Annotated in this window: 56 protein-coding genes, 1 tRNA gene and 1 pseudogene (1 of these 58 running past the window's edge); 15 read left to right on the top strand and 43 right to left on the bottom strand. The window is 55.1% G+C overall.

Features of this window, described 5'->3' with window-relative positions; genetic code table 11:
- Positions 1–96 precede the first annotated feature (96 nt).
- The 22 genes from ACOCF6_RS22560 to ACOCF6_RS22665 all read right to left on the bottom strand — a co-directional run bounded on the left by ACOCF6_RS22560 (position 97) and on the right by ACOCF6_RS22665 (position 19,258).
- Entirely contained in the window at positions 97–1,896 is a 1,800-nt protein-coding gene (locus ACOCF6_RS22560; protein WP_482462574.1) for a serine hydrolase domain-containing protein, read from the bottom strand.
- Positions 1,897–1,999: 103 nt separating this feature from the next.
- Positions 2,000–2,611 (bottom strand): GyrI-like domain-containing protein, encoded by a 612-nt coding sequence (locus tag ACOCF6_RS22565; protein WP_482462575.1) that lies wholly within the window; start codon positions 2,609–2,611, stop codon positions 2,000–2,002.
- A gap of 36 nt (positions 2,612–2,647) precedes the next feature.
- Positions 2,648–2,968 (bottom strand): hypothetical protein, encoded by a 321-nt coding sequence (locus ACOCF6_RS22570; RefSeq protein ID WP_482462576.1) that lies wholly within the window; start codon positions 2,966–2,968, stop codon positions 2,648–2,650.
- A gap of 57 nt (positions 2,969–3,025) precedes the next feature.
- Positions 3,026–3,826, bottom strand: a complete 801-nt coding sequence (locus tag ACOCF6_RS22575) for an EFR1 family ferrodoxin (RefSeq protein ID WP_482462577.1) — start codon at positions 3,824–3,826, stop codon at positions 3,026–3,028.
- A gap of 107 nt (positions 3,827–3,933) precedes the next feature.
- A complete protein-coding gene (gene lepB, locus ACOCF6_RS22580; RefSeq protein WP_482462578.1) occupies positions 3,934–4,581 on the bottom strand; it encodes a signal peptidase I in 648 nt (215 codons plus the stop codon).
- A gap of 24 nt (positions 4,582–4,605) precedes the next feature.
- A complete protein-coding gene (locus ACOCF6_RS22585) occupies positions 4,606–4,785 on the bottom strand; it encodes a hypothetical protein (RefSeq protein WP_482462579.1) in 180 nt (59 codons plus the stop codon).
- On the bottom strand, positions 4,775–5,335 hold the full coding sequence (locus ACOCF6_RS22590) for an RNA polymerase sigma factor (RefSeq protein WP_482462580.1): 561 nt from the start codon (positions 5,333–5,335) through the stop codon (positions 4,775–4,777). The genes ACOCF6_RS22585 and ACOCF6_RS22590 overlap by 11 nt, the downstream gene beginning before the upstream one ends.
- Before the next feature lie 124 nt (positions 5,336–5,459).
- Positions 5,460–5,939 (bottom strand): aminoacyl-tRNA deacylase, encoded by a 480-nt coding sequence (locus tag ACOCF6_RS22595; RefSeq protein ID WP_482462581.1) that lies wholly within the window; start codon positions 5,937–5,939, stop codon positions 5,460–5,462.
- Between the two features lie 185 nt (positions 5,940–6,124).
- The gene (locus tag ACOCF6_RS22600; protein WP_482462582.1) at positions 6,125–6,820 is read right to left on the bottom strand and encodes an aspartate/glutamate racemase family protein; all 696 of its coding nucleotides are present in this window, start codon (positions 6,818–6,820) and stop codon (positions 6,125–6,127) included.
- Positions 6,821–6,842: 22 nt separating this feature from the next.
- A complete protein-coding gene (locus tag ACOCF6_RS22605) occupies positions 6,843–7,646 on the bottom strand; it encodes a class I SAM-dependent methyltransferase (RefSeq protein WP_482462583.1) in 804 nt (267 codons plus the stop codon).
- Between the two features lie 279 nt (positions 7,647–7,925).
- On the bottom strand, positions 7,926–8,480 hold the full coding sequence (locus tag ACOCF6_RS22610; protein WP_482462584.1) for a methyltransferase family protein: 555 nt from the start codon (positions 8,478–8,480) through the stop codon (positions 7,926–7,928).
- A gap of 79 nt (positions 8,481–8,559) precedes the next feature.
- The gene (locus tag ACOCF6_RS22615; RefSeq protein WP_482462585.1) at positions 8,560–8,970 is read right to left on the bottom strand and encodes a DUF3795 domain-containing protein; all 411 of its coding nucleotides are present in this window, start codon (positions 8,968–8,970) and stop codon (positions 8,560–8,562) included.
- Between the two features lie 32 nt (positions 8,971–9,002).
- Positions 9,003–9,389 (bottom strand): avidin-fold protein, encoded by a 387-nt coding sequence (locus ACOCF6_RS22620; protein ID WP_482462586.1) that lies wholly within the window; start codon positions 9,387–9,389, stop codon positions 9,003–9,005.
- A 179-nt stretch (positions 9,390–9,568) separates the two neighbouring features.
- The gene (locus ACOCF6_RS22625) at positions 9,569–10,834 is read right to left on the bottom strand and encodes a diaminopimelate decarboxylase (RefSeq protein WP_482462587.1); all 1,266 of its coding nucleotides are present in this window, start codon (positions 10,832–10,834) and stop codon (positions 9,569–9,571) included.
- A 29-nt stretch (positions 10,835–10,863) separates the two neighbouring features.
- Positions 10,864–11,349, bottom strand: coding sequence for a GNAT family N-acetyltransferase (locus ACOCF6_RS22630; protein ID WP_482462588.1), 486 nt, complete (start codon positions 11,347–11,349; stop codon positions 10,864–10,866).
- Between the two features lie 42 nt (positions 11,350–11,391).
- Positions 11,392–11,799, bottom strand: a complete 408-nt coding sequence (locus ACOCF6_RS22635) for a hypothetical protein (RefSeq protein ID WP_482462589.1) — start codon at positions 11,797–11,799, stop codon at positions 11,392–11,394.
- A 19-nt stretch (positions 11,800–11,818) separates the two neighbouring features.
- Complete coding sequence (locus ACOCF6_RS22640; protein WP_482462590.1) at positions 11,819–13,066, bottom strand: hypothetical protein; 1,248 nt, start codon at positions 13,064–13,066, stop codon at positions 11,819–11,821.
- Complete coding sequence (locus ACOCF6_RS22645) at positions 13,063–13,860, bottom strand: outer membrane lipoprotein-sorting protein (protein WP_482462591.1); 798 nt, start codon at positions 13,858–13,860, stop codon at positions 13,063–13,065. The genes ACOCF6_RS22640 and ACOCF6_RS22645 overlap by 4 nt, the downstream gene beginning before the upstream one ends.
- A gap of 71 nt (positions 13,861–13,931) precedes the next feature.
- Positions 13,932–16,484, bottom strand: coding sequence for an FtsX-like permease family protein (locus ACOCF6_RS22650; protein ID WP_482462592.1), 2,553 nt, complete (start codon positions 16,482–16,484; stop codon positions 13,932–13,934).
- Positions 16,481–17,170, bottom strand: a complete 690-nt coding sequence (locus ACOCF6_RS22655) for an ABC transporter ATP-binding protein (protein WP_482462593.1) — start codon at positions 17,168–17,170, stop codon at positions 16,481–16,483. Before ACOCF6_RS22655 ends, ACOCF6_RS22650 begins: the two co-directional genes overlap by 4 nt.
- Positions 17,164–18,645 (bottom strand): ABC1 kinase family protein, encoded by a 1,482-nt coding sequence (locus ACOCF6_RS22660; RefSeq protein ID WP_482462594.1) that lies wholly within the window; start codon positions 18,643–18,645, stop codon positions 17,164–17,166. The genes ACOCF6_RS22655 and ACOCF6_RS22660 overlap by 7 nt, the downstream gene beginning before the upstream one ends.
- The gene (locus ACOCF6_RS22665; RefSeq protein ID WP_482462595.1) at positions 18,635–19,258 is read right to left on the bottom strand and encodes a TetR/AcrR family transcriptional regulator; all 624 of its coding nucleotides are present in this window, start codon (positions 19,256–19,258) and stop codon (positions 18,635–18,637) included. Before ACOCF6_RS22665 ends, ACOCF6_RS22660 begins: the two co-directional genes overlap by 11 nt.
- Positions 19,259–19,577: 319 nt before the next feature.
- On the opposite strand from ACOCF6_RS22665, the gene ACOCF6_RS22670 reads away from it, so the two are divergent.
- From ACOCF6_RS22670 to ACOCF6_RS22680, 3 genes are read left to right on the top strand one after another with little or no spacing between them, the layout of a single operon-like run.
- Positions 19,578–20,414 (top strand): GAF domain-containing protein, encoded by an 837-nt coding sequence (locus ACOCF6_RS22670; RefSeq protein WP_482462596.1) that lies wholly within the window; start codon positions 19,578–19,580, stop codon positions 20,412–20,414.
- A 45-nt stretch (positions 20,415–20,459) separates the two neighbouring features.
- Positions 20,460–20,834 (top strand): response regulator, encoded by a 375-nt coding sequence (locus ACOCF6_RS22675; protein WP_482462597.1) that lies wholly within the window; start codon positions 20,460–20,462, stop codon positions 20,832–20,834.
- 31 nt (positions 20,835–20,865) lie between these two features.
- Positions 20,866–22,746, top strand: a complete 1,881-nt coding sequence (locus ACOCF6_RS22680; protein ID WP_482462598.1) for a chemotaxis protein CheA — start codon at positions 20,866–20,868, stop codon at positions 22,744–22,746.
- A gap of 193 nt (positions 22,747–22,939) precedes the next feature.
- Here ACOCF6_RS22680 and ACOCF6_RS22685 read toward each other — a convergent pair whose 3' ends face one another.
- The 9 genes from ACOCF6_RS22685 to ACOCF6_RS22725 all read right to left on the bottom strand — a co-directional run bounded on the left by ACOCF6_RS22685 (position 22,940) and on the right by ACOCF6_RS22725 (position 31,281).
- Positions 22,940–23,224 carry a carboxymuconolactone decarboxylase family protein gene (locus tag ACOCF6_RS22685; RefSeq protein ID WP_482462599.1) on the bottom strand — a complete coding sequence of 95 codons (285 nt, stop codon included), beginning with the start codon at positions 23,222–23,224 and terminating at the stop codon, positions 22,940–22,942.
- Positions 23,225–23,374: 150 nt separating this feature from the next.
- Positions 23,375–23,929 carry a sigma-70 family RNA polymerase sigma factor gene (locus ACOCF6_RS22690; protein ID WP_482462600.1) on the bottom strand — a complete coding sequence of 185 codons (555 nt, stop codon included), beginning with the start codon at positions 23,927–23,929 and terminating at the stop codon, positions 23,375–23,377.
- A gap of 41 nt (positions 23,930–23,970) precedes the next feature.
- A complete protein-coding gene (gene hgcB / locus ACOCF6_RS22695; protein ID WP_482462601.1) occupies positions 23,971–24,264 on the bottom strand; it encodes a mercury methylation ferredoxin HgcB in 294 nt (97 codons plus the stop codon).
- 19 nt (positions 24,265–24,283) lie between these two features.
- The gene (hgcA, locus tag ACOCF6_RS22700) at positions 24,284–25,438 is read right to left on the bottom strand and encodes a mercury methylation corrinoid protein HgcA (RefSeq protein WP_482462602.1); all 1,155 of its coding nucleotides are present in this window, start codon (positions 25,436–25,438) and stop codon (positions 24,284–24,286) included.
- A gap of 18 nt (positions 25,439–25,456) precedes the next feature.
- Complete coding sequence (locus tag ACOCF6_RS22705) at positions 25,457–25,927, bottom strand: MarR family winged helix-turn-helix transcriptional regulator (RefSeq protein WP_482462604.1); 471 nt, start codon at positions 25,925–25,927, stop codon at positions 25,457–25,459.
- Between the two features lie 180 nt (positions 25,928–26,107).
- Complete coding sequence (opp4C, locus tag ACOCF6_RS22710; RefSeq protein ID WP_482462606.1) at positions 26,108–26,962, bottom strand: oligopeptide ABC transporter permease; 855 nt, start codon at positions 26,960–26,962, stop codon at positions 26,108–26,110.
- A gap of 2 nt (positions 26,963–26,964) precedes the next feature.
- Positions 26,965–27,945 (bottom strand): ABC transporter permease, encoded by a 981-nt coding sequence (locus ACOCF6_RS22715; protein ID WP_482462608.1) that lies wholly within the window; start codon positions 27,943–27,945, stop codon positions 26,965–26,967.
- Between the two features lies 1 nt (position 27,946).
- Positions 27,947–29,578: a peptide-binding protein gene (locus ACOCF6_RS22720; protein WP_482462610.1), complete on the bottom strand. Its 1,632-nt coding sequence runs from the start codon at positions 29,576–29,578 to the stop codon at positions 27,947–27,949.
- A complete protein-coding gene (locus ACOCF6_RS22725; protein WP_482462612.1) occupies positions 29,575–31,281 on the bottom strand; it encodes a tetratricopeptide repeat protein in 1,707 nt (568 codons plus the stop codon). The genes ACOCF6_RS22720 and ACOCF6_RS22725 overlap by 4 nt, the downstream gene beginning before the upstream one ends.
- Positions 31,282–31,419: 138 nt before the next feature.
- On the opposite strand from ACOCF6_RS22725, the gene ACOCF6_RS22730 reads away from it, so the two are divergent.
- Genes ACOCF6_RS22730 through ACOCF6_RS22750 form a run of 5 tightly spaced genes read left to right on the top strand, consistent with a single transcriptional unit; the run spans position 31,420 to position 37,309 of the window.
- Positions 31,420–32,985: a bifunctional aminoglycoside phosphotransferase/ATP-binding protein gene (locus ACOCF6_RS22730; protein WP_482462614.1), complete on the top strand. Its 1,566-nt coding sequence runs from the start codon at positions 31,420–31,422 to the stop codon at positions 32,983–32,985.
- A complete protein-coding gene (locus ACOCF6_RS22735) occupies positions 32,979–33,236 on the top strand; it encodes a hypothetical protein (RefSeq protein ID WP_482462616.1) in 258 nt (85 codons plus the stop codon). The genes ACOCF6_RS22730 and ACOCF6_RS22735 overlap by 7 nt, the downstream gene beginning before the upstream one ends.
- The gene (locus ACOCF6_RS22740) at positions 33,233–36,484 is read left to right on the top strand and encodes a SpoIIE family protein phosphatase (RefSeq protein WP_482462618.1); all 3,252 of its coding nucleotides are present in this window, start codon (positions 33,233–33,235) and stop codon (positions 36,482–36,484) included. The genes ACOCF6_RS22735 and ACOCF6_RS22740 overlap by 4 nt, the downstream gene beginning before the upstream one ends.
- Before the next feature lie 19 nt (positions 36,485–36,503).
- Positions 36,504–36,839, top strand: a complete 336-nt coding sequence (locus ACOCF6_RS22745) for an STAS domain-containing protein (protein ID WP_482462620.1) — start codon at positions 36,504–36,506, stop codon at positions 36,837–36,839.
- 29 nt (positions 36,840–36,868) lie between these two features.
- Positions 36,869–37,309 (top strand): ATP-binding protein, encoded by a 441-nt coding sequence (locus ACOCF6_RS22750; protein WP_482462622.1) that lies wholly within the window; start codon positions 36,869–36,871, stop codon positions 37,307–37,309.
- Here the strand turns inward: ACOCF6_RS22750 and ACOCF6_RS22755 are convergent.
- The 7 genes from ACOCF6_RS22755 to ACOCF6_RS22785 form a co-directional block, all read right to left on the bottom strand.
- Positions 37,290–37,790, bottom strand: a complete 501-nt coding sequence (locus ACOCF6_RS22755; protein WP_482462623.1) for a HyaD/HybD family hydrogenase maturation endopeptidase — start codon at positions 37,788–37,790, stop codon at positions 37,290–37,292. The two genes, ACOCF6_RS22750 and ACOCF6_RS22755, sit on opposite strands and share 20 nt — an antisense overlap.
- 73 nt (positions 37,791–37,863) lie before the next feature.
- Positions 37,864–38,532 carry a Ni/Fe-hydrogenase, b-type cytochrome subunit gene (cybH, locus tag ACOCF6_RS22760; RefSeq protein ID WP_482462624.1) on the bottom strand — a complete coding sequence of 223 codons (669 nt, stop codon included), beginning with the start codon at positions 38,530–38,532 and terminating at the stop codon, positions 37,864–37,866.
- 31 nt (positions 38,533–38,563) lie between these two features.
- Positions 38,564–40,261 carry a nickel-dependent hydrogenase large subunit gene (locus tag ACOCF6_RS22765; RefSeq protein WP_482462625.1) on the bottom strand — a complete coding sequence of 566 codons (1,698 nt, stop codon included), beginning with the start codon at positions 40,259–40,261 and terminating at the stop codon, positions 38,564–38,566.
- A gap of 3 nt (positions 40,262–40,264) precedes the next feature.
- A complete protein-coding gene (locus ACOCF6_RS22770; protein WP_482462626.1) occupies positions 40,265–41,404 on the bottom strand; it encodes a hydrogenase small subunit in 1,140 nt (379 codons plus the stop codon).
- A gap of 220 nt (positions 41,405–41,624) precedes the next feature.
- Complete coding sequence (gene ppk1, locus ACOCF6_RS22775; RefSeq protein ID WP_482463426.1) at positions 41,625–43,736, bottom strand: polyphosphate kinase 1; 2,112 nt, start codon at positions 43,734–43,736, stop codon at positions 41,625–41,627.
- Between the two features lie 244 nt (positions 43,737–43,980).
- Complete coding sequence (locus ACOCF6_RS22780) at positions 43,981–44,886, bottom strand: putative 2-dehydropantoate 2-reductase (protein WP_482462627.1); 906 nt, start codon at positions 44,884–44,886, stop codon at positions 43,981–43,983.
- Between the two features lie 120 nt (positions 44,887–45,006).
- Positions 45,007–45,663, bottom strand: coding sequence for a fatty acid desaturase CarF family protein (locus tag ACOCF6_RS22785; RefSeq protein ID WP_482462628.1), 657 nt, complete (start codon positions 45,661–45,663; stop codon positions 45,007–45,009).
- Between the two features lie 157 nt (positions 45,664–45,820).
- Between ACOCF6_RS22785 and ACOCF6_RS22790 the strand changes: the two genes are divergently transcribed.
- Positions 45,821–47,827, top strand: coding sequence for an ATP-dependent helicase (locus ACOCF6_RS22790; protein WP_482462629.1), 2,007 nt, complete (start codon positions 45,821–45,823; stop codon positions 47,825–47,827).
- Between the two features lie 2 nt (positions 47,828–47,829).
- Complete coding sequence (locus ACOCF6_RS22795; protein WP_482462630.1) at positions 47,830–48,825, top strand: pentapeptide repeat-containing protein; 996 nt, start codon at positions 47,830–47,832, stop codon at positions 48,823–48,825.
- Between the two features lie 76 nt (positions 48,826–48,901).
- On the opposite strand, the gene ACOCF6_RS22800 is transcribed toward ACOCF6_RS22795, so the two are convergent.
- Positions 48,902–49,495, bottom strand: a complete 594-nt coding sequence (locus ACOCF6_RS22800; RefSeq protein ID WP_482462631.1) for a DUF4410 domain-containing protein — start codon at positions 49,493–49,495, stop codon at positions 48,902–48,904.
- 131 nt (positions 49,496–49,626) lie between these two features.
- On the opposite strand from ACOCF6_RS22800, the gene ACOCF6_RS22805 reads away from it, so the two are divergent.
- The 4 genes from ACOCF6_RS22805 (at position 49,627) to ACOCF6_RS22820 (ending at position 54,056) form a co-directional block, all read left to right on the top strand.
- A complete protein-coding gene (locus ACOCF6_RS22805; RefSeq protein WP_482462632.1) occupies positions 49,627–50,034 on the top strand; it encodes a cupredoxin domain-containing protein in 408 nt (135 codons plus the stop codon).
- A complete protein-coding gene (locus ACOCF6_RS22810; protein WP_482462633.1) occupies positions 50,031–52,154 on the top strand; it encodes a thioredoxin domain-containing protein in 2,124 nt (707 codons plus the stop codon). Before ACOCF6_RS22805 ends, ACOCF6_RS22810 begins: the two co-directional genes overlap by 4 nt.
- A 104-nt stretch (positions 52,155–52,258) precedes the next feature.
- Positions 52,259–53,230, top strand: a complete 972-nt coding sequence (locus ACOCF6_RS22815; protein ID WP_482462634.1) for a tetratricopeptide repeat protein — start codon at positions 52,259–52,261, stop codon at positions 53,228–53,230.
- Positions 53,231–53,783: 553 nt separating this feature from the next.
- Positions 53,784–54,056, top strand: coding sequence for a hypothetical protein (locus ACOCF6_RS22820; RefSeq protein ID WP_482462635.1), 273 nt, complete (start codon positions 53,784–53,786; stop codon positions 54,054–54,056).
- 2 nt (positions 54,057–54,058) lie between these two features.
- Here the strand turns inward: ACOCF6_RS22820 and ACOCF6_RS22825 are convergent, their stop codons facing one another.
- Entirely contained in the window at positions 54,059–54,250 is a 192-nt protein-coding gene (locus ACOCF6_RS22825; RefSeq protein WP_482462636.1) for a hypothetical protein, read from the bottom strand.
- A 178-nt stretch (positions 54,251–54,428) separates the two neighbouring features.
- Between ACOCF6_RS22825 and ACOCF6_RS22830 the strand changes: the two genes are divergently transcribed.
- Positions 54,429–54,505: transfer RNA gene (locus ACOCF6_RS22830), tRNA-Arg, on the top strand.
- A 519-nt stretch (positions 54,506–55,024) separates the two neighbouring features.
- On the opposite strand, the pseudogene ACOCF6_RS22835 reads toward ACOCF6_RS22830, so the two are convergent.
- The 3 genes and pseudogenes from ACOCF6_RS22835 to ACOCF6_RS22845 form a co-directional block, all read right to left on the bottom strand.
- Positions 55,025–56,080: pseudogene (locus tag ACOCF6_RS22835) on the bottom strand (recombinase family protein); the annotation flags it as partial.
- Positions 56,080–56,256: a hypothetical protein gene (locus ACOCF6_RS22840; RefSeq protein WP_482462637.1), complete on the bottom strand. Its 177-nt coding sequence runs from the start codon at positions 56,254–56,256 to the stop codon at positions 56,080–56,082. The pseudogene ACOCF6_RS22835 and the gene ACOCF6_RS22840, both read right to left, overlap by 1 nt.
- 212 nt (positions 56,257–56,468) lie before the next feature.
- Positions 56,469–56,827: the 3' end of an integrase domain-containing protein gene (locus tag ACOCF6_RS22845; RefSeq protein WP_482462638.1), read on the bottom strand. The gene runs 490 nt beyond the window's last position; 359 of the gene's 849 nt are visible here — the last part of the coding sequence; the start codon falls outside the window, past its right edge; the stop codon is at positions 56,469–56,471.

Raw genomic sequence — 56,827 nt, forward strand, 5'->3', positions numbered from 1 at the left:
ATGTTTATTAATCTGTTGGTTGATCTTTTAAATGCAGTTAATCGCCGATAAAGTCGTCTTTTAAAGTCCCCCCGCCGCTTGCGGGAGGGGGAGAGTCTATTTTTGCCTTTTCCTGAGCAGGTACCCCGAATACTGGAGCAGTTCCTCTCCGCCAACATTGACAAGCCGGATTGTCTCGCCCATGCCGCGACCCAGACCGCTGATCAGCGCCTCGCTGTCGGATAGCGGTGTGATGGCGATATTCACCCGTTTATCGGTAAAGAGCGGCATGGCATATTCCACCAGGAGCAGACCGTTATCCTGGCGGACCTGTACTTCATTGAAAAGAACAGCGTCATCACCGGCATTGGTGATCTCATACTCGCTCACCCGCTTCTGCATTGCCTCCGATAAGGGCACCGGCGTGATCCGCTCACCGACCAACAGCTCCTGCCCATTCAGGCCGGCCTTCACAATCTCTCGCCCAGCCAGCGTAGCCCGCGAGATACCGACCTGATCCAGCTCGCCCAGACTGATCGGAAACATGCCGAGCAATTTGTATCGAATGCCGAGTTGACCATCGATGCGTGTCACCAGATGCAGCGATTTCCCCATGAACTCTGCCCGCAGATAGTCAGACTGTTTTGTGAGACCGACGACACCTGCCATGGTGGCGTAGCGCCCCTCATAAGCCTGCAACTCCGACTGGTTCAGCGTCCCCTCACCTGACGGCATCTCTACCTTTTCAGACTGCTGTATGCCGCTTTTGGCTTCCAGCGCCAACTTCAGCGCCTCGGTGGCCACCTTGTTTACTACACCCCCGGCGGTTGCGGAATTAGCCAGTACCACCACACCCAGTTTCTGTTCCGGCAGCACGATCAACTGGCTGCGATGGTACAGGGTGGCTCCCGAGTGGTGGGCAATCGGCCCGGCATTGCGGATGTCCATTCCGCCGAATCCGCCCAGCATCCAGGCCAATCCGACCCGAAAGTTGAGATCAAGCGGCACAGCGGTATTCTGAGGACGCAGCATCTCGGCCAGCGTTGCCGGCGTGATGATCTGCCTCTCGCCCGACCTGCCCTCCGCAAAAACCATCTCCATAAAGCGGGACAGGTCGAGGACGCTGCTGTTCAACCCCCCGGCCGGCATGTCACGCAAGGGAAGCTCTTCAGCCTCCTCACCCTTGCGATACGCCTTAGAACCCAGGGCTGTCCGGTCCGGCCCCGGGGAAAACGCAGAGTGGGCCATCCCCAACGGACTCAGCAGCGACTCTTGCATAAGTGTAGCGATATCGCGACCAGCCACGTTTTCAAGCGCATGACCCAGCAGGGTGACTCCGACATTGGAGTAGGAGAAGACAAAGTTGGGGGGATTGGCAACGTATTCGTCCCGGAGCAGCTTGACCACGTTTTCGAACGGTTCCGGTCGCCTGGTCCACATACCCTTCAGACGGTCGGAAGGAAGGCCGGAGTGATGGGTCATGATGCTGCGCGGCGTTATGGGACCGGAGTTCGGGAAGCGGCTCTTGACGGAGAATTCCGGCAGATAGGTCTGCAAAGGCTGATCGATGTCCAGTCGGCCCTGTTCCACCAGCTGCATGGCTGCAGTGGCGGTAAAAAGCTTGGAAATCGAACCGACCCGGTAGAGCGTATCCGGAGAGGCCGCCACCTTGTTGGCTTGATCGGCAAAACCGAACCCCTCCGCCCACACCACCCGCTGGTCGTCCACCAGAGCGATGCTGAGCCCGGTGACTTCCTGCGCCTGCATTTCTTTTTTGATCAGAGCGGAAATGTATTCCCGCGTAAAGCTGTAATCGCCCCGAGCAAGGTTTTCCGGCTTTTTCGGCAAGCTGGCGCAGCCGGTCAGCATGAGGGCCAAAAGGACAATCGCTGCTGATAGCTTCATCAGGTTCCCCATACAACCTCCTTTGCTTGAATGTACTGATTCAATGCAAATCTGATTAGTTCCGGTATCCATCAAGTTCTCAACAATAACCATTTCCAAAACTCAACCTTGATCTTCATGACATTGGTTGTCTGACGATGATCTTCCACTTTTCCGGTGCAGTTCGTCGTAAATCGCTTAAATAGATTTCATGGTGTTTGCCAACCCGCTGGCTGCCGTTGTTCTCGATGAACTGATGCACCTTCTCAATGGTCGGCCCCTCCTCCGAGAAGTGGCCGATATGCAATGTTTGCGCTGCCCGGCCCTCTTTGAACGTTTCAAACCTGACCAACGGCAGGGACACCGGCTTTTTCTTCAGTGCCACTTCTTCTATTGCTGATTTAACCATTTCCTGAGTAATGAACTCCTGCTGCATGATCATTAAGGTCCATTTCCAGGCATCCTTGTTCCCGGTACTGAACACGGACAGGTCATCAGCCCACCAAAGGGCTTCCAAAGGCATGACGCCGTAATCAATTGCAATCGCACCCTTCTTGACCATGAACTTCAGTGTGTAGGAAAGCGGATACAGGGCTTCGATCGCATCACTGAACGACTTCGAGGTGTTCGGGTCCCCCGCACCATCAACCATGAGGAAGTTCATCTGCGGGACATCTACACATTCAACGTTCCTGGCAGACGGGCCGTAAAGATGCTTCAGTTGCTTTAGATAGTCTATTTTATCCATCGTCAGCTCCTTTCAAGTTGGATAGAATATAGATCATTACCAGGGCGCCAGACTATCATATGGGTTAGGGCGGCCTGCATTCTGTTTTTCCGTATTATACCTCGCAGCACCAATGGCAATCCCTTCAAGAATTCGCCAATACCACGTCGTTTCCGAAAGTTCCTTATCAGGTTTTACCCGCGCCGGGCTCGAGGGTGCAGTGGTTGTAATTTCCGGAACAAAAGCCGGCGATACTTCTGTCAGCGGCATTTTCACATCGAACAACTTTCCAGAATCCTGTGCGTGGCACAGCGGCGTTGTGGTGGAGATGACTATCCCACTCAACAGAATCAATAATTTTGATCTTCTCTTATCCATTATTTCCTCCTTGTGCTCATTACATCGCGGAACCGGATCATTTTTATCATTCCCACCTTACTCCCGGTCCTCTCCCATGGGTTCCCGTAACAGATCTTTCACCTTCACCTCGGGGTGATGGTAGCGTTCGTAGCCCTTCGTCTTCTTTCCATATTGAATGCATGCTTCGGGGCACCACTGGATGCAGGCGAGGCACTGTTCGCAGCTGCCGTGCCAGAGCGGTCTTCCCGCTTCCAACGTAATATTTTTCACGGGACAGACCCTTTCGCAGATGCCGCAGGAACTGCACGTGCCATCGATATGAAAGTTCTTGTCCAACGACTTCACTTGGTTGTAGCTCATCTTGTACAATCCGGTGAATAGAACTCGCTGCCACAAGGGGCCCTTCTCCAGGAGTCCCGATTTCCGACTTGAGATATACATTGCCGCGACCTTGATCTTTTCCGTCGCCGCATTGAACAGTTTCCCCTGCGCCTCCATCGGACCCGGCCCTCCCCAGGGAATATAGTTGCTCGGAAATTTGATATCGAACCCGGCGGAAAGCATGAGGCCGTCACCGGCCATGAGCTCCTTGAGCTGAATGAGGGTGCGCGATACCTGTCCACCATTGACCGCGACTGCAAAATAATAGACTTCGGGTCGTTTTTCCATGGATTGAAGAAAATTACGCACCAGACTCGGGACGCCCCAGATGTGGACCGGAAAGACGAAACCGATCGTACCGGCTTTGCAGCTGTGCGAGCCATGGATCACCCGGTGCATCGGTACAAGCTCCGTGTCGCCGAGCTGCTCGGCGAGGGCCCGCGCTGTCCAGAGGGAATTGCCGGTACCGGTGTAATAATAGATGACGGTATGCATGCTCATGTCCCGTATAAATTGCGTTGGTGGGATATTTATTGCTGATGGACCTGACTATTTCAAGTTGAATATATAATCAATTCCGTTCACGACCATAGAGATGCAGGTCAATTGATAGGTTTGCCGATTCTCTGCCAGCGTGGCAGCCATTTGCTCTGGTCCCAAGACCAATATTTGATGAAGGCCTTCCCCACCAGATCTGCTTGCGGTACAAAGCCCCAAAATCGGCTGTCGTAGGAGTTGTCACGGTTGTCACCCATCACGAAATATGAGTTTGCCGGGACCCGAACCGGTCCGAAATCATCACGCGGGGCCGATTCCCGCGGCAGGATTTTCGGGTCCTTATGCACCTCATGGGGGTTTTGATAGAGCGTGCCGTTGACATACACCCGCTTGTCCCGCACCTGGATCTCATCACCCGGCACGCCGATCAAGCGCTTGATAAAGTCTTTTGAGCGATCCTCGGGGAATTTGAAGACGATCACATCACCGCGCTGCGGGGCGCGCAGCCCCGGCAGGCGCAGGTCGCTGAACGGCACCCTGATGCCGTAGATAAACTTGTTTACCAGCAGACAGTCGCCGATCACCAGGGTATCCTCCATGGATCCGGAGGGGATTTTGAATGACTGTACAACACACGTCCGGATGATCAGGGCCAGCACAACGGCCCAGAGGATCGATTCCACGTACTCCCGGGTTTTCGACTTCAGCGGGGCCTCAATTTTCGTAACCAATGCAGCCGCAGTATGTTCCATGAACTGGATCCTCTTTCCATCGTTTTAGAAAACAGGTACGGCCTTGAATATCCCGAACAGCGTCCCGCCACCGGCAACCGCGTAGCGTATGAACGGGTGATTGATGCACCATTCCACGAGTGAGGTCCGCGACGCCTCATACAGATGAACCTGGTGCATGACCTTCAAGACAAAATCCTGTGAGGGCTTATATTCAGCGCTCATGGCAAACACCTCCAACGTATTCTTTCATAAGCTGTCTCATCTTTTCCCTGGCCCGGAACAGGCGGCTCTTGACCGTGGCTTGTGTGATACCGCCCTGACCGGCAATTTCATTAAGTGATGCCCCCTGCAGACTCTGGAGCATGGTTGTCCGGAACGGCTCCGGCAGTTGTTCGAGCAATGCGGCCAACGCCTGTCGCCCTTCATTGTTAATCAACAGCGCTTCGGCACTGTCTCCGGCGCCGGTGACACTATGATACTCTTCGAGCGGCACGCACTCGCCCCTGCCCCGTTTCCGCAGTTCACTGATGCAGCGGTTACGGGCGCTGATAAACAGCCAGGCCGAAAATGGGGTCCCCTGCTCAGGATCAAATCTTGACAACGATTTATACACATCCAGAAACACCTCCTGGCCGATATCTTCTGTCAGATGAGGATCCCGCACAAAGCGGTATATGAAGGCGAGCAGGGTTTTGTGGTATCTTTGGACGAGCAGGGCAAAGGCATCAACATCGCCTCCCTGGATTCGCCTGATTATGGCATTGTCATTCATTGGGACTCCGGAGTGTTCATCCATACCCAGTAATACGCAGGAGATGCGGAAAGGTTCCCGAAAAAGAAGAATACACGAAAAATTTAAGCAGGTTCATCGCTTACATCTATAATGCGGGAAAATATTACTTGGAAAACCGGCCGATCCGCCCGCCGGTCAGCCTCACCAGGTCAGCGGCTGTCAGCTCCAGGGTCCGGTCGGGGTGGCCGATTCCGCAGTAGATGGTCGGGAAGGTCGTCAACACAGCATCATCGATAATAACGGCTACGTCATCCCTCTGAAGCACCGGCGAAACGCTCCCCGGCTCCACACCCAGGAGGTCCAGCACCTCCTCCGGCGAGAGAGGCAAAAGGTCGCGGCGGTTGACTCCAACCAGTGTAGCCAGCCGGGGATAATCGACCCGACCAGTCCCTTGGAGTGCGGCCAGAACTATCCCGGCGTTCCGGGTGCGAAACGCAATCGTCTTGACTATCCGCGCTACCTCGAACGACAGGTTTTGCTCTGCATCCTCCATCGTCCTCACCGGCGCATGCTCATGGAGAACAAAGGGAAGATCGCTCCGCTCAACGATCTCCAGCAGATGGTCAAATCGATCTCTTTCCATTTCCATATTTTTCCTTGCTTGCCTCAATCAATCTATTTCAGATTCAGCGTTGTACCCTATTGCAAAACAGAGGGAATAAATACGCCGCACATGGCAAAACAAACAGCATTATCGCCGCAGATACCTACAGCATGTCCCCCATACTACATCCGTTGCTCCACTGAATTGATTAAATGCAATTTCCTTCAGCTTCCAAGACAATGCCTGACGATACTCTCCACATGGATGGCTGAGGTATTCAGTAACGGGATGCCGTGGGCCTCTCCGGGCAGGAGCAGCGGCAGTTCGGTACAGCCAAGAATCAGGGAATCGATACTGTCCCGCTCGATCATCCGTTTGACGATGGTCAGGAGCGCATCCCTAGTCTCTGAATTGATGATCCCCAGCTCGATCTCGGAGAACAGCTTTTCGTGAATAAACAGCTGTTCCTCCGGTGTGGGTACAACAACCGTCATCCCCCGCGCACGGAACGGCTTTTCGAAGAAATCCGCCTGCATGGTGAAGCGTGTACCCATCAGGCCGAGCCGCCGCATCCCCAGGCTCTCCGCCTTGGTGCAGGTCGCCTCGACAATACTGATAAGCGGCAGAGGTGAGCGCTTTTGCACTTCGTCAAAGACCACATGCGGGGTAATAGAGGCGATGGCGGCGAATTCGGCACCGGCGCGTTGTAGCGCCTCGATCCTGGTCAGAAGCCACTCCGCCAGCTTATCAAAGTCATTGGCATCAACTATTTCAAGCAACTCACCCAGGTCCGCGCTATAGACGATGATCTCGGGATAGTTCTGCCCGCCGTTGCTCTTCCGAAAGGCGTCGATGATTCCCCGGTAATATTCCAGCGTCGATTCCGGTCCGATACCGCCGATAATGCCGATTCTCTTCATAGGATACACTCTTTCATAGTAATCAAGCCTTCACCGCCACCAGATAAATCCTGTTGAACAGCAGCTTCACTCTGCCACTATTGCCAGCCTGTCCGGCAAAGGCTTCTTTTACTATGTGACGGAAGTTATCACAGTATTCCGCATCGATCCCGGCTTCATAGAATTCCTGGTTGAGATAGCCGGCGGCCGCGCCCGATTCGAAGATGGTCATGACCTCCTCCGCAGAATGGTTCGTTTCCAGCTCTTCGATCCTGGCGAATGGTACCTCGAAGCCAGCTTCAGTAAAGAACTCCCCATAATCTTCAGCGGTCTCCAGGAAAAGCCAGGGCGCCCTGAAGCCGGAAAAGGTTTCCCGCGTCCGCGCATCATGGGCAACGGCATCGATGGCACTGATGAAGCTTGGACAGTACAGCCTTCTGGCGGGTGCCTGGATACCGATCCTGCCACCCTTGCGCAGGGCGTTACGACAGTTTTGCAGGGCATTCTGCGGCTGCTGGAACCATTGGAACGCAGAATTGCAGAAGATAACGTCGAATGTGCTATTGAAAGCGAGTTCCTCCGCCCCCATCACCACATGAGAAATTTCCTCTCCCGCCAGGTTGGCAGATGCCTCCAGAATCATTCCCTCGCTGGGATCGACACCGACCACCCGCCCCCCGGTCATTCCCCGTATCTTGCGCGTCAGATTCCCCGTGCCGCAGCCAAGATCCAGCACGTCCTCCGCTCCGCAAATCTCCAACAGACTGAAGAGTTTCTCGGCTGCAGACTTCTGGATCAAAGAGTCGTGCTCGTAACGTGTGGCGATTGCGCTAAAATCTGCGTTCATTTTCCCCCCATGTTCAGTACATTACAGTCTACCACTCCATAGGCACCTCATTAGTAACCACGTCCGTCCAGTCCCCTGGAAAATGCCGCCGGACACGCTCTCTGCCGGATATCCTGTGTCGTGATGGAGCAGGTCGCTGAGCGTCCTTGCCTGATCGCTCAGTCGCTCCGTTTCATTTTCATGGTAACCATGCACATAACTCACCAAGCGAAACGTCCTTTTCTGTGTCAGAAATTTTGCGGCAATTCTCGTATCGGTTTACTTCCTGAGCATGTTTGATTATCGCAGAAAGATATAACGGGGAACATTTTTCATATATTCTTCATACGACCTGCCGTATCTAAGTTTACATATCCTTTCTTCCGCCAGAATCATGAAATGCTGGAGAACGATAAGGATAACCAGATTAGCGAAGAGAACGAAATTCATCGTCACGAGGCAGATGCTAAAAAAAATCAGAGTTGCCGAGACATAGAGCGGATTCCTCGAAACCCGATATATTCCGTCAGAGAATGGTTTATCAAGAGGCGTCGTGGCAAAGACGCGGAGGGTTGCAATAAATGACACCACACCTATGAAGTATACGGCTAATCCTCCAAAAAAAAGCGGCTTTATAGAGGTGAACGGAGTCCAGGCAGTAGCGATCATTAAGGGATACGGCGCCAGGGACGCTGAAACGGTGAAGAACTTTTCCTTGGGATCGTACCCCGTCATATCGGACATCCGTTTGGTTAAATCTTTATTCATGGCACCGATAGCGAATGCAAGCAACAGCGGGATACAGAGGAGCCATGCATTCAGAAGAGCCAAATGAAATACCGGTGTCAAATCCATCTTCCCCTCCTCCGTGCCAAACGCCCAGCCGTTTCAACTCATGATGACTCATCATTTCGTTGTTCTCTCAGCCCACCTTTTACTTGTCTATATAATTTTTAAAACGTATCTGATCAAGATTCTGCCTTTTTGACAAGAACGCTTTGTGGAGTGCGTCCATTTCTTTCGGTGAACAGACCCGAGCGGCAAAAGAACGTAGCATCTCAGATTTCTCGAAAACTGCAATCAGCAGCCTGCATGGATACTCCCGGCATAGTCCACAGTTCTCAATTCCTTTCACATGGGCACATGCACGGACGTCCGAATTTGCACAGTTGTTTTCCGGCCTGCATCCAAAACAGGCCATGTCCCTCGCGGGGAAGGCTGGATCTCTTAAGCCAAGGCGAACCCACAATTCTTTTACTTCCTCCAATTCCTTGGCTCCTCCATTTTGAGAAGCAAGATACCGTGGACAAAAAGTACAATTATCGCCGCAAATGCCTATATTCATTCATTCGTCCTCTGTCCAACCGGTTCAGAAAATCACTTGGCAGCCTTCTGGTCAGCTGCATTTTTCGGATACACGCTGTCAATTTCCACTATTTCAGAATAACCTGCAGACACATCACCTGATAGCCACTGCCATTGTTCTTTCAATTTGAGCCGCCCATCCTCAGTAATTTCAGGTGTAGACAGGCATTTTCCTATCATAAGGTCACCATTACAGTTCACGTGGTGATACCTCATATCGAGCTTCCCATCACTTAGCACTTTTGCAATCAAATGCCCCTTGACGATTGAGCCGCCTTCATATTCAGCTGTAACAATGTCGCCATCTTGGTGGTAGTAGAATAAGGTATCTTCACTTACTTCACCGTTCTCTGTATTTGTGATGGAAACGAATACCTTACCTTCAAAATTGTATTTCATATCATCCCTATTCTTTAAACTGTAAGCCATCTCCCAGACAATACCTGACGATGCTCTCCACATGGATGGCTGAGGTATTCAGTACCCTCTTTCATAGTAATCAAGCCTTCACCGCCACCAGATAAATCCTGTTGAGCAGCAGCTTCACACTGCCGCTTTTACCAACATATGCAACTGCATCAATGGCACGGTGTAAAGCAATCCGGAGTGAAGTTACTCGTAATGAAATAGTCCTCCACCGTTTCGGCCCGACGGATCAACTCAACCGTGCCGTCGGTGCGGATCAGCAACTCCTTGGGGCGTAGCCGACCGTTGTACTGAAAGCCCATGGCGTGGCCGTGGGCGCCGGTGTCGTGGATAACCAGTATGTCGCCGTCTTCGATCGGCGGCAGTTCACGCTGAATCGCGAATTTGTCGTTGTTCTCGCAGAGGGAGCCTACCACGTCATAGGTTTCGCTCTTCGACAGGTTCTCTTTGCCGATGACGTCGATGTGGTGGTAGGCATCGTAGAGTGCCGGACGCATCAAGGCGGTCATACAGGCATCGACACCGATGTAGTTGCGGTAGGTCTGCTTGGCGTTGATCGCCGTCGTCACCAGACAACCGTGCGGACCGGTGATGAAGCGGCCGCTCTCCATCAGCATCTTCGGTGCAAAACCGTTGGCGCTGCGAAAGTCGTCGAAGAAAGCAGTGATCTCCACGGCCATGGCGGCCAGGTTAAGCCCTTCGTGCTCAGGCCGGTAGGGGATGCCAAGGCCGCCGCCGATGTTGACGAATTCGAGCTCGATGTCGAGCTCCTTCTTGAGCAGGGCAGTCAGGTCAAGGAGCATCCGCGCCGTCTCGACGATGTAGCTGTAGTCCCGCTCGTTTGAGGCAACCATGGTGTGCAGGCCGAAGCGTGTGGCACCGCGTTCCCGGGAGAGGCGGTAGGCGTCAACCAGCTGCTCGTGGGTGACACCGTACTTGGCCTCGACCGGGTTGCCGATGATGATGTTGCCGGTGCGGCGCGGGCCGGGATTGTAGCGGAAGGAGATTAACTCGGGAAATTTCGGCACCTTGGCGATCAAGCTGATGTCATCGAGATTCAGGACACAACCACCGTCGGCTTCGGCAAAGGCGTACTCATCTTGACTGGTGTTGTTCGAGGTGAACATGATGTCCTCACCGTAGGCACCGACCTGGCGGGAAAGGATCAATTCGGGGATTGACGAGCAGTCGAAACCGAAGCCGAGGTCGAACAACAGCTCCAGAATGCGGCGATTGGGCAGCGCCTTTACCGCGAAGTACTCACGGAAACCCGGGATACCGGAAAATGCCCGATTCAGCCCTTCACCGGTGCTCCGGATCCCGGCTTCGTCGTAGATGTGGAAGGGGGTGCCGTAATGGGAGGCGATCTGCGGCAGGAGCGGGAATAGACGGTCTTTGAAGGATTGGGACATAGGCATGGAAGAACTCTCCTTGATAGTACAGATGATTATGATTTCCGAAATTGCCTGCGATATTTGACAAACCCGAGCTTGTTCGCCGCTGAAAATCCCTGCTGTTCAAAGAAACGATGCGCCGATTCGCGTGATGCCGTGCTCAGCAACATGATTTTGGAACAGTCACAGATCCGGCACAGCTCTTCTGCATGCGCAAAGAGCCGGCTGCCGATCCCCTTCCCTCTCCAGGATTCATTAACGACCACGTTTTCAAGCACTCCGTAGGGTTGATTCCCGAACATGGCATCCAAACACAAGGTCAGAAGAGCGGTGCCGCAGACGACGCCGTCTGCTTCGCATACGAACAGGAAATTGTTCGGATCAGAGGCAATGACCTCCAGGCGGTCTTCCCGGACATTGATCTGGGGACTTGAAACGAATGATCGATAAAGTGCGGCAACGGCAGCGGCATCAGCACCACGCGCTTCACGTATTGTTACAGTGGTAACGTGCTTCATCTCAATCCCGCAATTTTTCATAAGAAAGTTCATCTTTCAACGAATCGGCAACACGTGAGTTCATTACCATGAGTTCAGAAAAGGAAAAGCATACGCCATACACAGTAATGCAAACACGCTGATCAATGTATAATGCAACGGGCGCAACTTCTCAATACCTTGAATCCGGGATGGCTTGAAATAGATCACTTGCCAAACACCGCGCACAAACCAGAAAAGAGAATAAAAAATCGACAGGGATCTTCCAAGAGCGGTGGCACCGGCGAGTTCCTTCGTATGCACAAATGATAGCCCGGCAAAGAGGAGAAACAGCGGGATCAGAAACAGGTGGATCGTATAGAGGACCCGAGCAGTAAGCAGCCTTGTTTTCTCGAAATCCTCTTTCCAGCCAAACCCTCGATAAAAAAAACAATGTCCGATTCCAACGCTGGCGGAAAGGACTCCGCCGAACAGTATTACCGCCTCGTTCATATATCCCCCGGATAGTAGATCACCAACTCCGCCGCAACGCCAGGTGCAGCCGCCGGGCGGCAGAGAGTGCACCAAAGGGTCCATTCGTCGCACCATAGGGGAGTTCCCCCCCCACGCTCAGCTTCCAGAGATCGGTCAGGTTGTAGCCGGCCTCTGCCTTCATGAGGCCGTCGCCCTGTTTGAGCCCCACACTCCAGACCAACTTCCAGTCACCCCACTCCTCTGTCCGGTTCCAGGCAATAATCAGGGCCGGCAGGATGGCCCGGTCGAACAACAACGATCGGTCCACGGGCGGGTTAATCGCATTTCCAGCAAGGGTGACCAGCAGGGTACCATCACCGAACCCTTTTTCAGCGCTCAGGGATCCGATCAGGGCATCGCCCAGGTCGCGCTCCCGGGAGAATAGCGCGGCTGCCTCGGCTCGCAGAACCCAGGCTCCGATGATGCGGGAAAGCTCTATTCCGACACCCTCTTCCCGGGCGTAGCGGCGCTCGACCGGTACGACCAGACAAGATGATGTCGGTGTGGCCCGGTCGAAACGGAAATCCAGCAGCGGTGCGGGGCGCACCCCTACCCGCCCCCAGGCCCCCAAATCCCACTCACCAAAGGTGTACAGGAGGCGCAGGGCGGCAAACCCCATGACCGGGGGAGTGGAATCGATCTCTTTGAAGACGGTGCCAGTAGGAAACCTTTCCGCCCTGAGGGGGGCGTTCCGGCTCCCGAGCAGCGGCAAGCGCCAGGGGGTGGTGATTGGGGTGGCAACCGCTTCGTACCGCAAGCCACCATTCTGACCGGTCAGGCGCAGGGCCCACAGGGGCAGCTTTTCATCGCTGAAGAGGTCGCTGAGATCACGCGGCAGAAAGGCATCAGCCGGGGAGTAGCCGTCGGTCTTGCCCCAGCCCAGTTGAAAACGGCCCAACTGGAGGTCCAGATCAGACGCCAGCGGCAGCCGCAGCCAGAGATCCTGCACAGAAAAGGGCGGGCGGCGGATGTGCCGGTCAGCCACGTCAAACAGCAGCGAACCCTGTTCATCCGCAGAAATCCATTCCCCGCGCAGCGAAGCGGTCAGCTGGGTCTCGCCAAGCTTCTGCTCCCACTTGTTGAACAGGGTTCCCCAGCCCAGCAGCCAGGGATCACGCTGGCTGGTGCGTACGGCATAGGCAAAGCCTTTTGCCTCGACATAGCCGGACAATGTTTCTGCCAGCGCCTGGGTCGTGGTCATCAGGGACAGCAGGACCAGGCATATCTGGAAGTGAGGCCGGATCAATCGCCCCCCTCGCGGTTCAGGTTCTGCAGGGTGAAGCGACCGGAAGGCTGCGGCTTGTCAAAGGCCAGCTCTTTCAGAACAACGGTAGTCTTGCTCCCCTTCCTGACATCACTCATCTCCATCTTTCTGGCCACCCAGTGCCCGTCGATATTCTGCAAATCGGAGAGCACAAACAGCTTGCCCGGCTGCTTTTCACCCTTGAGGTAGAGGTCCTCGCGCAGCAGATAGAGGATATCTTTACGCAGGTAGAGGATCTTCTTTTCATAAACCGACTTGCTGCCTTCCAGCGGGGTTGCCGCAATCACATAGCAGGGCTGACCGTCCACGGTCTGCTCACTCTGCAGTGCCACCTTATACTTTTCGTGATCGAATTCCTCCATATCCTCAAAATTGAAGTCAGTGCCGACAAAGGATGCATCCCGGTCCTGGGTGGCGATGCGGCGTTCACGCTTCATCGAGGGGAGATACAGCCACTGATCCGGATTCTGCCCGGCTGCGCGTGCCAAAGAAAGAAAACCAACCCCCTTGACCTCCGGGGGATCAACAAAACGGATCAGGTTTTTGGCGTCCCCGGCGTAGCCCTGCCGGAAACTCTTCCACCCCTTTTTACGGACCTTGCCCTCCTTGTTCACCACCGTGAGGTTTCCGGCATACTGCTGGGTTTTGGTGCGATGGCGGCTCTCGGATTCTTTCAGGAGGGTTCGGGCGTCGGGGGTTGCACTGGCCAGGCCTGCGTAAAATATCGATACAATGGTAACCAAAGCTATCAGGATTGTAAGTCTGTTTTTGAGCATACGTTCCCCTCTCAGATCTAAAATAATGTCCCCCCTCCCGTCTAGGGAGGGGAGGCAAAAAACTATACACCTCATTCATACTCTATCGCCTCGGTGATCTTCAGCCTTCCCGCCTGGCGTGCCGGAATCCAGGCCGCCAGGGCCGAGATCAACGGCAGGGCGACCAGGAGCTGTGCCAGTATGTCCCACGGATAATGGTGCGGCATACGCCAGCCGGTGAAACATTCGGCGATGGCCCCCTCCATGAAGACCGCAAAGAGATTGCCGGCCGGGAGCGCCAGCAGGAGTCCGGCAAATGCCAGGGCCAGTGCTTCGAACACAATGCTGCGGCCGACCTGTGAGGGGATGGCGCCCAGCGCCTTGAGGATGCCGATCTCCCGCGTCCGTTCCGCCACTGATATGAGCAGCGCGGTGACGATGCCGAGGAAGGCCACGATCAGGGCCAGGAGGACGGTGATCTTGGTCAGGGCGTAAAAGGAGTCGATCGCCTTGTTGATCTCGGCGGTGAATTCCGCGCGGGTGGAGACCAGGGCCGGGTACTTCCCGGCCAGCAGTGCTGTAATGGCTTTGCGCACCTGTCCTGCATCAGCACCCGTAATCACCGAGACGTCGAAGATATCCACCCGGTCATCCTTCCAAAGTTTCAGGAAATAGGCGCGATCCAGGGACACATTCCCCTGGTCGGAACTGTAATCGCGGACCACGGCCGCAATCGGAATCCGCACCGTGCCGCTCGGGGTATCCAACTCCACCTGATCCCCGACACCCAGACCATAGCGGCGGTAAAAGTTCTCCGAGACAGAGCACATGCCCTGTTGGGTCAAACCGCGGCGCATCGTTTCCGCATCCCCCTGGATGAATTCCATGTTGGTGCGGTCGAGCAAGGGGCCGATCTCTATGGAACCTACCATGATCTTGTGTCCCCTGTAGAGGGGATGGATCCCGCGGTAGCTTTCAACGGTTCGCACCCCCGGCACCTTGAGGAGTTCATCGCGCAGTGCACCGGGGAAAAGGAAGTCGGGCCGGGTGAAGTTGGCGGAGGCGCGTACAAAGAGGTCACAGGTCAGGGCGTCATCCATCCAGCGCTGCATGGCAGCCTTGGTCGATCCCATATAGCCGCCCAGGCCGAGGACAAAGGTCAGGGAGAGCGCCATGGCCATCACCGTCCCGGAAGTCCGGCGGGGCGAGCCCAACAGGGCATCCGAGGAGAGTCGCCCCGCCACCGGTGCGAATCTGGCTACCAGCGGCATGGTGCAGCGCAGCAGCAGGCGGGAAAGCGGCCCTACCAGCAGTACCAGGCCGCTGCCGCCGAGCAGCAGTACAACCAGGATCAGTCCATTGCCGCCCAAGGGAGGATGCCAGGCGACCAGGATTGCGGCACTAAAGGCGCTACAGCCGGCTATGATCCGGGGCACGATCCGCAGGGGTGCTTTGGCCTCAAAGGCCCCCTTGGCAAAGGCCTCGGTCGGCGGGATGCGCGCAGCCGTCAGTGCCGGTCCCCAGGCACCGACCAGGGAAGCGAGGATGCCGAGGGACATGGACTTGAGAGCGATCTCCGGCGGCAGATGGACCGCGCCGGAGCTGGTGATGCCATAGACCGACTCCGTCGCCTGCCCCATGATAGTGAGAAAGGTTTGCGCCAGGCTGATGCCGACCAGGCAGCCGAGCGCAGAGCCGACAATCCCGATCAGCAGTGCCTCGACCAGAAAGAGCCCCTGCACCTGACGCGGTGTGGCACCCAGGGCGCGCAGCGTGCCGATGTCGCGGCGGCGGCGGTTGACGGCCACGTTGAAGGCATTGAAGATCAGGAAGGCGCCGATGGAGAGGGCGAAGATGCTGGAGACATTGAAGCCGGCAACGAAGTTGGCGACAATCCGTTCGGTCTGTTCCCCGCGGCGCGCCGGAGTTTCGACCTGGTAGGCCGGGCCAAGCGCTTTCTCCAGGGTGGCGGTCGCCTGGGCCACGCTGGTCCCTTCATTGAGCCGCAGATCGATCCGGTCGAAACGGCGTCCCCGGCCGAAGAGTTCCTGGGCGGCATAGACATCCACCACCATCAGATTTCCGCCAAAGGCCTCGCTGAAGCCCTTGGGGGTCATGAGGCCGCGCACTGCCACCTGCCGGGTCCCGGTCGGGAGACGCAACGCGAGGCTGCTGTTGATCTTTAACCCGGCCTTCTCGGCAAACTGGCGGGTGAAGAGCGCCGAATCGGGCTGGGCCAGGAAGACCAGCGGGTCGTCCAGGTCGGCGTCTTCGCCTTCGAAACCGTAGTCACGCATTTCGCGATCGCCCAGCAGATCAATGCCGATCACGAGCAGGCTGCCAAACTCCCCCTTTTCGGGGATGACGATCTGCTCGATCACCGGCGCAGTGGCGCGGATGCCCGGCAGGGCACGGATCTGTTCCTGCACCTCCTCCGGTACCCCGCCGACCATGGTGACCTGGAGCTGGGACTTGCCGGCAACACGATCGATGGTCGAACGAATCCCCTTCACCAACGTCCCCTGAGCGGTCATGATCGAGCTGAAGGTCGCCACCCCGACGATCACACCCAACAGAGTCAGCAGCGTTTTTGCCACGTGGCGCCTGACGTAGGAGATGGAGAGCGTACGGAGCAGAAACCTCATGCTGCACCCCCGGATACGGTACTATCCCCCTCCACCCTGCCGTCGCGCAGCTTGATCAGCCGGTTGCAGGCAGAGGCGGCGTGGTGGTCATGGGTCACAATGACGATGGTGGTGCCCCGCTCCCGGTTGATGGTCCTGAGCAGGTCCAATATCTCCTCACCCCGGGTTGAATCCAGATTGCCGGTCGGTTCGTCTGCCAGCAGCAGCGGTGCGTTTGTGACCAGTGCCCGGGCAATGGCGACCCGCTGGCGCTCCCCCCCCGATAGTTCGTCGGGGAGGTGGTTGGCCCGCGCCTCAAGCCCGACCTCCTTCAGCACCCGGGCAACCTTCCCTTCGATTTCCTTTGCCACCATCCCGGCCAGGTGCAGCGGCAAGGCCACATTCTGGCTGACCTTCAGGGTCGGCATCAGGTGGTAGGCCTGGAAGATGTAGGAGACCTTGGTGCGTCGGAACAGGGAACGCCCCTTCTCGTTCTCTCCAGCCAGGTCAGTGCCCGCCACCAGTACTTGCCCGGACGTCGGGACGTCCAGACCACCCAACAGGTTCAGCAGCGTCGACTTGCCGGAACCGGAAGGCCCCATGATCGCCACCATTTCGCCTGCACTGATGTTCAGATTGATCCCGTCCAGTGCCGTTACCTGGGACTTGCCTGCGTAAGTTTTGATTACATCGTGGAGTTTCAGCATGGTTCGTAATCTCCCATTTCTTCTCGCTCTAAAGTCCCCCCGACTCTTGAGGGAGTGGAGGGGATGAATGCCGACTCTTGCAGATAGATCCGTCTGAACTCGCAGCGCCCCTGCAAGCGGTAGCAGAAGGCCCTGCCCCCGAAGATAAAGCGGTTGGACCAGAGGTACAACGGCGCACCCCGCGTGTAGCGCTTGCGGGTCATCTCCATGAGGTTGTTGATGCCGCGCATGAAGAATGCACGGTCGCCGAAATCGAACAATCCCTCTTTCAGCCACGGTTCCATGTTCCAGAGCACCCCGCGCCGGATGACCTCCAACCGCTCCGGTCCCATTGCCTCCGGGCTGTCAAAAAGTGAGGCCTTGGCAATGACCCGGTTAAAGCTGACCTCGTCCTGTTCCAGGTTGGCCCGCTCCAGTTCGCAGATCAGTCGCCAGTCCTCATCGCTGAATGCCCGGGTACAGCCGAAATCGATCAGCCCGAGCCGGCCATCCGCCATGAAGATAAAATTGCCGGGATGTGGATCGGCCAGAAACCAGTGCAGACGGTAATAGACCCTGAAGGTTGCCACCGTCAGCAGGGTGGTGAAATGGTCCCGCTGCGACTGGTCCGGATCCGTGGCCAGGAACTCTTGCAGATGACAACCGCTCAGGTATGCGGTGGTCAGTACCCGCTTGGTAGAATACGCGTCAAAGACCTGCGGCACCACTATACAGTCCGCATCAGTAAAGAGCAGCCGGGCTTGCCGGCCAAAAGCTGCCTCCTGTTGGTAGTCGGTCTCCATCAGCAGCATCTGCTCGATATCGGCCAGTTTGTCGAGGGTATCCTGCCAGTCCTGTGTCAGGCACATGGGTTGGAGCATGACACGGAGGTTGCGCAGGTCCGCCCGGATGGTGCGGGCGATGCCGGGGTACTGGATCTTGACCGCCACCTCCTCGCCGCTGTGCAGACGGGCGCGGTGCACCTGTCCCAGGGAGGCGGCGGCAAAGGAGTTCTGCTCGAAATGCGCGAACAGCTCCTCCGGTTCGCGGCCGAACTCGTCCAGAAAGACCTCGCGCACCAGGGCGTAGTGCATGGGGGGCGCCTCGAAGTGCAGGGCCGAGAGTACCTCGGCGAATTCCTCCGGCAGCACGTGGGGAAAATTGGCCAGCATCTGGCCGATCTTCATAACCGCGCCGCGCAAATAGCCCATGGTGCCGAAGAGCTGCAGGGCCGCTGCAAGATGGGCCTCGCTCTTGAGCCGCTGCTTTTCGTCCGCAGCGCTGAAACGGCTGCGCAGCCAATAAGCGAAATAGCCGAGAGCGATCTTGCCCTGGAGCGAGCCCAGGGTCCAGACCCGTGAAAAGGAGTTCACCGGCACCCTTTTGCTGGAGATGTCTGCAATCAGCTTGGCCAGGCGCAGACCGGTAGGATCGATTTTACGATCCTTGGGAAGGACCTTGAGCAGCTCCTGTTCCGTGTTCTTGTTAGCCTGCATGGGCTGCTCCCTTGTCCGACCGGTCGCCGGAAATCACCTGCACGAACATGCGGATTGAATAGTCGATCAGGGACGTTGTTTCTTCCTGGTTGGGGGACTCGTCGTTGCTCCAGCAGGCGAGGATGCCGAGATACAGGGACCAGTACATGGTCATGGCGACATAATCGGGGGCCTCGGCAAAGCCGTGGCGGGCAATGATCGCCTGCACGGCCTCCAGATGAACCTGGCGGGCGGTTTCACCCGCCAGGCAGATGTTCTTGCGGGGGAAAGGGCTCAGGGAACGCTCCAGGACCGGGCCGAGAAAGGGCCGCAGCGGTCGCAGCCGCCGCAATCCCGAGGCGACAAACAGAAAGAGCTCCTCGGCCAGATCCTCATTGCCGCTGCGGCGACGCTGAAAATCCCCCCTCCCCTGCCCAAATGCCTCGGCGACCATGGTCATGGCCAGGGTCTCCTTGCTGGGAAAATAGTTGAAAAGTGTGCCGGCAGCCAGCCCGGAAGCCAGGGCAATATCCCGGGTGGTGGTTGCATCGAAACCTTTGGCAATGAAGATCTCTCCGGCCTTTTCCAGGATGCGGGCCCGGTTTTCCTGTTTGGCCTGTTCGCTGATGCGCATTAATTTCCTCCATGTGCCCTGATGTACATGATCTGTGAGTTATCGAAATAACTTTCTACCAAAGATTAAGAAACTGATAGCCAGCCCACTAATATGACCATGCTCACTATAATCGATATATCATGCCACGGCAACACCAAAATGAGCACGCTCATATTTAATCGTCAAAATACAGGTTGCTATGTATTCATGTAGCCGCTTAATCTTGCGGTTTTTCCGAGGCGTGACCGCACGTTGATTGATGGGTTGCTCATTTTTTAAAGCGTAGTAAACTAAATTCGCCGTTTGACATAAAGCTGCGAGCCTCGAGGAGGTTGAAATGGAACAGGAATCTGTCGCATTAGAAAAGAAAGTGGATGATTTTTTGGGGATTTTTCAAAAAGGAGAGGCACTCACCCGGGAGCTCTTGAAGCAGAATGAGATGCTGAGATACAAAGTCGCCCAGCTAGAGAGCATTCCCCGGCATCCCGAGTCCTTGAGCGCGGAACATCGGAGCGCCATTGAGCAGCGTCTCCAGGAACTGGAAGAGGAGAAACGGGATCTACTTGAAAAATATCGCAAGGTCGAAGAGGAAAATCAGGAGTTTGCGAACCGTTATGTCGAGGTCGAAATAGAGAACCACAATCTTGCCAACCTCTATGTGGCAAGTTACCAGCTCCATTCCACACTGGATTTCAATGAGTGCCTCAAGATCATCCTCGAAATCGTGACGAATCTTATCGGCGCGGAGGAGTTCTCGGTCATGCTGCTCAACGAGAAAACGGACGAACTCTCTATCGCAGTGCAGGAGGGAATGGGCTCCGGCACGAGGCCAGGCATCAGGGTTGGCAACGGGATCATCGGGGGAGCGGCCAAGTCCGGAGAGGCCTACTACCGGGAAGGTAACCCGTGTGATGTCTCGGGCATTGATTATGAACATCCACTCATCTGTATTCCGCTTATGATCAAGGAGCAGGTCATCGGAGTGATCGTGATCTATAAACTGTTCATACAGAAAACGGAGCTTACGGCAGCGGACTATGAACTCTTCTCCATGCTGGCCGGCCACGCGGCTACGGCAGTCTTTTCATCACAGCTGTATTCCCAGTCCAAACGGAAGCTTTCCACGATCCAGGGTTTTCTCGACGTGCTGATGGACAAGCCGTCCGCAGCATAGATACGATAAGCAATTCCCACATCATAAAAGACTGGAGGATGCGATATGATAAAAAAGATCATGGTAGTTGATGACTCAACGTTGATCCATCAGATGTATAAAATGGCTCTTTCCCGCTACAAATGCACAATTCTCGCTGCAAAGAACGGTCAGGAGGGGCTGAATCTGCTGGCAAAGAACCCTGATATCGATCTGATTCTGCTCGACATCAATATGCCGATCATGAGCGGTCTTGAGTTTCTGGAGGAGGTAAAGGAACTCGGCAGCTACTCAGACATCCCGATTATTATCCAGAGCACGGAAGGAAAGGAAGAGGAGACAAACCGCGGAATGAAGATGGGAGCGTCGGGCTATATAACAAAACCCGTTCAGATGATGAAACTCCACTCCATGATAGAGCAGCTTGTGCCTTCCATCTGAATGAGTTGTCACTGTGTTGCAGGAGCAGATCATGGATGAAACCTCTCAAGAACATTGGTATGACCCCGCTGAGATCAACATACATGAACTCCGGAATGCCTTCCGGGAAGAAGCAGATGAATTGATCCCGGAACTGGAAAGCGCACTTCTCGAGCTCGAGAATAATCCCGAAGACATGGAACAGATCGGGCGGATCTTTCGCGCTCTGCACACCATCAAGGGTTCCGCTCGCGTCTGCGAGTTCCACGACATCTCCGCTTTCACGCATGAGCTTGAGACGGTCCTGGACAACGTCAGGAGCGGCCAGATGGCTGCGACCGCAGAAATCATCACGCTGACACTTACAGCTTGTGACCAGATCAAGGTCATGCTCAGCGCCGCCGTTCCGGGCGACACCCCTGACGAAGGACGGGTGCGGCAGATCATCTCTTCGTTGCAGATCCTGACGTCCCAGCCTGCGGCATCGGCAACAGCAGTTCCCTCCCCGGTACGGGATTCTCCTCTCCCAGATACCGACTGCCCAACCATGGCAGGAGACACAGCGATGGTGATGTACGACGTCATTGACGCGGAGGGGGCCAGTGACCATGATACAACCTACAAGCGGTTGGGAGAGATCCTGGTAGAGACCGGCGCTATCCAACCCGCCACGCTCGAGTCCGCTCTGATGGATCAGCAGCAGATGAAGGAATTGCACCAGCAGCGCCAGATGCCGGATGCGATGTCAAGTATCCGCGTTGCGACGGACAAGCTGGACAGTCTGGTCAATCTTGTCGGCGAACTCATGACGGTGCAGGCCCACCTGAGTCAGACGGTAGTAACGGTCAAAATGCCGGCCCTTCATTCCATTGCCGAAGAGATCGAGCGCCTGATTGCATCGCTGCGTGACACGACCATGAACATCCGCATGTTGCCCATCGGGACAGCCTTCAGCAAGTTTGGGCGCCTGGTCCGCGACCTTTCAGCGGAGCTCGGCAAGGAGATCGAGCTGACCACGGCCGGCGACGAGACGGAACTGGACAAGACAGTGATCGAGAAGCTGGGCGATCCGCTTATCCATATTATCAGAAACAGCATCGACCACGGTATCGAGCATCCTGTCGAGCGCCTCAAGGCGGGCAAGCCGAGAAAGGGCACTCTGCACCTCTCGGCTGTTCATTCCGGTGCCTATGTCCTGGTACAGGTCAGTGACGATGGCGCCGGACTGGATGGAGAGTCGATCCACGCCAAGGCCGTGGAAAAAGGCCTCATCCAGGCCGATGCCCAGCTCCCGGAGCAGGAACTATGGGAGCTTATTCTGGCTCCCGGTTTTTCAACGGCACAGCGGGTAACCGATGTTTCGGGACGGGGAATCGGCATGGACGTTGTCAAACGCACCATTGATGAGCTTCAAGGCACGCTCAGGATCAGCAGCAAAAAGGGCCAGGGCACAACGATCACGCTCAGACTGCCGGTAACACTCGCCATCATCGACGGCTTCCTGACCAGGACGGGCGGTGAGCATTTCATCTTCCCGCTTTCCCAGGTTGAGGAATGCGTCGAGATGGTCGCAGCATCAGGTACGTCTCAGACTGGCAGGCGGCTGGCGAATGTGCGCGGCAGGATCATTCCCTATGTCCACTTGCGGACCTGTTTCGGCATCATGGAAACAGCGCCAGACTGTGAGCAGATTGTGATTACGAAGGTTGACAATCGGCGAGTGGGGTTTGTGGTGGACACGGTGCTCGGCCAGCACAAGACGGTGCTGAAATCCCTCGGCAGGTTCTATAAGGATGTGGAAGTCGTCTCGGGCGCCACGATTATGGGAGACGGAACAGTGGCGATGATTCTGAATATTCCGAATCTCGTGAGCTTGGCCGAACAGCAGGAAGCGTACACGGCTGAGGGTGATAAGCATGAACCTGGTTGGTAGCCTGGAAGACCAGGTGCTGCCCGATCTTCCAGACCTTCATTTGGTATCCGCCTCTTCGACCTTCAACTTCGCAATCTGCTAGTACCTTAAAACTTTTGAAGTTTCCATTGATGCAGGCCGGATGAAGCAAGTTTTGTCTCTGTTGACGGGTATCGCTCTAAAAGGATACCCGTTTCACTATACCGGGGTAAGATCAACAACATGACCTGGAATCTGTCGCCGATGCACAGCAGGCAGATGGGGCAGGTGTTTGTTCGTCACCAGCGACTGAAAGACGGCGTGATGCCGCCTCCAGCACTTTATCCGCCGGTACGCGCTTGACTTTATCGGCTAATTCGATCGCTTCGGAAATTTCCGCATCCGAGAGTCCGGCTTTACGGGCTGCCTGAATGTGAAATTCGATACAGGGTACACAATTGCTTGCCAGTGCCGCTCCGATAGCGACGAGTTCGCGTTCACGACTGTTCAACGTGTTCATGGTGTTCTCCTTGTTTGAATTCTTCTGCGTTACCGCTGCGGCACGCGAGAAGTTGTATGTTTCTATTGATGTAGACGGGGAGTAATCGAAAAAGATACACTTGGCGGGAATATTTTTGAAAGTGGCAAGCGGCCACGTGGATATTCTGATTTATATACGATCGCACATGATTTCACTGCGCTCATCGCGGTAGAAAGTGCACTGGTGTTCCATGGACTTGCGTAAGGCGGTACGGGCGCGGTGGAGTCTGATCTTGACCGTGTCGAGGCTGACATCGAGAATCGCGGCAATCTCGGTGTTGCTGAATTCATCAAATTCACTGAGCAACAGGACGCTGCGGTAGTTTTCCGGCAGATCGTCAACTACCCCACGTATGCAGGCGGTCATCTCCCTGCGGATATATTCCCGCTCGGTCCCTTGATATCCTGCATCCGGCAGATCGTCAACAGAGCCATCGTCATCAAACAGCTGTTCACAATCCTTTTGCCGTACCAGAGATGACGCGGCATGATCGTGGGCCGTGTTTGTGGCAATGCGGTAGATCCAGGTTGCAAGAGATGATTCACCGCGGAATCCCTCCAGGTTTTGGCTGACCTTGAGGAAAACCGTCTGGGTGAGATCGGCAGCATCGGCCTCACCGGAGAAATGAGTCAGGTACCTGCGTATTTTAGGCTGATATTCCTGATAAACAGCTGCAAAGTCCATGGTGCCCTCCGGTCAAACAGATTGATACTGCTGCCAACAGATCATGAACAGCAGCTCCCACTGCCAATCTTGCCCAACTTGCGTTCCTGCAGCCATTCGTTGATCATGCCCGAGGCACAGCCGACTCCTGAAGCCACTGAAATGGCCTTGACCGGACAGTTCAGGGCACAGGCACCGCACTCCATGCAGGCATCACGGTCAATAATGTCGGCCTTTTTGCCTGCCAAGTTGAACACCTGATGGGGACAGACCTCCAGACAGCGGCCACAGCCGACACAAGTTGCCTGATCCAGTTTAAGGGTAGCTACGTTTTCCAGATATCTGAAGCCTTTCATATCTCACTCCTTCACTGTGTTACAAAAAACTGCCGGCCAACACTAACAACAGGCTCACCAAAAGCGCCCCCCCCATGGCCGGCAGGGCAACGCCCATCTCCTTCTTGACCCCTGAACGGGATGTATATGGGGTGCAGCCGGTAAAATTCAGGGTATAAAAGGCGCTGACCGCCGGCAGGGCCAGGAAGACGGCGGCGATTGACCACACGCTCCAGGCTGCTCCTCCAGCCAGCAGATAGTACAGCAAAGCCCAGATCAAACCGGCACAAGCCCCTTTGACAGCAAAACTCCGGCCTGGAAGCCAGGGAAGCAGGATCGGTCCGGCAACAATCCCGCTTAGACAGGCGCCTATCCAGGCGGCTGCCGCAGCCAGGCCCGTTTGTGAAGAACTCACCAGCGATAACAGGATACATATCCCAAAAACCGCCACAGCAATCGACTTGAGTGCCAGTACCAGTTCCACCGGAATCAGCACCATGCGTTCATAGAGCGTGAAGGTCAGCTCACGCATGGCTGGCGTGGCAACCTGGCCATTGTCCAGATACTCCGGCAGGTCGTCGGCGCGGATGGTGGCGTAGCTGACATTGAAGCCGCTGCGTCGGGCCACCTCGTGTGCCGATACACCCGGCGCCCCAAGGATGGGCAGAATCACCCGGCGATGACTGACCACCTTCGCCAGACCGCTGGAAGCGATACGCCGAACCAGTTCCCCACTGCCGAAGGTGCCCTTGCCGGCGGCGCACCAGACGTTAATGCCATAGGTCTCCAGCACCAGCAGCCAGCAGTTGCGTCCGGCCAGGGAGCGTCGGACGCAGTCGTAGCTCATCTTGTAGTTGGCTGTCACCAGCACCGGGTCATCCGATGTGGGATTTCCAAGTGCATAGAGACCGGGAGGCACCAGGTAGCTCATCCGGCCCAGCCCCCAGCGCGCCTTGCAGGCCCCTAGCCGGTCGCTGAAATCGAGTTCGGAAGAGACGCGCGCAACCCGCCCTGCCCCGGTTTTCAGCCACCCAAGGAAACCGGGGACCTTTTCATCGATATTTCCGCCGCCGGCGGAAGTGGGTGGCCCTCAACAGGGGGGCTTATCCAGGCCATCGCCGGAGGCGTCTGAGCAACTGGATTGCAGGACCTTTTTTTCCGCTTCAGTAGCCATCCTGATCTTCTTGATCTTCATAGTGACTCCACCATCCATTTAGTTGCAACATGCAATGTTATTCTTCTCTGTTCCACCACAACAACCACTCCTGACAACAGCCTCATTCAAAAGCCCCAGCGACCTGACGACCGTTTCCCGCTCAAAGGGGGTCAGTGTAGAGAAGATCTGTTCAATCCTATCAGCCATGTAGCGGTCGATCCGCCCCAGGACGTCCTCGCCGGCGGCGGTCAACCCCAGCAGAGTGACTCGGCGGTCATCCGGCGACACACGCCTGACGATCAATCCCTTTGACTCAAGGCTCTTGGCCTGGCGACTGAAGGTGGTGATATCCATGCCCAATCCCTCCGCCACCTGCTGCATGGCGGGACTGCCGGCCCTCCTGATCTCGAATAGAATGTGCCCCTGGGCCATGGAAACCTGTTCTCCGCAGCATTCATCGCAACTGGCCGCATCCAGCAGGCCGAAGCGCCGGACAAAAATCTGCAACTGCTCCCTGACCGTTTCCATAGTGACTCCTTCACTATACTGTTACATAATTTAATTGCATTATGCAACCATTATGTACACGCGATACAAAAAAAGGCTGCCAATCGGCAGCCCTGCATTCTACATATTCTCAAAAATTCCTCCACAAATCTGGAGTGCCCATAACGGGTTATCCACATTTGTATAACGATAGCAGCCGGATTACCGTTTCACCCGCGGATCAAGGGCGTCACGAATCCCCTCGCCCAGCAGATTGTAAGCCAGTACCGTTACCAGGATCGAAAGGCCGGGAAACAGCGACAGCCACCAGGCAAACTCGATGTAATCCTTGCCCGAGGTGAGGATGTTGCCCCAGCTGGGGGTGGGCGGCAGGACGCCGATGCCGAGGAACGACAGGGCTGACTCGGTCAAAATGGCACCGCCGACCCCGAGAGAAGCCGACACCAGCACAGGCGAGATGGCGTTGGGCAGGATGTGACGGAAGATGATGCGGGCGTCCGAACAGCCGATGCAGCGGGCCGCTAGGATATAGTCCATCTCGCGGATGGAGAGCGTCTCGGCCCGCACCAGCCGCGCCACACCCATCCAGCCGGTCAGGCCGATCACGATCATGATGTTCCAGATCGATGGTTCCCGGATGGTGATCACCGCCAGGATCAGGAAGAAGGCCGGGAAACAGAGCATGATATCAACAAAACGCATCATGACCGTATCCACCAGGCCGCTGTAATAGCCGGAAACTAGTCCCACCACCGTGCCGATGGAAACGGCGATCCCCACGGCGACAAAACCTACCTTGAGCGAGATGCGGGCGCCATAGATGATGCGGCTGAGAACGTCGCGTCCCAGTTCATCCGTGCCGAACCAGTGCTGCCAGGAGGGCGGCGACAGTACGGACCAGGCATTGATAGCGTTCGGCTCCCAGGGAGCGATCAGCGGTGCCAGCAACGATACCAGGAACAACAGCGCTACGACACCGGCACCGGTCAGGGCCATGCGGTTGCGCTTGAAGCGCTGCCAGAAGACGGCGTAAATGAAGGAGTGCTTGATGGACATGGTCACCCCCCTCCCTGCCGGATACGCGGATCGGCCAGGGCGTAGCAGACATCCGCCACCAGGTTTCCGATCAGGGTCAGGAAGGCGCCGATCACCAGGATGCCCATGACCACGGGGTAATCACGGGACATGGCCCCCTGATAAAACAGCTGCCCCATGCCGGGAATGGCGAAGATTGTCTCGAAAATGACACTGCCGCCGATCAGGCCGGGGATTGAAAAGCCGAGCAGGGTGATCAGAGGCAGCAGGGCGTTGCGCAGGGCATGCTTATAGATCACGGTCCGCTCGGACAGCCCCTTGGCGCGGGCTGTGGTGATGTAATCCTGACCGATGACATTCAGCATGGTGGAGCGCATGTAGCGTGACAGGCCCGCCAGGCTGCCGAAGGAGGCCACCATGACCGGCATAATCAGGTGCTTGGCCATATCCCACAGATAGCGCAGCGTGCCGAAACCGTCACTTCCCAGGGTATGCAGACCCGAAATGGGGAGCCAGTTGAGTTTGACGCCGAAGAAGTACATCAGCAGCAGGGCCAGCCAGAAGGTCGGCACGGCAAAACCGATGAACACAAACACGGTGATGCCCTTGTCCAGCCAGGTATCGCGGTGGGTGGCGGCCATGATCCCGATCGGGATGGCCAGGCCGAATTCCAGCAGCAGGGCGATCAGGTTCAGAGACAGCGTGACCGGCAGGCGTTCCTTGATCTTGTCCTTCACCGGTCGGTTATCCGATGAGAAGGACGTCCCCAAATCGAGTCGGGCCAGCCTGACGACCCAGGTAACATACTGTTCGTGCAATGGTTTGTCCAGACCGTAGAACTTGCGCATACGCTCGCGGGCGTCCTTGCCGACCTTGGGATTCATGGCCATCTGCATCTCCACCGGCTCACCCGGAGCCAGGTGGATGACCGTGAAGGTGATCAGGGTGATGCCGAACATCAGCGGGATCAGCATCAGGATGCGCTTGAGGATGTAGTTGGCCATATCAGTATACCTGCTCGTTCTTGGGCACATACCATTTGATCTGGTTGTGGCCGATGCCGGCCGGGGCCGGCTCTACCCCGCGAATGCGGGCACTGACCACCGGCAGGGCATCGGGGACATACAGAAAGGTATAGGGCTGCTCATCGGCCAGGATCTCCTGGATGCGGAAGTAGGCCTTTTTGCGTTTTTCAATATCAAAGGTGCTGCGCCCCTCCACCAGCAGACGGTCTACCTCGGCGTTCTTGAAGCCGATGAAGTTGAGCTCCCCCGGGTTGGTCTTGCTGGAATGCCAGACATCGTACATATCCGGGTCCTGCGAGATATTCCAGGCCAGCATGACGACTTCGAAATTCCCCTTGTCGATATACTCCTTGAGGAAGGTGGCCCACTCCACGATGCGGATCTTGACATCGATGCCAATGAACCCCAGCCGCTGCTGGATGATCTGGGCCGACAACAGGCGCTGCTGATTGCCCTGGTTGGTCAGGATCGTGAATTGAAAAGGCTTGCCATCCTTGACCAGGATCCCGTCGCTGTTCTTTTCCCGCCAGCCGGCCTGGGCCAGCAGATCGGCAGCATGTCGCGGATCGTAGGGAATATCCTTGACACCAGGGTTATAGGCCCATCTGCCCGGCACAATCGGTCCGTGGGCCTTCTGTCCCATGCCGAAAAGTACGCCATGGATCAGCTCTTCCTTGTTGATGGCCGCGGTCATGGCCTGGCGGATGCGTTTGTCCTTGAAGAGCGGGTGGCGCAGGTTGTAGCCCATATACAGGTAACCGGAGGAGGGATAACGGAACTTGTTGAAGCGGGAGGTGAACTGTCGGGAGGTCGTCTGACGGGCATACTGCACCGGTGTCAGGCTCATCAGGTCTATGGCTCCAGCCTTCATCTCCATGTACATGGTGGAGGTATCGGGGATGATGCGGTAGATATAGCGGTCGATATAGGGGCGGCCCTCGAAATAGGCGGGATTGGCCTCAAGTACAATCTTTTGGCCGGCGATCCACTCCTTGAAAACATACGGTCCGGTGCCGACCGGCTGACGGGCCAGGGGGCTTTTAGTAATGTCCTTCCCCTCCAGCAGATGGGCCGGCAGGATGTTGGTTCCCCACGAGGCCAGGGCTGGCGCAAAGGGCGCAGCGTAAGTGACCCTGATCGTATGGTCATCGGGTGCGGTTATGGTTTTTACCTGTTTGAAATCCTCGGCGTAGGCGGTGGGAGTTTTGGGGTCAATGATGACGCGGTAGGTATAGAGCACATCGCGGGAGGTGAAAGGGGCGCCGTCATGCCATTTCACACCATGACGCAGGTGAAAGGTGATCGTCAAGCCATCGGGAGAGACTTCGAACGACTCGGCCAGATCACCGACGATGACCAGGTTCTTGTCGTATTTGATCAGTCCGTTGTATATCTGACCTGCCACGGCATGGGAGGCGGAATCGGTGGCCAGTACCGGAATCAAGGTGGAAGCCTCGCCAATAGTGCCTTCCACAATGGCATCACCTGAAACCGGTGTTGAGAAACCGGCGGCCGGCGCAGGTGTGTTTTTCTGATCAGGCGGAGAACACGCAGTCAGTGCGCATAACGCGCCGAGGAAGATCAGCCCCCTCCCCCACCAGGACATCCTCATCGTTCGACAGGCTCCCCTTTGAACCGTCGGACCTTGTCCTGCAATTCCTTGCGCTCCGGATCGATCTCCAGTGCCTTTTTGTAGGTTTTGAGCGCCTTTTTATGTTCTTTCCGGGCAGCATAGACATCACCGAGGTGTTCGACAATCGTCGAGTCGTCCCCCACCAGGGTCACCGCCTCTTCCAGATTTTTGGCGGCTTCATCGTATTTCTTTAATTTGAAGTATACCCAGCCAAGGCTGTCCAGGATAAATCCGTCATTGGGACGAATTTCCACCGCCTTTTTGAGATACGTGAGAGCCTCTTCCAGGTTTATGCCCATCTCAGCATAGGTGTACCCCAGAAAGTTAAGCGCCTGGGCATCCTTGGGGTTAAGGCTGATGACCTTTTTCATCCGCTCAATGGATTCTGCACGTTTGCCCATTTTGTCATACAACACGCCAATGCGGAACTGAAGGCGTGGATCTGCTTCGAACTGTTTTTCCGCATCGAACAACAGCGCCAGGCCTTCATCGGGCTTATCCAGCGATTCGAACAAAGATGACAGATTCATGTAAAGCTCAAGCTGATGGGGGTTATCCGTAATGGCAGACTTGAGTACCTCAACGGCCTGAACCGGTTTGCCCTGTGACTTCAGAATAAAGGCGATATGACCGATTACATCGATATAGGGACCGGAATCACGGGGTATTTTCTTGAATTCGATATATGCGGTTTCAAGATCCCCTTTTTCTTCATACGCCATGCCGAGATAGAAACGGATCAGATGGGCCTCCGGATCCTTTTCAAGCATGGTGTTGAAAATCCTGATGGCTTCATCGAACTGTTCGAGCTCCATATGGATCAGGCCGATCTTGCGCATGGTTTCCTGACCGCCATAACCGGATTCGACCGCAAGATCAAGATATTCGAGGGCATCAGTGAATCGGCGCTGCTGGATCAGAAGCTGGATCAGTCTCTGCAGAACAGCTGCAGCATCGCCATCTCCACCGACCAAACCTTCATAGGTCTCGATGGCCTTGGAATAATCTCCCATCGCTTCATACGCAGCAGCAATATCAATGGCGGCCTGATCAAAATCAGGCCTCAGTTCGAGGGTCTTGGTAAAATAACCGACGGCATCACGGTAAAGCTTCATCTGGCCGTAGGTTTTTCCAAGATAGTAATACCCCAGAACCGAATCATCATTGACTTTTATTAGTGCCTTGAGCGTGCTGACCGCCTCTTCATATTCAAACAGGCGTGTCAATGAGATGGCCAGCTGCAAATAGGCATCTTCCCTGGATGGATCAAGCTGTATCGCCTTGCGCAGATACACAGCCGCTTCCGAATCCTTGCCGGCAGAAGCCAGAACAGAACCGGCCATGAGATATGGAGGGCGGTAGGCTGGATCAAGCTTGATGGCCTTGGATATATATTCCAAGGCTTCAGATGACTGACCGATCTTCAATTTAATTTCCGCCATGGACGAATGCAGAAATGCCGAGGTCGGGTCAAGCGCAATGGCATCACGCAGGGTGTTCAGTGCCGCCGGATAATCCCCATCCAGCACTGAAAGCCGGGCACGGGAATAAAGATACATCGAACGCGTTTTGCCATCATGGGCCGGCGTTGTTGAGAGAGAGGCTTCTGGTGAGACCGACGGCACGGTAGCGCACGATGATATCACTGCGACAAGTAGCAATAGTAATGAAATAACAGGCATTGGTAGGCTCGATAGAAGGAAAATGTTTTGAAATTTAGCATACAAACGGCTTCTGCGTCAAACGAATATCATAGCTGTTCGCGACCTTGCGGACAGACTGCTTTGATGGTATTATTAAAATTACAACGAGGGCGCGCCATGATACGAAGCATACTTAAATCATTACTGAAACCGGACGCCTACCCTGAGGAGGTAACCGGTATAGAACTGATTCAAACGCATGTTTCCTATATTTTTTTAACCGATCGGCATGCCTATAAAATCAAGAAGCCGGTGGATTTCGGCTTTCTTAATTTCTCGACGATCGACCGTCGCCGTTTTTACTGCAACGAAGAGGTCCGCCTCAACCGCCGCCTCTGCCCCGATATCTATGAAGGGGTTGTGGAACTGCGCGAGTCTCCGCACGGGGCCGCTTTTCACGGCAATGGGGCAATCCTCGATTACGCTGTAAAGATGCGGCGCCTTCCGTCAGACCGGATGCTTGACAAACTTGTTGAATCCAGAGACATCACTGCAGAAACAATGCGGGAGGTTTCCCGCACCATCGCAGAGTTTCACCGCACAGCCCTGACGTCTGAAACAATTGCAGAACATGGCCGCCTGGAACGGATCATGTACAACTGGCAGGAAAATTTTGATCAGACGGTCGCTTTTGAAGACACCACCCTGCCGGCTCATGAACGAGAAACCATCCGGTCCTGGGTGTCAGCATTTGCCGCAGAGCATGAGAGTCTCTTCCAACAGCGGGTAGATGACGGCTTTATTCGCGAATGTGACGGTGACATCCACCTGGAAAACATCTGCCTGGACAACGGCGCAATCCACATTTTCGACTGTATCGAGTTCAACGATCGCTTCCGCTGCAGTGACACAGCAGCTGACATTGCATTCCTGCTGATGGATCTGGATTACCACGGCCGTCACGACCTGTCCGATGATGTGATCGAAGAATACGTGTCGGTTTCCGGTGATTCCGGCGCAGTGGCCCTGATCGATTTCTACAAGATTTACCGGGCGTTTGTGCGCGGCAAGGTCGAAAGTTTCCGTTTGAATGACAACGGCCTTAGTCAGGACGAACAAACGCTTGCCAGAAATAAAGCCGTCAGGTATTTCAGGCTGGTTCGGGGATATATAGAACGCCGCAACCTGAAACCCGCACTGTTTATCACCTGCGGATTGATGGGAAGTGGCAAAAGCACCCTGACAGCACAACTGGCCTTTGAGTTGGGGCTCCCATCATACAATTCCGATGTCGTCCGGAAACAGTTGGCAGGTCTCCCGCTTGAAAAGCAGGTCAGGGAAAGCTTCAACGAGGGGCTCTACGATCAGCAGTCACACGATGCCACTTACGCCGAACTGCTCCGCAGAGCAGAGCAGCGTCTGACAGAAGGCGGTTCGGTAGTGATCGACGCAAGCTTTACCCGCAAAGATCAGCGCGCCGCTTTTTCCGCCCTGGCGGACCGTCATGCGGTCCCGCTCATCATCCTGCATGTTACCTGTGGTGATGCCGAGAGCAAACGGCGGCTTCTGGATCGTGAGGCAAACGGCATTTCTGTTTCTGACGGACGCCTGGAACTGCTTACGAGTCAATCCGCGGGATTCGAGCCCCCGGATATGTCTGAAGGGACCATTATCACACTTTGCGGGACAGATGATCCGATCAATCAGACGAACGAAATCTACATCAGGTTGCTGCCATGCTGAAGCGCATCCGTCATAGAATCCTGCATCGACTGCAATTGCGGGAATCCTGGTTTATTTTTTTCATCCTGGGCATTATCATGATGAACTTTCCTTTTCTGCATATCTTCAACAAATCCGACCCCCTGTTCGGTTTTCCTCTCCTGTTTCTGTACTTTACCGGCGGCTGGGCGATCTCGATCTTTGTCATCTACCTGTTTACCCTGTCCATACGGCAAAATTCTGATGAGCAGCACGGTGCGAAAGAGCCGTGAAGAGCGGCTTCGCCTCAGCGGCGCTCATATCACTACTATATACCCTGTTGATCTTCCTGATCGCCTGGTATGCCCATCACCGCAAATCGACAGGACGCAGCATTGTCGGGAATCCCTATGTTTACACCCTCTCGATCGCGGTCTACTGTACCTCCTGGACCTTTTACGGCAGTGTCGGCAAGGCAGCCACTACCGGTATAGATTTCCTGATGATATACCTGGGTCCCTCACTGACCGCCTTTTCCTGGTTTTTCCTGCTACGTCGCATCATCCAGATCAGCAAGGAACATAACATTACCTCCATCGCCGACTTCATCAGCCTGCGCTATGGAAAGTCCCTCTGGCTGGGAGCCCTGGTGACCCTGATTGCCATACTCGGCATCATGCCCTACATCGCCTTGCAGATTAAGGCGGTTTCAACCAGTTTCTACCTGATCAGCGGTTTTCAGGGCGACAGTTTCCGCATACCGCACGGTGACACTGAACTGACTGTTCCCATCGGGCTTATACTGGCCCTGATCCTGTCAATCTTCAGCGTGATGTTCGGTGCACGGCACCTGGTGTCCTCAGAACGGCATGAAGGCCTGGTTGCCGCAGTGGCCTTTGAATCGCTGGTTAAACTCGTCAGCCTGCTGGGTGTGGGAATTTTCGTCACCTATGAGCTTTTCGACGGCTTCAGCGATATCTTCACCCGCTTCCAGACCGCCTACCCGGAGCGCTTCGCCCAACTGTTCACACTCGGATCAACAAACGGCAATCCTGAATCGATACCATCCTTTACCATGCTGTTTCTGTCCATGGGCGCCATCATGCTGCTGCCGCGACAGTTTCACGTCATGGTGATTGAAAACTCCGATGAACGCCACATCACCAAAGCCATGTGGATGTTTCCGATCTACCTGTTTCTGATCAACATCTTCGTCATGCCGATAGCTCTTGGGGGAATTCTCTCGACCGGCAGCAGCACTGGTGCCGACTTTTTCGTCATCAGTGTCCCGCTCTCCACCGGCCACTCCGGTATTGCCATGCTGGCCTTTCTGGGAGGCCTCTCTGCCGCTGCCGGCATGGTCATCGTAGAATCGGTAGCAATATCCACCATGCTGCTCAACCACATCTTCATGCCGGTTATCGTCCGCTTCACTCCCCAAGCATGGTTCCCGCTGCTGCTGATAAATCTCAAACGGATCGGGATCTTCCTGGTGATCTTTCTGGGCTACTTCTATTACCGCATCGTGGGCGATTCCTTCATGCTGGTCAATATGGGTCTGATCTCCTTTTCCGCTGCCGCCCAGTTTCTGCCGGCCATGCTGGGAGCCCTTTACTGGCGGCGCGGCAACAGAACCGGTGCAATTGCCGGTATTCTCTTCGGGTTCCTGACCTGGTTCTATACCCTGCTGATCCCGTCATTCAGCCACTCGGGCTGGATCTCAAAAGAGCTGCTCGGTTCCGGTCCCTTCGGGGTGGGGCTTCTCAAGCCAACAGCCTTATTCGGCATGACCGGCATGGACCTGTGGTCCCATTCATTGTTCTGGAGCATGCTCTTCAACATCAGCGGCTACATCATCTGCTCAATTCTGCTGCATCAGGATGACCGCGAGCGTGACCAGGTCCGTAAATTCATCGGCGTATTCGAAATCGAGCGTCGCCAGCATCGCCAGGCCGAGACGAAACGGCTCTCCAAACCGGTCACCATTTCCCAGTTTGTCACCCTGATGTCAAAGTTCATCGGCGAAGACGACGCCCAGCGCGCCATAACAACCTATCATGGTGGACGTGATCTGGATGCCGACGGCAATGTTTCCGAATTCGAGCTACCCAACCTCAAGCGCTTTACAGAAAAGAGCCTGGCCGGGTCCGTTGGTGCTGCGGCAGCCGGAGCCATTGTGGACAGCTTTCTGTCAGACATGGGTTCGCGGATGGAATCGGTCTATGATATCTTCAGCACCGTACGCACCTCCCTCGACCAGAGTCGCGAATCATTGTATGTTCGCTTGAAGGCATCCGAGATCATCAACAGGACGCTCGACCTGCAGATCATCATGGACGACCTGCTGGTCCTGCTGCTCAAGGAATTCAAGCTGGACGTCGCCATAATCCAGCTCGTTTCAGAGGATCAGCACTGCAGCGTCAGAAGCTACCAGGGGAGTAATCGCCGTCCGATCAACGACCTGCACTGGTTCATGGAGAGCAGGGACAATTGCGAAAAGACCCTGGGTGACCGCAAGGCCTATTTCATCAACGACACCAGGCTGGTCTCACCAGTGAAATCCCTGGAAAAGACCGTTGCCGAAGGCATTGTCGCCTGCGCCCATATACCGATTTTCCGAGAAGGTGAGCCGGCGCTCGGTATCATGTCGGTTTTTTCAAAATCCATCAGCGGATTGTTCACCGAAGAGTTTATCAGCCTGCTTGCAAGCCTGACCGGCCAGCTTGCCCAGGCTGTCACAATCGTTCATGAAATCGAGGCCAGGGATCACGAGCGCAAACAAAAGGAGCAGGCGCTGCTGAAGAACGCCCGGGTTGTGCGTGACATGGAAATCGCCCAGCAGATCCAGATGTCGCTGCTGCCCGCATCGCCACCGGAACTGGCAGGAATCGAGATTGGAGGACGCTGCATCTCGGCAGCGCATGTAGGTGGAGACTACTACGACTTTTTCCGGCGGGATGAACATACGGTCGACATGCTAATCGCCGATGTTTCCGGTCACAGTGTCGGCGCCGCCCTGATCATGACGGAGGTACGCACGCTGGTTCGGGCGCAGGTCAATTCATCACACAATGCCAGTTCCATCCTGCAGAATCTCAACTCGCAACTTTATGACGACCTGACCCGCGCCGAATTGTTCATCACCATGTTTTTCGCCAAATACAGTTCGGCCACCGGACGGCTCTCCTTCGCCAATGCCGGACACAACCATCCCATGATCTGTCGGAAGGGGCTCTCGGCCTGTATTGAGCTGGATGCAGAAGGCCTGATCATCGGGGTCAAGCCATCGGTTGTATTCGAAGAGCGTACCATTGAGCTGCAAAAAGGGGATGTATTGTTCTTTTACACCGACGGACTGACGGAGGCGACAAATTCTGAAGGAGAGATGTTCCAGAACTGGCGGGTCTGCAGTCATCTGGGGAGTATCTCTCATTTACCGGTAAATGATATAATTGATTCATTCTACAGGACAGTAACCGAATTTACCGGATCAACAACCCTGCAGGACGACATATCTATTGTCGTGCTCAAAATTTTATAACCAGAAAGGATGGTACACAATGAATCTGAAAACAGAGGCACATGCAGAGGTAATGGTTATTTTTGTTCGGGAGGAACGGCTCGATGCCCATAACTCCGATGAACTCAAAGTCGAGATGAACCGATTGTTTGAAAACGGCACAAAAAACCTGGTGGTCGATCTCAAGGAGGTGCGTTTCGTCGACAGCTCCGGCCTGGGTGTATTGGTGTCCGGATTTAAAAACGCCTCTACCCGCCAGGGAAGCATCAAATTGAGCAACTTGCAGGCCCAGGTCAAATCCATGTTCGAACTGACACGTTTGCATCGGGTATTTGACATCTATCAAACCGTAGACGAGGCTTTGGAAAGCTACTGAGCAGCTGAGTTCCCGTATGCGAGGTGCAAATGAGAAAGCATATTGACATCGAGATAACGGTCCCCAATCAGACCCGCTACCTGGGCCTGGTCGGCAGGATCGGCGAAAACATGGCTCATGAGCTGGGCGGGGGACCGGACGACCGCGAAAAGCTCGGTCATCACATTAATATCGTGCTGACCGAGGCCCTGGTAAATGCCATCAAACATGCCAATACCGCCGATCCCAACAAGGAGCTGCACATCCGTATCAGCGTTTCTGATACAGAGCTTCTGATCCGGGTCTATGATAGCGGCGTGGGGTTTGATCTGAACCTGTTGCCGAGCACGGTCTGCCCGGATCCGCTTAATGAACAGGGGCGCGGAATTTTCATTATCAGGTCATTGATGGATTCGGTGGTGTACAAAAAGTCTAATGGAGGAAATGTGCTTGAAATGAAAAAAAAATTGGTTAAACCGGCAGCGGCCTGACCCCCCATAACGCCAGTTCATTCAACACCATGTGAACCAGATCTTCAACCCTTAGCTCAACATCTGCCGTCAGTTCGGTATCCATTTCGATACTGCCCGGCTGCACACCGATCAGCACCATTTCACGGGGCGCATGCCCCATCAGTTCGGCCACGGACAACAGGTCCTTAAGTCCCATCTGGTGTGGTGACACCTTTGTTGCCAGGGCTATCGGCAACTCCTGACCGGTCAACCTGACACACGTGCCCGGCTTTTGCCCGGTTTCGACCGCATCAACCACGATCAGGCGCTCGATCCCCTCCAGCTTGGGGAGCAGATCAAGTCCCAGCGTGCCCCCATCCAGCAGCTCAACATCCTTCGAAAAGCGGTACTCACGCTGCAGCCTCTGAACGACCTTTACCCCTACCCCGTCGTCACTCATTACCAGGTTACCGATGCCGAGCACAAGTACCTTTACGTCTGTCGAAGCCTGAAAACTCATGCCACCTCCCGAAGTGCATAAAAAAAGGGCGCACGCCGTTGTGCGCCCATCTGTATATCACAAACCAAGTAATTTATTCCTTCTCTTTATGCACCGTGAACTTGTATCCGCTGAACATGCTGGAGATTTCACTGCCATGCTCCTTGATATCCATCAACCAGGCACTGTAGATGTGATTGACAATGAAACCGAAGATCAGATACATACTAAAATGGTGGGCCAGTCGCATGCCCTGGTCACTGAACATTCCATACATGAACCCGAGCGCCTTATGCATCGGTCCAGCCGGTGCATGCTGGGCATACAGTGAAAAACCGGTCAGGATCATCAGTATGTAGATCGCAAACAAGGCCGTGTACGCGGTTGTAGCCAAGGGGTTGTGACCGATTGTTTCCGGCACCTCCTTATCGATCAGCAGGTAATAGCGAAACATCCTGACCATCTTTTCCCGGCCCTGAGCAGTGAAGAACGGAAAAAACGCCCGCCATCCGGCATATTCATTGCCGATCAGCGACCACAGAACACGTGAGACCAGGCTTACCGTAAAAAGATAGGCAGCGGTGAAATGGACAAACCTGATCCAGCCCATGGTAAAGTCGGAGGCCGAACTGCCGAAGGAATAGGGTTTGCCGATGAAAAAGCCGGTAACCGCCAGGGTGATGATAGAGACCACGTTAATCCAGTGGCACCAGCGGACCGGAAGTTCCCAGATATAGCGTTTAAATTTGCAGGATTCACTCATAAACCGCCCCCTTTTTCTCAAGCTCCCTACCTCAGGAAACCTTTACCTTGACCAGTTCATTGCCGGTGGCATCCACAACATGGACGGCACAGGCCAGACAAGGGTCAAAGGAATGGATGGTCCGCAATATCTCCAATGGCTTGTTGGGGTCCGCCATGGGGGTCCCCACCAGGGCAGCCTCGTAGGGACCGCGAATCCCCTTGGCATCTCGTGGTGATGCATTCCAGGTCGAAGGCACCACCGCCTGGTAATTCTGAATCTTCTGGTCCTTGATCTTGATCCAGTGCCCCAGTGCCCCGCGCGGAGCTTCGTGCATGCCATACCCGCTAGCCTCTGCCGGCCACTCGGACGGCTCCCATTTCTCACCCGCATGGATACGATAATCGCCCTTGGAGATATTACCGATCAGCTCATCCAGGAATTTGGGGGTCTGCTGGGCAACCAGCAGGCAGTCAACGCCACGGGCAGCAGTACGTCCGAGGGTCGAAAAGAGCGCCTCCGCGCCGACACCCAGTTTTCCCAGCACCAGATCAACCACCGCTTTGGTCTCCTTGTGACCGGAGGCATAGGCCACCAGCACGCGTGCCAGAGGTCCGACCTCCATCGCCTTTTCATCATAGCGCGGTGTCTTGACAAACGAATACTTGGCGTTGGTATCCAGATGATCATAGGGGGCCTTGGGCCCGGTGTAGCTCACCTCGGTCTCACCGTCATAGGGATGCAGTCCCTTGCCCGGCCCGGCAGAATTCTCAAACCAGGAATGATCCACGTATTCGGCGATCTTGCCCTGGTCAACCTTGATGACCTTGGACAGGTCCTTGTTCATTATGGCGCCGGCCGGAAACCAGAGATTGCCGCTGGCATCGGGAAACTCGCCGTAACACAGGTAATTGCCGACACCGCCGCCAATACCCGCCCAATCCTTGTAGAAGGAGGCCACGGCCAGCAGATCGGGGATGTAGACCTTTTCGACAAAGTCCTGGGCCTTTTTCAGCAACCGCTTGATCTCGATCAGCTTGTCGGCATTCAGGGCATTCTGGGAATCGGGGTCGATCGGGATCGACATGCCGCCCACCAGGAAGGATTGGGGATGGGGGTTCTTGCTCCCCAGGATGGCGTGGATCTTGATGACATCCTTCTGCCACTCCAGCGCCTCCAGATAATGGGCGGTCGCCATCAGATTGGCCTCGGGCGGCAACTTGTAGGCCGGATGCCCCCAATAGGCATTGGCAAAGGGCCCCAGGCGACCGGATGAGACAAACGACTTGAGCTTGTCCTGAACTCCCTTGAAATAGGTGGCCGAATTATTGGGCCAGTCCGAAAGTGATGCCGCCAGCTTGGAGGTCGCCGCCGGGTCGGCCTTGAGGCCGGAGGTGATATCAACCCAGTCCAGGGCATGCAGATGATAAAAATGGATGACGTGATCCTGCACGTTCTGGATGCCGATGATAATGTTGCGGATCAGTTCGGCATTGGGGGGGATCTTGATCTTGAGGGCATTTTCAACGGCCCGGACAGAGGCGATCGAATGCACGGTGGTACAGACACCGCAGAAGCGCTGGGTCCAGAACCAGGCATCACGCGGATCACGGCCGCGAAGGATCTTTTCTATGCCGCGGAACATGGTGGCCGAACTCCAGGCATCCGTGATCACACCGTTATTCACTTCAGCCTCTATGCGCAGATGTCCTTCAATCCTGGTAATCGGGTCAACAACTATCTTCGCCATATCCTAACCCTCCTTGGTGTCGTCGCTGGGTTCTTTATCTTTCCTGAGGGCATTCAGGGCGCCGTGGACGGCAAAGGCAGCTGCCGCTCCGGCCACCAGCCCCACGCCGATCTTGTCGGCGGTTGCTTCGATGCCGAAGCCCGGTACATGCGGCAGACGCTTGTACATGGGCGACATGGTATCCCAGAAATTCGGTTCGGAACAGCCGGCACAGGGATGCCCCGATCCGATCGGCCAACTGGTCTTCTCGTTGTAGCGCTGGGTCGGACAGTTGTGGAAGGTTGCCGGCCCTTTGCAGCCCATCTTGTAGAGACAGAAGCCCTTGCGATGCCCGTCATCGCCCCAGTGTTCCACATATTGACCGGCATCGAAGTGCGGACGACGCTCGCAGTTGTCGTGGATGCGCTTGCCGTAAGCAAACAGCGGACGGCCATGACTGTCCAAGGCCGGGATCTTGCCGAACACCAGATAATGGACGATGGTGGCGGTCAGGTTATCGGCATTGACCGGGCAGCCGGGCAGGTTGATGACGGTCGCACCGGGTACTGCTTCCTTGACGCCGACCGCACCGGTCGGGTTCGGAACAGCTGCGGCAATGCCGCCGTAGGAGGCACAGGTACCAACAGCGATGGTGGCCAGAGCACCCCCGCAGACCTGGCGGGCCCGGTCAAGGTGCGACTTGCCGCCGGTACTGCCGTAGACACCGCCATCCTTCATCGGAATGGAGCCTTCGATGACGCAGATGTACTTACCCTTGTAGGCGGCGATGGTCTTGTCCAGCGCCTCTTCAGCCTGGTGTCCGGCAGCGGCCATAATGGTTTCGTGATAATCAACAGACAGGATATCGAGGATGATCTCGGCCACGGTCGGATTGGCCGAGCGGAGCAGCGCCTCGGAATCGCCGGTGCAGCTCTGCATCTCCAGCCAGACCAGGGTCGGCCGTTTGACCTCATCCAGCGCCTGGGCGACTTGCGGGGCAAATGAAGCCGGCAGCGCCATAGCCGCAGTCACGGCTGAACAGAATTTGAGGAAATCACGCCGGGAAATACCACGCTGACGGAGAATTTCACCGATCGAGCAATCACCCGATTCTAAACCATGTTCTAAAGTGCTGTTTTTTTCATCAACCTTTTGCCTACTCATGCGAAACCCCCTTCTGTGCTGGAGTAACCGGTGAATTATTTGTCATGGCTCACAATACAAAGCGTTAATATCAAGTATAGTAAAAAAATGTTTTATTGCAATGCTAATCTTTAAAATCACACCCAAGGTCGTGTATACAAAAAAAACGGCTGCCAGGGCAGCCGTCTGAGATCACCCCGTTTGCTCCGTGAGAGCCCGGGGACAGTTTCTATTCAAACCTCTATTCTTTAGATCTCGTTTTAACCCGTTTCTTCTGTTTGAGCGACTCCTTCAGGCGTTTTACGGATCGTTCGATCATCCGGAAATGGCTGCCGCAGGGTGCTGATTCCGAGCTTGAGATCCGCTGCAGATATGAGCCGTCCGGCTGCATATCCCAGGCGGAACAGTGGTCGGACAGATGTGTATCGAATATATCCCGCAGTTCCTTTTTTAGCTCCGGCGGCTCTACCGGACACAACACCTCCACCCTGGCCTCAAGGTTACGCTTCATGGCATCGGCCGAGGCGATAAAGTACTCGTCGGCACCATTGTTTCTGAAGTAGTAGATGCGGGCATGCTCCAGAAAACGGCCGACGACACTGATGACTCGAATATTCTCGGACAGGCCGGGAATACCGGGCCGCAAGCGGCAGGTATCGCGCACAACCAGGTCAACAGACACACCTGCCATGGAAGCCTTGTAGAGCGCCTTGACAATATCGCCATCTTCGAGTGCGTTCACCTTGAACTGGATCAAACCTCCACCGTTTTTGGCGTGCTGGGCCATCTCGCGTTCGATGCCGGACAAAAGCACCTTCTTCAGCAAGCGCGGCGCAGGAGAGATTTTCTGATAATTGCGTTTGGCCATAAAACCGGTCGTCAGATAGTTGAAGAGCTCGGTCACATCCTGTCCAATGGTCTGGTCGCAGGTCAACAATCCCACGTCACTGTAGATGCGGGCAGTATCGGCGTGATAATTGCCGGTCCCGATATGGACATAGCGGCGCAACCCGGAATAATCCTGACGGACCACCATGATCACCTTGCAATGGGTCTTCAATCCGACCACGCCGTAGGTGACGTGGATACCGGACTCCTCCATCCGTTCCGCCAGCCTGATATTGGTGGCCTCGTCAAAGCGGGCCTTGAGTTCCACTACCACCGCGACCTGCTTGCCGTTCTGTGCTGCCAGAACCAGCGCATCAATGATGCGACTCTGGGCCGACGTGCGGTAAAGGGTCATCTTGATGCCGCGCACCTTGGGATCTACCGCCGCCTCGCGCAGGAAGCGCTCGACCGAGGTGGAGAACGATTCATAGGGGTGCTGCAGCAGGATCGAACCAACTTCGCGAATAATGTGGAAGATGTTGCGCTGTGACTGCAGTTGAGGGTGGTCAATAGGATGATGGGGCGGATCATGCAGACGGGGGTAATCGAGCCGGGTCAATTCGAACAGATCGCGCATGGCCAGCATGGCCGAGACTTCGAAGACATCATTTTCCTCATCCAGCTCCAGTTCGGACGCCAGGCGTCCGCGGTGCAGCGGCGACATGCCCGCGATCACCTCCAGACGGACGATCGGTGCAAACTTGCGCTCCTTCAGTTCCGACTCGATCATTGCCATCAGATCGTCGGCCTCTTCCTCATCCTTTTCCGTATTGGCATTGCGGGTTACACGAAACAGTTCGCAGGAAACAATCTCCATGCCCGGAAAGAGCATATCCAGATTGCTCATCATGACATCTTCCAGACGGACGAAATGGTCGCCCTTCCCTACCCTGATCAGACGGGGCGTACCCAGACCGACCGGCACCTTGACCCGTGCCAGGGAAACAGCGCGGGACTTTGGATAACGCAGCGCCACCAGCAGGTTGAGTGACAGGTTGGAGATGAACGGGAACGGGTGGGCCGGGTCGATGGACTGGGGGGTCAGCAGCGGAAAGATATTCGTATAGTAAAACTCACGCAGATACTTCTTTTCCTTGACCGTAATGTCGCTGTACGACTCGATCAGGATGTTCTTTTCCTCCAGCAGCCCGAGAATCGACCGGTACAGCAACTCCTTGCGAACCTCAAGCTCCCGAATGACCGCATGGCATTCCGTTACCTGCTGGCGCGGGGTTCGTCCATCCAGGGTACGTTCCCGCAAGCCGGCACCGATCTGCTGTTTAAGGCCACCGATGCGCTTCATGAAAAACTCGTCCAGATTGGCACTGACAATGGCTATGAATTTCAGGCGTTCCAGCAGCGGGGTGCGGGCATCCTCAGCCTCGTGCAGAACGCGCTGGTTGAATTCCAGCCAGGTCAGCTCGCGGTTCAGGTACCATTCACTGTCGCTCAGATCAAACGGGATGGGAACTTCAACGTCTGCAACCTCTTCAGGAGGTGTTGTTTTCTTCTTTTTTATAGAGCGATCACCACCGGTAGGCTGGACTGTTGCCGTAAGGGTTTTCGGGGTTGCTTTTGCTTTTTTAACAGGCTGTTTTTTCTTGCGCGGTGATGCCTTCACTGCCGTACCTCCACTGATTTCCAGCATATTCCTGATCTAACAATACCAGAGTACCGTGTTGACGCAACACGTATGCATCCAACGATCATCACAGCGACTGTTCCAGCAGGGTCGCCAGCATCTCCACCCGCGGCATGTCAACGCCCCGGCGTGCACCAAAATCCAGCGGAATCCTGAAGATGGCAGCGATCTCAAGCCGGCGCCCTTCTTCCCGGTCAATTTGCATGGAGGGCTTATAGACACCCATGTTGTCGGTGAACTCCAGCATGCTCTCGGCAAACCTTTCCGGGATCAATGCAGACAAATCCTGGGCATTGCCCGCCCGGATCACCTCCAGCATGATCTCCCGCACCAGGCGCCTGGTCTCAGGAACCACCAGCAACCGGTCCACCGTCTGCTGCAGCAGGGCACACAGGCCATTGAAGGGGATATTCCAGACCAGCTTTTCCCAGCGGGCCCGCTTGAGATCATCCGTCGACCGGCACTCGACACCGGCATGTACAAAGATGGCGCTCAATTTTTCAACCCGCTCCGGATCGATTGCCTGATACTCACCAAGGATGATTCGACCGGCCCCCAGGTGATGCACCTCGCCCGGCTCACCGCGGTTGGAGCAGAGGAAGGCCACCCCGCCGATGACACGTTCGGCACCGAACAGTTCAGCCAGCGCCTCCTCATTGCCCAGCCCGTTCTGCAGGGTCAGAATCTGCGTTCCCTCACCCAGCAGCGGCCTGATCAGATCGGCATACTGGTCATTGGCGAAGGTCTTCAAACCCACCAGCACCAGATCAACCGGACCGATCTCCTGCGGCTCACGATAGGCCTGAACCGCGGACAGCTCGAAATCGCCGTTGATGGAAAAGATCTTCAGGCCCCTGCGGGAAACAGCTTGAAAATCCCGCCGCAGCAGAAAATGCACATCCTCACCACCGCGCTGCAGCAGCGCTCCGTAGTACAGCCCCAGCGCACCCGCGCCGACAATTGCTATTCGCATTTCCAAACCTCTTTACGCTATACGTTTAAATTATGAGCCGGATACTCCCGGGATGACAACCGTTATCGATCCGCAGTATCCACCCCGACATAGGCTGCATAATGCAGATCAGAACCCTGTTTATAACCTTTGCAACAGGCAGCGGCAATCAAATTGAGGAGCGGGTCGCTGACGCCGTTGAGAAAGGCGTAAGAACAATTGTCCTGCAGATGATGCCGCGCATGGTGCCGCTGACAGCAACAGACCGCAGCCGGCCAGAACCCCTGCCATGGTTGACGTGGACGTGTGGCACAGATAATGGGAGACTTCGGCACATGACGACAGAATCCCGATATAGACAAGGATATGCAACACTACCGGATCAATCCCGAACATGCCCTCAAGAACCACAACCAGCAGCAGATACCCGACCAGCCAAACCTTCGAGCCTGATTCCTGAACATATACGACCAGCAGGTTATGCTTCCTGTACTGGGGAACTTTGTGGTGCAGGTGGAAATTGGCGATCAAGGGACCGTCCAGCGAATCGTAGCGGTCGTTGTTGTCCATATACATGTGGACCAGGCCGTTTATGAAGTCGGCGAGGAGATACGCCGTAACAATCGAGACCAGCTGCCAGAAGACCCCCACGTGGAGCGGCAGTATCCGGAACAGGAGATAAACCTGAAGGGATACATTCGATAGCGCAACAACAATCCCGAAATATCTGTAGATCGGTCTGGAAGCATAGAGGTCCATGGCTGAATTGAATTGCTGCTGTTTCTGTGTCAGTTCCACAAATGATGCTCCCGACCAGTGTTCTGCTGGCAAGAAAAAAGCGTAACGCATGAATGCCGGATAGGCAAGCTGTTTGAACGTGCCGCAGCATCGGATGCTGTACCGGGTATTCAAACAGATTTGCATCAACGCTTCAGGTTATGGTACACATCTAGCCATGAAACGACTCAACCCACCGCAGCGACAGGCGGTCAACCATACTGAAGGCGCCCTGCTGATCCTGGCCGGGGCCGGTTCCGGCAAGACCCAGGTCGTCACCACCCGCATCGTCCACCTGCTGAAAGACAAGCATGTCCCGGCCGAGAATATCCTGGCAGTGACCTTTACCAACAAGGCCGCCCGGGAGATGCGCGAACGGGTGGCCGGTATGGCCGGCAGCATGGCCGACGGCATCGTCATATCCACCTTCCACTCCCTGGGGGTGCGCATCCTGCGCCGCGACATCCGCGCTCTGGGCTTCAAACCCAATTTCTCCATCTATTCCTCCTCCGACCAGGCCGGTGTACTGCGTCAGGCCATGCGTGAACGGGATATCGACCACAAGGTGATCGACCCGGACCGGGTCCTGTGGAAGATCTCCGGGCTGAAAAACCGCCTGATCGGACCGAAGGACTTCACCCCTGCGCCCAATGACCCGCTCGAACTGGCCGCGGCTGCGGTCTACCCACGCTACCAGGAGCTGCTCAAGGGCTTCAATGCCATCGATTTCGACGACATCATCATGCTCTCGGTCGGGCTGCTGAAGACCAATGCAGCCATCCTCTCCTTCTGGCAGGAGCGCTTCCGCTATATCATGGTGGACGAATACCAGGACACCAACGCCTCCCAGTACCTGATGATCTCGCTGCTGGCACAGAAGTACGGCAACATCTGCGTGGTCGGGGATGACGACCAGTCCATCTACGGCTGGCGCGGGGCCGAGGTGCAGAACATCCTCAATTTCGAGCACGATTACCGGGAATGCAAGGTCATCAAGCTGGAGCAGAACTACCGCTCCACCAGCTCGATCCTGGATGCGGCCAACTGTGTCATAAAAAACAACCCGGTGCGCACCGACAAGGCGCTCTGGACGGCCAGCGGTCAGGGACGGGAGATCGATCTGATCGTGGCGAGCAGCGAGGACGAAGAGTCTGCCAGGATTGTCGAGAGCATGATGATGGAGCAGTACCGCGACAAGCTTTCCTGGTCGGATTTCGCCATCCTGTACCGCTCCAATGCCCAGAGCCGCGCCTTTGAAGAGAAACTCCGCATGGAGCGCATCCCTTATGTGGTGGTCGGCGGACAGCAGTTTTACGAACGCAAGGAGGTCAAGGACGCCATTGCCTATTTGCGGGTGATCGACAATCCCGGCGACGAGGCCTCCCTGCTGCGGATCATCAACTTCCCGCGCCGCGGTATCGGCGACACGACCCTGGTGCGCCTCAACCAGTGGTCCATGGAGCAGGACATACCGCTGTTCGAAGCCCTGCAGCGGGTGGCTGAGATCCCCGGTATGTCCGAATCGGCACGCAAGACGGTGACGGCCTTCTACAGCATGATGAAAGGGGTCATCGACGGATTCGACAAACGGTCCAGGCTGGGAGCACAGACCAATGTCCTGTTCAACCGCCTGCGCATCGAGGATGAAATCTATCGCACCCTCAATGACGTTTCCCAGGCCAAGAAACGGATCGAAAATATCGAGCAGATCGTCAACTCCCTGGCGACCTTTGAAGAACAGAACCTGCGGGCGGGGTTGTCGGAATTTCTGGAGCGCATCTCGCTGATGGATGAACAGGAGTCCGACGATGACAAGGAGCACGGCAAAAATGCCGTCACCCTGATGTCGCTGCACTCCAGCAAGGGGCTAGAGTTTGCCCACGTCTACCTGGTAGGTTTGGAGGAAGAGCTGCTGCCGCACAAACGCTCGGTCGAAGAAGATCCCTCCTGCGCTGAGGAACGGCGACTCTGTTATGTCGGCATCACCCGGGCCCGCAAACATCTGACGATCTCCCGCTGCCTGACCCGCCGTAAATACGGCGCAATCGAGGAGCGCAGACCAAGCCGGTTCCTGGCCGAGATACCGGCGCATCTGCTCAATGACACTTCAAGTGCCGCTGCAGATAACAAGGTTGACTCGGCTAACATAGCTGAGGATTTTTTTGCACGCATGCTAGGAGATTGACCATGAAAGCATCCCATCCACAACAGATTGTCAGCATACTGGCAGGCGCCGCCCTGCTGTCCGGATTGATGACCGGACCTGCTGTCGCCTTCAATCCATCGCATCTCTCCCAGGTCAAGACCGTCCAGAACTGCACGGCGTGTGACCTGAGCGAAGCCGACCTGCGCGGCATCGGTCTGGCCAGTTCTGTCCTCAAATCCTCAAACCTGGAAGCCGCCAACCTGAGCCGGACCGACCTGAACGGTGCCAACCTGAAGGGGACTGATCTGAGCGGGGCCAACCTGAGCGGGGCCAATCTGAGCATGGCAAATCTGAACGGGGCCCGACTGGATATGGCCAACCTGAACGGGGTCAACCTGATGGGGGCCAATCTGAGCGGGGCGTCATTGAATTTTGCCGACCTGAGCAGGGCTGATCTGCGCGGGGTCAAACTGGACAAGGTACATCTGGGAGGGGTCACCATGCGCGGGACGAATCTGTTCAGGATGGATCTGAGCGGAATGAATCTGAGCAAAGCCGACCTGAGCAGCGCAATCCTGAGCGAGGCAAAGCTGGGCGGTACCGACTTGAGCGGTTCAAACCTGAGCGGAGCGGAACTGAATGAAACCAACCTGAGCGGAGCTGATCTGAGCGGAGCCGTACTGATCGGGACAAATCTGACCAAGGCAACCCACACCACCGGGCTGAAACTGGACGGAGCCGATCTGAGCAAGGCCAATCTCAGCAGGGTAGATCTGAGTGGGGCAAAACTGAGCAAGACCAGACTGGTCGATGCGCACCTGAACAACACAAACCTGAGCGGGGCAAATCTGGCCGCTGCGGACCTGAGAGCAGCCAACCTGAGCGGGGCAATCCTGACCGGGGCTGATCTGAGTAATGCAAACCTTTCCGGCGCGAAAGGGATCGGCACAAAACTGGACGGAGTAAAGCTGGGCGGAGCAACCTGGATGGATGGCCGGAAATGCACTGAAGGATCAATCGGGATCTGCGGAAACTGACTCCGCAGCCCTGCACCTATAAAAAAAGCCCACCACCTGACCGGTGGCGGGCTTGATTCAGCGACAATTGCCCGATTCAGTAGAGTTGAGTCAGGAACTTGGCCAGATTCTCTCCAATGCCCTTGGCCTGATGAGGAAAGAGGTCCTGATAGCCTTCAAGTGTCATTGAGCCCCGATATCCGGTCTCACGATCCTCGAATACCGCCAGTTCTTTGCCGCTTTCTGCATCCACTAGGCGTCCCTTGAACTTGATGTAAACCTTGCCGGCACCAAAACCGACGAAAAACTTGAGGGCCCGGCTGCCGGCATTGAATTCGCTGAACTGTCCCTCCAGAATCACGGTCCTATCCTTTTGAACTTCGTTCCTGAGGATCGTTTTGAAGATCTTCTTTTCCTTGAGATCAGCTTCCAGCGTCAGTGCAATATTTGATTTCAGAACAGGCAGCATCTTGGTTATCGTCGCTTTTTCTTCATCATCCACGTTGGAATATTCGACTTTGTCGGCGCTAAAGTCTTTAATCACCAGCGTATCGTAGTTGACAGAGAGCTTATCCGTCAAATAGATGGTTTCTTCGCTCAATGCTTCCGGACGCGGCAATGTTTTGTCACCGGCAGCGGCAAAGGATGTACAACTGACCAGCATCATGAACGTGAGCAGAATTTTTTTCATATAAACCTCCGTTGGATATATAGTAAAGATATAATACAAGCAAATATGAACTTGTCCAGAGAGATGCGTGGGTCATGCATCTGCTGGTTGTGTACGCTAATTCAGAGAAAATTTTTCGGAGGAGTCATGCCATGAAACATCTCATCATTATCTGCCTGGTGCTGCTCTCCACCCTGGCCACGGTCTTCGCAGCTGAACCTGCATCTCCGACAATCGTTCCGCTCGACAAGGACGGCGTCCAGCGGGTCGAGATCCTGGGGAGCGATTATTATTTCAAACCCGCCCACATCATCGTCAAGGTCAATCTGCCGGTAGAGCTCAACGTCCGCAAGGATGGCTACGTCATCCCGCATAACATTGTCATCAACGCACCCGAGGCGGGCATCTCGGTCAATGAATCGTTGTCGCGAGATCCGAAGGCCATCACGTTCACTCCGACCAAAAGCGGCAGCTATCCGATTTTCTGCGACAAAAAACCGCCCTTCATGTCCAGCCACCGCGAAAAGGGTATGGAAGGTGTGCTGGAGGTGGTTGAGTGAAAAGCACCTCTACGCTTGACAGCGGGGCACACCTGGCCGAACTGATCGCCATCGACAAAAGCAGCCTGCCGGCGGATGGCGGTGAGCGCTTCAATCGCCTGATCTTCGCCCGCAGCCCCTATCTGCTGCAGCACGCCGAAAATCCGGTGGAGTGGTATGAATGGGGTGATGACGCCTTTGAACTGGCCCGCCGCGAGAGCCGCCCTGTCCTGCTCTCCATCGGTTACGCCACCTGCCACTGGTGTCACGTCATGGCCCACGAATCCTTTGAGGATGTCGAGGTCGCGGCACTGCTCAACAAATACTTCGTCTGCATCAAGGTTGATCGCGAAGAACGCCCGGACATCGACGAATTTTTCATGACCGTTGCCCAGGTATTGACCGGCAGCGGCGGCTGGCCGCTCAATATCTTCATGACACCGGAAAAACGCCCCTTCTTCGCCATGACCTATTTGCCGAAGAACGATCGCCAGGGCATGCGCGGGCTGATGGGCCTGCTGGGAAATATCGCCACGCTCTGGCGCCAGCAGCCGGACAAGATCGAAAACAACTGCAACGCCATCATGGAAACCCTGGAGAACATTTCCCAGCCGATCCCGCAGGAGGCCACCGATCTTGATGAGCTGAACCAGGAGGCTTTCGAGCAGCTCTCCGGCATCTACGACCCGGAACTGGGCGGATTCGGAACGGCGCCCAAGTTTCCCATGCCGATCAACCTGAGCTGGCTGATCGAGCAGGGTGCGGACGGCAACGACGCGGCGCTGGATATGGCACTCTTCACCCTGCGCATGATGCGCTGCGGCGGCATCTGGGATCAGCTGGGGGGTGGCCTGCACCGCTATTCCGTTGATCAGAAGTGGCTGGTGCCGCATTTTGAAAAGATGCTCTACGACCAGGCCATGCTGGCCCTGGTCTCCCTGGAAGCGTTCCAGGCCAGTAACGACAGTTTTTTTCTTGATACGGCGCTTGGCATTTACGGTTTTGTCGCCGCGGATCTGACCTCAGCGCAGGGCGGTTTCTACTCTGCCCTGGACGCCGATTCCGAAGGCGAAGAAGGCACATATTACCTCTGGACCAAAGAGGAAATTGATACCATCCTGGGAGCTGACGCAGCCCTGTTCTGCCGCTTGTACGATGTCAGCAGTTACGGTAATTTTGAAGGGCGCTCGATCCTTAATACACCGGCCACTAATGCGCAGTTCAACACCAGCGACGAACTGGATCTGGACACGATCGAGCAAACCCTGGAAGCATGCTGTGAGCGCCTGCTTGAGGAGCGCAGCAAGCGTATCCACCCGCTGCGCGATGAAAAAATCATCACCGCCTGGAACGGACTGATGATCGCAGCCCTGGCCAAGGGTGGAGCAATCACCGGCTCGCAGGAGTTCATCGAGCGGGCCGCCCGGGCAGCGGGCTTCATCCTTGAGAATCTGCGGCGCAAAGACGGCAGGCTGCTGCGCAGTTACATGAATGGCCCCTCAGACATACCCGCCTTTCTGGAGGATTATGCCTTTTTTACTTATGGCCTGATTGAGCTGTTCGAGGCCACCCTCGACCAGAGCTGGCTGGACGCGGCACTGCACCTGGCGGAGGAAACCCTGCGGCTGTTCTATAGCAGCGACAGGGTCGAGTTTTCCAAAAGCGGTCACGATGCCGAGCAGATGCCGATCCGTGCCTCGCTGGAGCACGACGGCGTCCTCCCCTCCCCTTTTTCGCTGGCTGCAAAGAACTTCATTCGCCTGGCCCACTGCTGTGATCGACCGGAACTGCTGGATCATGCCCATGCGCTGCTGGCCACGTCCCTGGACGATGCCCGGCGCCACCCCTCGGCACACCTGGGATCGCTTCAGGCCTTGAGCATGCTGGAGAATGATCCGGTCCTGGCCACCTTCCGCGGCAACAGGAAATCAGCCGGCCTGCGTGACCTTCTGCTGCAGATAAAGGCGGGCTATCTTCCGAACCTGGCCATCCTGTGCGAGTCCGGCGAAGAATCTGTTCCTTCCGTGTCCATCTGCGCCAGGGGCACCTGTTATCCTCCCGCCAGCGATCCTGCCGAACTGGCCAGGATCCTGCTGCAACTGTCGCTGCATAAATGTGCTGCTGCCAAGGAACATTCGTGAGTTCCAACGATTCAACAATGCACATACGTTATAAAACACTCTCTCATAATCAGCGGTTATGCTATAGTCGCGGCCGGTAAACTCAATCAATGGTGAGGTCTCTCATGATGCCAGCAAAATCGGGAACCATCGTGAATAGAGTGGCGTATCTGGTAATGGTACTGGCCATTGCACTCTGCGTCATACCCCGGAATGCCGTGGCCGTTCAATGGGAACCCCTGGCGCGCACCGGACGGCACGATGTCGCTATCGACACCCAATCCATCCGCATGACCAACCTGAGCAGACTGGCTGTCTGGCTCAGATTTACACCGTTGGGCGAACAGCAGCGCAAACAGGCCGCAGCCGATTATGGCCAGAAGTCCTATCGACTCCACCTGGAATATTACGAGATTGATTGCAGCGAACAAAACGCCGTGCTGGGGCTGGTCGATATTCTTGGAGCAACAGGTAAACGATTGGCACGGACAAAGGGCGGCAGCACGCCTGATGCGATCATTCCCGGTTCGGTACTAGACATGGCGGCCCTGAAGGTATGTCCCTCCCTGGAGGAAGACAGTGTCAGCGCCGATGATGACAAGGAATCAATAGAGAGTGAGCCTGTTGCTGATGCACCGGAGGAAAATCAGGCAACTGAGGCGGTTCAGCGGCTGATAGCAGACGCGATTCAGAAAACGGAACGTGATCCCGGAGACCTTGAGGCCTGGCGGGTACTGGGAAATGCATATTTTGATGCCGACATGCATGCCCAGGCTATAGCAGCCTACAGCCGGGCACTGGCAATCAAACCTGATGACACCAATATTCTTAATGACCAGGGTGCCATGTACCGGCAAATCGGTGATTTCTCCCACGCCCTCGAAAATTTTGACAAGGCCTTTAAAGTAGATCCCTACAACCTGGAAAGCCTTTATAACAGCGGCTATGTACTCGCATTTGATCTCAACCGGATCGACAAGGCGTTGGTACTGTGGCGGCGTTACCTGACTTTGGACAGCGCCAGTGAAACGTCACGTCAAGTGCAGTCGTTTATCGATCGCTACGGCAAGGATGCGGCGAATAACGTAAAAAAGTAACGGCATGTCTCTTGATACATTCAAGCACCTATTAACCGTACTGCGTTGATATTGCTATACATTATGGTGCGTTAGCCAGGCCAGATGGAATTTTCGGCAGAGTGCAGCACCAGCATTGCTTCGTGATAAGCCCATATCGATTCAATCGTTTCCATTGATAATAAAATGGTCAACTATTGATGAGAATGGGTTTTCTGTTTTCTGCAAAAATCACCGGTGATTATCCAAATTGCTAATAATAACAACGATAATTTTATAATTACTGAAGACATAATTGTTGACAATCGGTGTTGTGTGTGCATAATAATTATAAGTTTTAAATAAAGATCAATGCTAATCAAAAGACCGGTAAAAAATATATTTCGCTTGCTGCTGACGGTAAAGACCTTTCTCCTTCAGCTTTGCCCTGGTGGCTCTCCGGCCATCAGGGACTTTTTTTATCCCAACAGAGCAACCCGGCTTTTTGTGAATAACGTATAAGGGTAGTTGAAAGCCTACAATATCAGCCTTCTATTTTTGTGCCCGTTAGAAGTCTCCCTGTGCAGGTCTTGAAATGGATAAAGAGATACATAAGATTATTAAAGAGTTCACTGCTGATATTGCTGCTCAGGCGGGGATACGTGTAACGAAGATAGTTATAGTTGAAGGCAAGGATGTTGGTTGTGTTGACACACACCTCATGAACCTGATTTCCAAAGGTTATCTGGTGAGTGTCCTGGTATACAAATCGGATATGGAGCAACTTGAGGCAGGTCAGCCTTGCTACAGGCTGGAGATGAAAATACGGACAGCATTTTCTCGACTGAAATGCATGCTGGAATCCTGATGTTATGACACCTGCTTTTTGGTACCTTCTAATTCCTTTTCAAGCTCCATCTGCTTCATTATCTGCTTCCTGACATATCGCCGTATTTCCCTCTTTTTTTGATCCGCTTCCAATAGACTATAGATCGCCATAACTGCAATGGCAAACAGAGCCATAGCGGCACCAGCAACAAGTAATATAATGAATGCGTCCATGGATGAATACTATCAGATCAAGCCGATAAATCAAATGCCCAGGATCGCAGAACCAGCAAGACAGAAGAGACTTTGACTTTTTGGGCTGAACAGGCTATAAGAATTGGCAGCAAAAGGGGTAACAGTAATCAACTGCGCAGGTGTATCACTTCTGCTGACACTTTCAACATCCTTTCATGCGCCCGTAGCTCAGCTGGATAGAGTCCCTGGCTTCGAACCAGGTTGTCGGCCGTTCGAATCGGTCCGGGCGCGCCAAACATCATTGAATCCGATAACTGCTTTTGCGGTTGTCGGATTTTTTGTTTCTCCTGAAATGCGTATGGCACCGACAAGCGCACGAGTGTCACCCGAGACCCGCACCTGCTTGCCCGTCAGCACGATTTCCTTGATCAGCAGTTGCAGGTATTCCTTCGGAAATCCGCCTGTCGTATCCAGCAGCTTTTCCCTGAGCAGTTCACTCCATTGCTTGACCTCAGCCGCTGTAATCGTATCCACCAACATCTTCGGCGAGAGTTGGTAATTTGCGATCTTGGCGGCCAGCTCCGCCCTTTTGGCCTTGTTGGCATCCATGCGGGCCTTGGTGTCCTCATCCAGGGAAACGCAACCATTTTCAATGGCATCATAAAGCAAGTCGACCTTGTGCTGTACTACCTTGAGCTGTTTGTTGAGTTCGCTGATATCCTGTCCACTGTCCTTGTTCATGCGTTGTTTCAATTCTGTCAGAATCGTAGCAACCCGCTCCGGTGTGAATATTTTATCGGCCAGGGCATTCAGGATCACCTTGTCGAATTTCTCCATCGGTACCGGTCTCGAGGAACACAGGCCAATAGCTTTCTTGGTCTTAGTCGTACAACGGTAATAATTATAGGTTCCACCTTCTCCGGTGCCGGTGGCCATTGTCATAGCGGCCCCGCATTCTCCGCATTTTAGCAGGCCGGTCAGAAGCCTGGGGGATGCCAGCCGCTTGGGGTGTGAGCGTTTGGGGCTGCGTTGCTGACGCTTGTAGCGAGCCAGTTCAAAAACATCCTCCGAGACAATTGGTTCCACAGGAATAATGATGACCTCTTTCTCATCCTTGAGTTCTCCCGTTCGCCAATCACGCTGATTGAAGCGTTTTTCTCCCTTGTAGACCGTATTGGTGAGGATCAGGTTGATGGTGCAGGTACTCCAGTATATTCCACGACGCAGGATATTTTTGTCATTCAGGTAGGAAGCCACACCCTTCAGACCAAGGCTGCGTTCGATGTACAGATCGAAGATCTGTTTCACCACCTCTGCTTCCTCGAGGTTGACTTCCAGGAACTTCTTGAAGCCCATACGGGCCGGTTCGGTTGTTTCATGAATTCGATAGCCAAACGGAACCGAGGAGCCGTTGAAAAAACCGCGCTCTGCATTCTTGATCATGCAACGCAGTGTATTGGCGCCGTTCTGCTTGCTCTGGTACTCATCAAACAGGGCGAATTGGCTGCGCATGAGTTCACCGGCAGCGTCCTCCTGCGTTAGTTGAGTTATGGATATCAGGCGGACTCGATGTTTTTTTAATTTTACCAGCAAAGCTCCCAGCTTGAGGTGATTTCTGTAAATCCGCGAAAGATTATAAACAACAATTGCATCCACAGGTGATGGCGTGACACATGCCTCCGCCAGCATTCTCTGGAACTCTGGGCGGTTTTCATCGGTACCAGTCAACCCCTCGTCCTTGAACTCCCCGACAACCTGGTAATTGTTCTGTTCGCACCAGACTTTCATCCGGTCAGACTGGTCAGGGATCGACAGATCGTTGTCTGCCTGGCGGCCGGTACTGACTCTTTCATACAAAAAGTTTTTCATTATGCAGGTCCTTTCAACAAACGGTCTTTCAAAATATCCCCGAAGTAGTGTTCCAGGAGACCTATTTCAGCCTGGGTTACCGCACTATCAAGGAAATCAAGATCCTCAAGTGTTATCTCATGTAGAGGAAGGTTCTGGTTGGCTTTGAGGGCATTTCCGCTCGAGTCTCGGGCCATGTTACACCACCCGATTCGAAACGGACATAGAGGTCGTTGCAGAAGCATACTCTCGAGTGTGGACCTGTTCAATGGGATATTGCATTTCAGGGGCGCAAAGTACGGACATAAAAAAATCCTCCTGTAACTTAGATCAGGAGGCTGTCCGAGGGGCCAGAACGCAAAAAGCCCCGATTGGTCCGCATTACTGCTGCGGCCAACGGGGCTTCGATCTACGTGTTGTCGTGAGCATAGGAGCCGAGCGACCTCTGGTCGCCGTGTCCCAACTCACGGTTTACTTCTGCTTTTGTTCCGCCTTCTGCAAGACGTTCTTGTGTGTATGCGTGCCGCAGGGCGTGCATGTTGGCTTTCGCAGCACGTGTTCCACCCATGTCATGCCATTCTTTGCTTTCGGCCTGCATGGCGGCTTTCAGCGACATCTCGGGAGGAATAGCCCGACCATTGGCGTTTCCCAGCGCCTTTGCCGTCGCCGCAAGCTTGTCCATGGCTCTCAACTGCATTTGGTCCCGTATAGGCACCTCGCGTGATTTACCACCCTTGGCACCTAGTACTTCAAGGCAGGCTTTGCCGT

This window comes from Geobacter psychrophilus, assembly GCF_056821595.1.

Excerpts from the sequence above, each read along its gene's own strand:
- ACOCF6_RS22560 (WP_482462574.1), bottom strand. The coding sequence starts at position 1,896 with ATGGGGAACCTGATGAAGCTATCAGCAGCGATTGTCCTTTTGGCCCTC.
- ACOCF6_RS22565 (WP_482462575.1), bottom strand. The coding sequence starts at position 2,611 with ATGGATAAAATAGACTATCTAAAGCAACTGAAGCATCTTTACGGCCCG.
- ACOCF6_RS22570 (WP_482462576.1), bottom strand. The coding sequence starts at position 2,968 with ATGGATAAGAGAAGATCAAAATTATTGATTCTGTTGAGTGGGATAGTC.
- ACOCF6_RS22575 (WP_482462577.1), bottom strand. The coding sequence starts at position 3,826 with ATGCATACCGTCATCTATTATTACACCGGTACCGGCAATTCCCTCTGG.
- lepB (WP_482462578.1), bottom strand. The coding sequence starts at position 4,581 with ATGGAACATACTGCGGCTGCATTGGTTACGAAAATTGAGGCCCCGCTG.
- ACOCF6_RS22585 (WP_482462579.1), bottom strand. The coding sequence starts at position 4,785 with ATGAGCGCTGAATATAAGCCCTCACAGGATTTTGTCTTGAAGGTCATG.
- ACOCF6_RS22590 (WP_482462580.1), bottom strand. The coding sequence starts at position 5,335 with ATGAATGACAATGCCATAATCAGGCGAATCCAGGGAGGCGATGTTGAT.
- ACOCF6_RS22595 (WP_482462581.1), bottom strand. The coding sequence starts at position 5,939 with ATGGAAAGAGATCGATTTGACCATCTGCTGGAGATCGTTGAGCGGAGC.
- ACOCF6_RS22600 (WP_482462582.1), bottom strand. The coding sequence starts at position 6,820 with ATGAAGAGAATCGGCATTATCGGCGGTATCGGACCGGAATCGACGCTG.
- ACOCF6_RS22605 (WP_482462583.1), bottom strand. The coding sequence starts at position 7,646 with ATGAACGCAGATTTTAGCGCAATCGCCACACGTTACGAGCACGACTCT.
- ACOCF6_RS22610 (WP_482462584.1), bottom strand. The coding sequence starts at position 8,480 with ATGGATTTGACACCGGTATTTCATTTGGCTCTTCTGAATGCATGGCTC.
- ACOCF6_RS22615 (WP_482462585.1), bottom strand. The coding sequence starts at position 8,970 with ATGAATATAGGCATTTGCGGCGATAATTGTACTTTTTGTCCACGGTAT.
- ACOCF6_RS22620 (WP_482462586.1), bottom strand. The coding sequence starts at position 9,389 with ATGAAATACAATTTTGAAGGTAAGGTATTCGTTTCCATCACAAATACA.
- ACOCF6_RS22625 (WP_482462587.1), bottom strand. The coding sequence starts at position 10,834 with ATGCCTATGTCCCAATCCTTCAAAGACCGTCTATTCCCGCTCCTGCCG.
- ACOCF6_RS22630 (WP_482462588.1), bottom strand. The coding sequence starts at position 11,349 with ATGAAAAATTGCGGGATTGAGATGAAGCACGTTACCACTGTAACAATA.
- ACOCF6_RS22635 (WP_482462589.1), bottom strand. The coding sequence starts at position 11,799 with ATGAACGAGGCGGTAATACTGTTCGGCGGAGTCCTTTCCGCCAGCGTT.
- ACOCF6_RS22645 (WP_482462591.1), bottom strand. The coding sequence starts at position 13,860 with ATGCTCAAAAACAGACTTACAATCCTGATAGCTTTGGTTACCATTGTA.
- ACOCF6_RS22650 (WP_482462592.1), bottom strand. The coding sequence starts at position 16,484 with ATGAGGTTTCTGCTCCGTACGCTCTCCATCTCCTACGTCAGGCGCCAC.
- ACOCF6_RS22655 (WP_482462593.1), bottom strand. The coding sequence starts at position 17,170 with ATGCTGAAACTCCACGATGTAATCAAAACTTACGCAGGCAAGTCCCAG.
- ACOCF6_RS22660 (WP_482462594.1), bottom strand. The coding sequence starts at position 18,645 with ATGCAGGCTAACAAGAACACGGAACAGGAGCTGCTCAAGGTCCTTCCC.
- ACOCF6_RS22665 (WP_482462595.1), bottom strand. The coding sequence starts at position 19,258 with ATGCGCATCAGCGAACAGGCCAAACAGGAAAACCGGGCCCGCATCCTG.
- ACOCF6_RS22670 (WP_482462596.1), top strand. The coding sequence starts at position 19,578 with ATGGAACAGGAATCTGTCGCATTAGAAAAGAAAGTGGATGATTTTTTG.
- ACOCF6_RS22675 (WP_482462597.1), top strand. The coding sequence starts at position 20,460 with ATGATAAAAAAGATCATGGTAGTTGATGACTCAACGTTGATCCATCAG.
- ACOCF6_RS22680 (WP_482462598.1), top strand. The coding sequence starts at position 20,866 with ATGGATGAAACCTCTCAAGAACATTGGTATGACCCCGCTGAGATCAAC.
- ACOCF6_RS22685 (WP_482462599.1), bottom strand. The coding sequence starts at position 23,224 with ATGAACACGTTGAACAGTCGTGAACGCGAACTCGTCGCTATCGGAGCG.
- ACOCF6_RS22690 (WP_482462600.1), bottom strand. The coding sequence starts at position 23,929 with ATGGACTTTGCAGCTGTTTATCAGGAATATCAGCCTAAAATACGCAGG.
- hgcB (WP_482462601.1), bottom strand. The coding sequence starts at position 24,264 with ATGAAAGGCTTCAGATATCTGGAAAACGTAGCTACCCTTAAACTGGAT.
- ACOCF6_RS22705 (WP_482462604.1), bottom strand. The coding sequence starts at position 25,927 with ATGGAAACGGTCAGGGAGCAGTTGCAGATTTTTGTCCGGCGCTTCGGC.
- opp4C (WP_482462606.1), bottom strand. The coding sequence starts at position 26,962 with ATGTCCATCAAGCACTCCTTCATTTACGCCGTCTTCTGGCAGCGCTTC.
- ACOCF6_RS22715 (WP_482462608.1), bottom strand. The coding sequence starts at position 27,945 with ATGGCCAACTACATCCTCAAGCGCATCCTGATGCTGATCCCGCTGATG.
- ACOCF6_RS22720 (WP_482462610.1), bottom strand. The coding sequence starts at position 29,578 with ATGAGGATGTCCTGGTGGGGGAGGGGGCTGATCTTCCTCGGCGCGTTA.
- ACOCF6_RS22725 (WP_482462612.1), bottom strand. The coding sequence starts at position 31,281 with ATGCCTGTTATTTCATTACTATTGCTACTTGTCGCAGTGATATCATCG.
- ACOCF6_RS22730 (WP_482462614.1), top strand. The coding sequence starts at position 31,420 with ATGATACGAAGCATACTTAAATCATTACTGAAACCGGACGCCTACCCT.
- ACOCF6_RS22735 (WP_482462616.1), top strand. The coding sequence starts at position 32,979 with ATGCTGAAGCGCATCCGTCATAGAATCCTGCATCGACTGCAATTGCGG.
- ACOCF6_RS22745 (WP_482462620.1), top strand. The coding sequence starts at position 36,504 with ATGAATCTGAAAACAGAGGCACATGCAGAGGTAATGGTTATTTTTGTT.
- ACOCF6_RS22750 (WP_482462622.1), top strand. The coding sequence starts at position 36,869 with ATGAGAAAGCATATTGACATCGAGATAACGGTCCCCAATCAGACCCGC.
- ACOCF6_RS22755 (WP_482462623.1), bottom strand. The coding sequence starts at position 37,790 with ATGAGTTTTCAGGCTTCGACAGACGTAAAGGTACTTGTGCTCGGCATC.
- cybH (WP_482462624.1), bottom strand. The coding sequence starts at position 38,532 with ATGAGTGAATCCTGCAAATTTAAACGCTATATCTGGGAACTTCCGGTC.
- ACOCF6_RS22765 (WP_482462625.1), bottom strand. The coding sequence starts at position 40,261 with ATGGCGAAGATAGTTGTTGACCCGATTACCAGGATTGAAGGACATCTG.
- ACOCF6_RS22770 (WP_482462626.1), bottom strand. The coding sequence starts at position 41,404 with ATGAGTAGGCAAAAGGTTGATGAAAAAAACAGCACTTTAGAACATGGT.
- ACOCF6_RS22780 (WP_482462627.1), bottom strand. The coding sequence starts at position 44,886 with ATGCGAATAGCAATTGTCGGCGCGGGTGCGCTGGGGCTGTACTACGGA.
- ACOCF6_RS22790 (WP_482462629.1), top strand. The coding sequence starts at position 45,821 with ATGAAACGACTCAACCCACCGCAGCGACAGGCGGTCAACCATACTGAA.
- ACOCF6_RS22795 (WP_482462630.1), top strand. The coding sequence starts at position 47,830 with ATGAAAGCATCCCATCCACAACAGATTGTCAGCATACTGGCAGGCGCC.
- ACOCF6_RS22800 (WP_482462631.1), bottom strand. The coding sequence starts at position 49,495 with ATGAAAAAAATTCTGCTCACGTTCATGATGCTGGTCAGTTGTACATCC.
- ACOCF6_RS22805 (WP_482462632.1), top strand. The coding sequence starts at position 49,627 with ATGAAACATCTCATCATTATCTGCCTGGTGCTGCTCTCCACCCTGGCC.
- ACOCF6_RS22815 (WP_482462634.1), top strand. The coding sequence starts at position 52,259 with ATGATGCCAGCAAAATCGGGAACCATCGTGAATAGAGTGGCGTATCTG.
- ACOCF6_RS22820 (WP_482462635.1), top strand. The coding sequence starts at position 53,784 with ATGGATAAAGAGATACATAAGATTATTAAAGAGTTCACTGCTGATATT.
- ACOCF6_RS22825 (WP_482462636.1), bottom strand. The coding sequence starts at position 54,250 with ATGGACGCATTCATTATATTACTTGTTGCTGGTGCCGCTATGGCTCTG.
- ACOCF6_RS22840 (WP_482462637.1), bottom strand. The coding sequence starts at position 56,256 with ATGGCCCGAGACTCGAGCGGAAATGCCCTCAAAGCCAACCAGAACCTT.